This is a genomic window from Azospirillum oryzae (assembly GCF_008364795.1).
Classification (GTDB): domain Bacteria; phylum Pseudomonadota; class Alphaproteobacteria; order Azospirillales; family Azospirillaceae; genus Azospirillum; species Azospirillum oryzae.
Genome location: NZ_VTTM01000009.1, coordinates 56,931 through 114,601 on the forward strand (window position 1 = coordinate 56,931; position 57,671 = coordinate 114,601).

Here is a 57,671-nt window from a genome sequence, read left to right on the forward strand (position 1 = left end):
CAGGTCGCCAAGCTGCACGGCGCCCGCTGCATCGTCGCCGACCTGGACGACAAGCGGCTGGAACGGGCGAAGGAGTTCGGCGCCGATGTCGTCCTCAACTCCGCGCGCGTGTCGGTGCCCGACGCGGTGCGCGACGAGAATGACGGGCTGGGTCCGACGGTGGTGATCGACGGCGCCGGCGTGCCGGCCCTGCTGGAGGAGGCCTGCCGCCTCGCCAGCCCCGCGGCGCGCATCGGTCTGCTGGGCTTCTCCCCCGGCCCCTGCAACATCAGCCAGCAGGAGATCGTGAAGAAGGAGCTGACCCTGGTCGGCTCCCGCCTGAACCGCCGCCTGCTGCCGCAGGTCATCGACTGGCTGGAGAGCGGCAAGCTGAATCCTGCGGCGATGATCACCCAGGTCTTCCCGATCGCCGATGCGGCGAGCGCCTTCGCCCTGATCGAAAACGACCCGTCCAGCACCATCAAGGTCCAGCTCGACTTCGAAGGCTGATTGCCGGCCGAACCGCAGCCACACGTCAAACAATGGCGGACCTGATCCGCCCATAACGGAGGGACACCAGGATGAACAGCAAGACCCCGATCTCGCGCCGCACGCTGGCCAAGACCATCGGCCTCGGCGCCGGCATCGCCGCCGGTGCGACCCTGCTGGGCGGCATCGCCGCGCCGGCCATCGTCCGCGCCCAGGCCAAGACGACGCTGAAGCTCGGCCACCTCGCCAACGAGGACAATGTCTGGCACAAGGCCTCGCTGATCTTCGCCGAGGAAGTCGCCAAGCGCACCAACGGCGCGGTCGAGGTCAAGGTGTTCCCCAACGAGCAGCTCGGCAAGGAAACCGACCTGATCAAGGGTATCCAGCTCGGCACCATCGACTTCACCATCACCGGTGAATCGCTGCAGAACTGGGCGCCGGCCGCGGCGTTGCTGGCGGTTCCCTACGCCATCCGCGACCTCGACCATCTCGACAAGGTCGTTAGCGGCGAGCCGGGCAAGAAGATCGCCGACGCCATCGAGCAGAAGACCCAGCTGGTCCCGCTGACCTACTTCGCCCGCGGCCCGCGCAACCTGACCAGCAAGCGCCCGATCAAGTCGCCGGACGAGCTGAACGGCCTGAAGATGCGCGTGCCGAACGTGCCGCTGTTCGTGTCCTTCTGGCAGGGGCTGGGCGCCAAGCCGACGCCGATGGCCTTCTCGGAGGTCTTCACCGGCCTGCAGAACGACACCATCGAGGCGCAGGAGAACCCGCTGGCCCTCATCAAGTCGGCGAGCTTCTACGAAGTCCAGAAATACGTGAACCTGACGGAGCACGTCATCAGCTGGATCTATCTGGTCGGCGGCTCGAAGAAGCTGAACAAGCTGCCGGCCGAACAGCGCGCCGCCATCATGGAAGCCGCCAAGGCCGCCCAGGCCGCCGAGCGCAAGCTGTTCATCGAGGACGAGACCAAGCTGGCGGCCGACCTGAAGGCCAAGGGCATGGAGTTCATCACCGTCGACAAGGCCGCCTTCGCCGAGAAGGGCCGCCCGACCGTCGTCGCGGCGCTGTCGCCGGAGATCAAGCCGATCTACGAGGAAATCCTCGCGGTGAAGTGAGCGGGAGATCCCCTCTCCCCCCGGGGAGAGGGGATACGGAGTTGTGTCCTCCTCCCCCAAACCGCAAGAGCCTGTCCGATGCGCAAAGCCTTTTCCGCCGCGGTGGCGGCTGTATCCGCTCTTTGCCGCTGGGGAACCCTGGCGGCCATCGGTGTCCTCATCGTCGTCGTGACAATCCAGGTGCTGGGCCGCGTCCCCGGTTTCCCCTCGCCGCCCTGGACGGAAGAGGTGGCCCGCTTCGCGCTGGTCCATCTCGTCGCCTTCTCCTGCGGGCTGGCGCTGCTGCGCGGCGAGCTGGTGAACGTCGACATGTTCATCCTGCTGCTGCCCAAGCCGCTGCAATGGGCGGTGGCGCGGACGGTCGATCTGGCGATCCTGGTCTTCGCCGTCGCCATCATCCCCGGCGCCTGGGACTATGTCGTCGGCAGCGTCGGCGAGCGGGCGCGCTCCATCAACGTTCCGATGATCTGGGTCTATGTGGTGACGCTGATCATCCCGGTCTCGCTCGCCTTCTTCTCGATCGCCCGGCTGGCCGGGCTAGGGCGCGATTCCGCGCCGCCCAGCCATGGGGAAACCGTCTGATGGTCACCGCACTGTTCGTCACCTTCGCCGTCCTGCTGATCCTGGGCGCGCCAGTGGGCATCGCGCTGGGCGGTGCGTCGGCGGTCTATCTGGTCGGCAGCGACATCGACCTCGCGGTGGTTCCGCAGTTCATGTATGCGGGCATGGACAGCTTCGTCCTGCTCTGCATTCCCGGCTTCGTGCTTGCCGGCAATCTGATGAACGGCGGCGGCATCACCGACCAGATCGTGCTGTTCAGCAACCGGCTGGTCGGCCATATCCGCGGCGGCCTCGGCCTTGCCAACGTGACGGGGTCGATGGTGTTCGCCGGCATCTCCGGCACCGCCGTGGCGGAAACCGCCTCCATCGGCGCGGTGATGATCCCGGCGATGCGCAAGTCGGGCTATGACGCGCCCTTCGCCGCCGCGGTGACCGCCGCCGCCTCCACCGTCGGCCCGATCATCCCGCCCAGCGTGCCGATGATCATCGTCGGCACCCTGACCGGCCTGTCGGTCGGCAAGATGTTCATGGCCGGCGCCGTCCCGGGCGTGCTGCTGGGCATCGGCATGATGTTGACGGTCTGGATCCTGGCGCGGGCGCGCAACTATCCGAAGGAACCCTGGCAGGGCTTCGGCGCACTGCTGCGCGCCAGCCGCGGCGCCTTCTGGGCGCTGCTGATGACGGCGATCATCCTGTTCGGCATCGTCGGCGGCTATTTCACCCCGACCGAGGCGTCGATCGTCGCGGCGCTCTATGCCTTCGTCATCGGGCTGTTCGTCTACAAGGGCTTCAAACTGCGCCAGCTGCCGGCGATCCTGCTGGAAAGCGCAATCGGAGCCGGCGGGCTGATCCTGCTGGTGGGCCTCGCCAACGTCTTCGGCTGGATCCTGACCAGCGAGCAGATCCCGCAGGCCATCGCCGCCTCGATGCTGGCGCTGACCACCAACAAGTACCTGATCATTCTGCTGATCAACATCCTGCTGCTGATCGTCGGCACCTTCATGGAGACGATCGCCGCGCTGATCATCCTGTTCCCGCCGCTGCTGGCAGTGGCGACCCAGGTCGGCATCGACCCGATCCATTTCGCCACCTTCGCCGTGCTGAACCTGATGATCGGCCTGACCACCCCGCCGGTCGGCGTCTGCCTGTTCGTCGCGGCCAACATCGCGAAGATCTCGCTGGGTGCGATCACCAAGGCGATCTGGCCGTTCCTGCTCTGCAACATCCTGATCCTGTTCCTGGTCTCCTACATCCCGGCCCTGTCGCTGTGGCTGCCGAGCCTGCTTTTCCGCTGATTTCCCAAATTCCAAAGCCCCTCTCTTTCCAAGGAGTTCGCAGCCATGGAACAATCCTGGCGCTGGTTCGGTCCCGAAGACGCGATCAAGCTGAACCACATCCGCCAAGCCGGCGCCACCGGCGTGGTCACCGCCCTGCACCACATCCCCTACGGCGTCGTCTGGTCGGTCGAGGAAATCCAGAAGCGCAAGGCGATGATCGAGTCCGACAAGGAACTCGGCCTCAGCTGGACCGTCACCGAAAGCCTGCCGGTGCACGAGGCGATCAAGATCGGCGAAGGCGACCTGACGGAGCTGTTCGACAACTACCGCCAGTCGATGCGCAACCTCGCCGCCTGCGGCGTGACCACCATCTGCTACAACTTCATGCCGGTGCTGGACTGGACGCGGACGGAGCTGGCGGCGGCGCTGCCGGGCGGTGGAACCTCGCTGCGCTTCAACGCCCATGAACATGCCGCCTTCGACGTCTACATGCTGGAGCGTCCGGGCGCCGAGGAGGACCATGCGCCGGAGGTTCTTGCCAAGGCCAAGGAGTGGTTCGACCGCTCGTCGGAAAGCGACCGGGCGAAGCTGCTGACCAACATCATGGCCGGCCTGCCGGGCGCCTATGACCGCTACGACATCCCCGGCCTGCGCAAGATGATCGCGCGCTTCAACGGCATGTCCGCCGACGGCCTGCGCGAGACGCTGGCCCGCTTCCTGCGCGAGGTGATCCCGACGGCGGAAGAGGTCGGCATCCGCATGGCGATCCACCCCGACGACCCGCCCCGCCCGCTGTTCGGCCTGCCCCGCGTCGTCAGCACCGAGGACGACCTCGCCCACCTGATCAACGCGGTGAAGTCGCCGAACAACGGCCTGACCTTCTGCACCGGGTCGCTGGGCGCGGGGCAGACCAACAACGTGCCGGCGATGGCCAAGCGCTTCGTCGAGGACATCCACTTCGTCCACCTGCGCAACGTCGCCAAGGAGCCGGACGGGTCCTTCGAGGAAGCTGACCATCTCGGCGGCGACGTCGACATGGTGTCGGTCGTCACCACCCTGCTGGAGGAACAGAAGCGCCGCCAGGACGCCGGCAACGACAACTGGCGCCTGCCCTTCCGCCCCGACCACGGGCACGAGTTGCTGGACGATGTGGGCAAGCCGACCCACCCCGGCTACCCGATGATCGGCCGCCTGCGCGGTCTGGCGGAAATCCGCGGCGTGATGACCGCCGTAGCCGCGGTGAAGCAGCTGCCGATGTGAGGCGGACGCGCCGGCCTCACCCGCCGGCGCGCATCCCCAGCCGGGCGAGTTTCTTGTAGAAGGCAGCGCGGGAGATGCCGAGCGCCCGTGCCGCCTCCGTCGCCCGGCCGCCGCTGGCCGCGAGCGCACGGCCGAGAAGCCCGCGCTCGAACTCGTCGAAAGCCTCATCATAGCCCGGCACGGGCTGCGGCGCTGCATGAACCAGCGCCTGGACCGGCGCCGGACGCGCCGCCTCTGCAGTTTGGACGTCTCCAAGATCCGGCAACGCCTCCGCAAGGTCGGCGGCGGTCAGGCGGCGGTTGTCGGTCAGCAGACAGGTTCGCTCCAGCACGTTGCGCAGTTCGCGCACATTGCCTGGCCAACGGTGACGGCCCAGCGCCTCGACCGCTTCCGGGGTCAGGCCGCGCAGGGGAAGGCCGCTGCGGGCGGCGATCTCCTGAAGAATGGACTCTGCGATGGCTTCCAGCCCGCCGCCCATCTCCGCCAGGGCCGGCAGGCGGATCGGCAGCACGTTCAGCCGGTAATAGAGGTCGGAGCGGAAGCGGCCGTCGCGGATCCGCCGTTCCAGATCGACGTTGGTCGCCGCGATCACCCGCACATCCACCTTCACCGGCCGGTCGGACCCCAGCGGCTCGATCTCCTGCTCCTGCAAGGCGCGCAGCAGCTTGGCCTGGAGCCCCAGCGGCATGTCGCCGATCTCGTCCAGGAACAGCGTGCCGCCGTCGGCGGTCTTGAAGCGCCCTTCCCGCCCGCGGCGGTCCAGCCCGGTGTAGGCGCCGGGCACCGCACCGAAGAACTCCGCCTCCAGCAGCGTTTCCGGGATCGCCGCGACATTGACGCCGACGAAGGACCGGCCGCTGCGCGCCGACAGGCCATGGATGGCCTGGGCGATCAATTCCTTGCCGGTACCGGTCTCTCCCAGCAGCAGGATCGGCGCATCGGTGCGGGCGGCGAGGCGGGCCTTGCGCTTGACCTCCAGGCAGACCGGGCTGTCGCCGACATAGCTTTGCAACGTGTAGCGCGGCTGCCGACCCTCGTCGAGCCGGCGCTTGGTCGCCGCCAGTTCCGCCTCCAGCCGCGACAGTTCGGCCAGCAAGGGCTTCAGCCGGTGCAGGCTGTCATAGAGAACGAAGCCGACGGCGCCGATCACCGTACCGGCATCGTCGGTCAGCGGAAATCGCGAGACCACCAGCCGTTGGGTTCCGAACAGCATCAGGTCGAGAAGGATGGGCTGGCCGGTCGCCAGGATCTGGCGCATCTGCGAATGGGGAATGATCTCCTCCACCTCGCGGCCGATGGCCTCGGCAGGGTCGGAGATGCCGAGCATCCGGGCGTATTTCTCGTTGATCCACACCACCCGGGCATGGCGGTCGACCGCCACCGTTCCTTCGGACTGGGTTTCCAGAGCCTCGAACAGCGAAGGGATCGCCCGGCTGCGCAGCAGCGCCGCGTCGCCCTGCCGCACTTCGGAGAACCGTTCCCGATCATTCACTCCCGCCGTCCCCGTTGCATGTCAGCGCAGACTTACCTTATCGGCCCCCACGTCCGAATCCGCAACCGGCTGGGGGTTGCCACTTCCGGCAAGGCCGCACTGAACCGATGGCAGGGGCGTCGCGACCATCCCACCGGCACCCTGTTCTGATCTGCACCGTTGCGTTTCCGCACGGTGACGACCTTTCGATCATCACACAGGATGGAGAACACATCATGGCGAACCAGAACGAAGGGCGCAGCGCAGGCGGCCAGCACTCCGGCGGCAACTTCAAGAACGATCCGGAGCGCGCAGCCGAAGCTGGCCACAAGGGCGGCCAGGCGTCGGGTGGCAACTTCAAGAACGATCCCGAACGTGCGTCCGAGGCCGGCAAGAAAGGTGGCGAGCACAGCCACGGTGGTGGCGGCAACAGCGGCGGCAACAAGGAATAGGGAGTGACCGGCTCCACGATCCGGTAACGCCCGGGCGAACCGCCCGGCTGGGGAAGCGCGCCGATTTCGGCGCGCTTTTCCTTTCCCGCGGAGAAGCTTGCGCAGCTTCGACGGAAAGGTTCATTCTCTGCACTTCCCGTGCGCCGCAACCGACGACCGCCGAAGCCCCGACCATGCACGCTCCGCGATGACCCTTCCGTCAGCCCTGCTTCTGGCCGCGGTCGTCGCCACCTTGTGGATCGCAGCGCGCAGCTGGACCTTGCCTGCATTTCCCGGCCGCACCGATTTCGTACTGATGCAGTTGTCGGCCGCCTGGTGGTCGACGGCCGTCGCCATCGAGAGCATCGTTCCGGATCCCGCCGACAAGCTGCTGTGGGCGGAAATGGCCTGGCTGGGCATTGTCTGCACACCAAGCCTATGGGCGTTCTTCCTGTGGTCCTACACGAGGGGCGAGCTGCCGGAGCGCTGGCGGCTGGCGCTGGTGACGATCGGATTGGCGACCTGGGCGGTGGCCCTGACCAACGACGCCCACCATCTGTTCTACACCGCCGTCCGGCCGGTCAATGCGGAGCCGGGCGCCGCCCTGGTCTACAGCCACGGCCTGCTGTTCTACGTCGTCACCATCTACATCTATGCCTTCATGGTGATGAGCATCGTCGTCACCGCCAGCGGCATCCACCGGGCAACTCCGGCTTACCGCACCCATTACCTGGGTTTCCTGGTGGTGATGGCCGTACCGTGGGCCGCCAATGCCGGGTATGTCTTCGGCAACCTGACCCTGTTCGACCTGGACCCCACCGCCTTCAGCTTCCTGATGATGGACGGGATCTTCTACTGGCTGATCACCCGGAGGCGCCTTTTCGACCTGTTGCCGGTGGCGCGCGATGCACTGCTGGACGCAGTGCCCGATCCGGTGCTGGTGCTGGACGGCGACGGCACCGTGGTGGAAGCCAATCCGGCAGCACAGGCGCTTGCCGGCGATCATGCCGCCATCGGGCGACGGCTTGCCGACCTGCCTGGGCTGTCGGCACTGTCCACCATGGTCGCCGCCAAGCCGGCAACTGTATCGGGACCGCTGACGCTGGACTGCGGCGGCTCTCCTCGCTGCTTCGAGGTGACCTGGGTGCCGCTGACGGCGGGCGGCGGCGGGCGCGAGGTCGGCTGCTTGCTGATGCTGCGCGACGTCACCCACCGCCACCGGGCCGAGATGCGACTGGAGGACACCGTGCGCCGCCTCGACCTCGCCCGGCTGGAGGCGGAAGAGCGGCTGGTGGCGGAACAGGAGGCGAAGCGGGCGCTGAACGGCTTCCTGTCGATGGCGGCGCATGAGTTCAAGACGCCGCTCGCCATCATCGACGGGGCGGCACAGCTTCTGCTGATGGATGCGGAGGTGAAGGCTCCCGGCATGCTGCCGCGGCTGGAGAAAATCCGCCGCGCCGTGCGCCGGCAGATCAACATTCTGGAAACCTGCCTTGCCGACGACCGGCTGAGCGATCCCGCCTTCGCGTTGCGCCGCGACCGGCTGGAGTTGCCGGTCCTGCTGCGCGCCGCCGCCTCGGCCCAGGGCGACGCCGCGCCCGGCCGGCGGATCGAGCTGGAGCTGGACGGCTGTCCGGCCCGGATGACCGGCGACGGCCCGATGCTGGAGCTTTGCGTCCACAACCTGTTGAACAACGCGCTGAAATATTCGCCTGCCGGCACGCCGGTCCGGCTGCACGCCTGGAGCGAACGAGGGCCGGACGGGCAATCGCATCTGGCGCAATCGCATCTGGCGTTGTCGGTGGCCGACCAGGGCATCGGCATTCCGGATAGCGAGCGGGAGCGGGTGTTCGACCGCTTCTTCCGCGCGTCCAACACCGGCACGGCAGCGGGCAGCGGCGTCGGGCTGAACATGGTCCGCCGCATCGCCGCCCTGCACGGCGGAACAGTGACAGTGGACAGCCGGCTGGGCGGGGGCAGCGTCTTCACCCTGCGGATCCCGCTGTGTGAAGAGGCGCCCTGCGAGGATCGGATGGCCGGCATGCCGGCGGATTAATCCGTCGGAGAGATCGTTTCTTGCATTGATTGACAGGTGAAGGGAATAATCCCGCTCCCTCCATCTGGACCCTGGCAATATGAGCGATCACGACCCCACCGTCGTCCGGCCGGTGCCGAAACCCCGCGTCCCTCTGGGCATCGAAGAGGTGCTGGTCGCCATCACCATGGGGGTGGTGGCGCTGATCACCTTCGCCAACGTCGTGGTGCGCTATCTGACCGACGTTTCCTTCGCCTTCACCGAGGAATATTCGATCGCGCTGATGGTGATCCTGACCTTCCTCGGCGCGTCGGCCGCGGTGGTGAAGGATCGGCATATCCGCATCACCTTCATCACCGACAAGCTGTCGCCCGGCAACCGCCGCCGGGCGGAGCAGTTCGCCATGGCCTGCGTCGCGCTGATGTACGGGCTGCTGGTGGTCTACGGCACCTGGACGACCTGGGACGACTACCGGTTCGAGGTGACCTCGCCGGCACTGGGGCTGCCGCAGTGGATCTACACGATCTGGCTGCCGGTGCTGTCGTTGGTGGTGCTGGCCCGCACCATCGGCCGCATGATCCGCATCCATCGCGGCACCGAACCGCTGGAAACCGGACACATCCCGGAGGGTGAGCCGTGATCACCACCCTTCTCTTCGGCTCCTTCCTGGTCATGATGCTGGCGGGCGTGCCGATCGCCGCCGCCCTGGGGCTGGCCGGCACCGCCGCAATCGCCTTCGCCCATCTGGGCGTCATCTCGGTCCCCACCAGCGTCTATACCGGCATCGCCAAATATCCGCTGCTGACCATCCCGATGTTCGTGCTGGCCGGCACCATCTTCGACCGGTCGGGCGTGGCGCAGAAGCTGGTGCGCTTCGCCACCGCCATCGTCGGCCAGGGCAAGGGCGCGCTGGCGATCATCGCGGTGGTGGTGGCGATGATGATGGGCGGTATTTCCGGATCCGGCCCGGCCATCGCCGCGGCGGTGTGCGGCGTGATGGCGCCGAGCATGATCCGCGCCGGCTATCCCCGCCCCTACATCGCCAGCGTCATCGCCGCGGCGGCGGCCACCGACATCCTGATCCCGCCGTCGGTCGCGCTGATCATCTACAGCGTGCTGGTGCCAGCCGCCCCGACCACCTCGATGTTCGCCGCCGGCATCATCCCCGGCACGCTGGCCGGCCTCGCCCTCATCGTCCCGGTCTTCTGGCTGGCGCGGAAACACAATCTTGGCGCCAAGCTGTCGCACGAGCCACGCCCGCCCTTCTGGCGCAGCCTGTGGGACGCATCGCTGGGCCTGTTCGCCAAGGTCATCATCCTGGGCGGCCTGCGGCTCGGCATCTTCACCCCGACCGAGGCGGCGGTGATCGCGGTGGCCTACGGCCTGCTGCTCGGCATGGTGGTCTACCGCACCATCCGCTTCCGCGACCTCTATTCCATGCTGGTGGAGGCGGCGGAGATCTCCGCCATCATCCTGACGGTGATCGCGCTGGCCAGCGTGTTCGGCTGGGCGCTGAGCACCCTGTCGGTGATCGACCCCATCGCCGACGCCATCATCCACTCGGGCCTTGGCGAATATGGCGTGATGGCGCTGCTGGTGGTGATGCTGACCATCATCGGCACCTTCCTGGACGGCATCTCGATCTTCATCATCCTGCTGCCGCTGCTGATCCCGATCGCCACCGCCTACAAGTGGGACCTGACCTGGTTCGGCGTCATCCTGACCCTGATGATCGCCGTCGGCCAGTTCACCCCGCCGATGGCGGTCAACCTGATGGTGGCCTGCCGCATGACCGGCTGTTCGATGGAAAGCACCCTGCGCTGGGTGATGTGGCCGCTGGTCACCATGCTGCTGGTGGTGGTCGCGGTAATCATCTGGCCGGATCTGGCGCTGTGGATGCCGCGGCAGATGGGGTTCTAGAGGAAGCGGGCGATGTCGCGGCTGGTCAGATGCAGGCTGGCCGCGGCGCCGTAGCCGCGCCCTGATATCTTGCCGGCCGCTGCCGCCTCGAACGCGCCACGGTGGGCGGCGGCGTAGGCGAGGCAGTCCTCCGGCGTCGGCTCCCGCCGGCCGAGCAGGGCGCGGAAGGCAAGGCGGTGGACGGCACACCAACCGCCATGGCCGGTCGGGCGGAAGACCAGCGCGTCGATCTCCGCCCGCCAGGACAGCCCCTCCGCGCTCATTCGCGCAGCCCCAGCCGCCGGGCGAGACGGAACAGGTTGCTGCGGTCCAGCCCGAGCGACCGTGCCGCCTGCGCCCAGTTTCCGTCGTGGCGGGCCAGATGCTCGAGGATCATCCGGCGTTCGAGGTCCTCCACCGCGTCGCGCAAAGGCAGTTCGGGCAGGTCCGGCGGTTCCGGCAGGCGGGGCCGCTGCACCGTTGTCGCTACCGCACTCCCCTCCCCCACCTCCAGCCCGAGATCCGCCGGTGTCAGGGTCAGCACGCCGCCGTCCGGCGGACGGGCGACGCGGGCGCGGATGGCGCCTCTGCCGATGGCGTGCTCCAACTCGCGTACGTTGCCGGGCCAGGGATAGGCCAGCATGCGCCGCTCCGCCGCCGCCGACAGGCGCAGGTTGCGCAGGCCGAGACGCGCCCGGTTGCGCTCCAGGAACAGGCCGGCCAGCCGCAGGATGTCGGTACCGCGGTCGCGCAGCGGCGGCACCCGCAGCGGATAGACGCTGAGCCGGTGATAGACGTCGGCGCGGAAGCGGCCCTCCCGCACCTCCGCGGCCAAGTCGCGGTTGGTGGCGGCGATCACCCGCACGTCGACGGTGATGTGTCGATCGGAGCCGACGCGCTGGATCTCGCCGTTCTGCAGCGCCCGCAGCATCTTGGCCTGCGCCGCCAGCGGCAGTTCGCCGACCTCGTCCAGGAACAGGGTGCCGCCGTCGGCCAGTTCGAACTTGCCGCGCCGGTCGGCGACCGCACCGGAGAAGGCACCCCGCACATGGCCGAACAGCTCGCTTTCCACCAGCGCGTCCGGCAGGGCGGCGCAGTTGACGTGGACCAGCGGCCCGGCGGCGCGGGGGGAACGGCTGTGCAGCCGGCGGGCCACAAGCTCCTTACCCACCCCGGTTTCGCCCAGCACCAGCACGACGAGGTCGCTGGCCGCCACGCTATCGACCTCCGCCAGCAGGGCCGCCATCGCCGGGCTGCTGCCGACGGGGGCGAAATCGAGCCCCTGCGGCGGATCGTCGAGGATTCGCAAGGCCGTTCCGCCATCCGCTGCCATGGCTGCGTCCTGTGCCGCCCGCCGCTCCACCGCTGTCGCGAGGTCGGCCGTCAGTTGCGCCCAGGCGGCAATCGCCCCGTCCCAGCCGTCGAAGCGCCCCTCGTTCAACGCGTCCAGCGTCAGCACGCCCCAGGGTCGCCCGTCGACGTTCAACGGCGCCCCGACGCAGTCATGTACGTGCAACCGCTGGCTAAGGTCGGGGATCAGCCCGTCATAGGGGTCGGGCAACTCGCAGCCGGCGGGGAAGCGCAGCGGCCCGCCATCGGCTTCGGCGATCGCCCGCAGGCGGGGATGCTCGCCCAGTTCGAAACGGCGGCCGAGCGTGTCCGGACTGAGCCCGCGCGTGGCGAGCGGAACCAGCAGCCCCTCCCCTGATCGGCCGTCGTGGCGCAGCAGCGCACAGGCATCGCAGGGCAGATGGCGGGACATCAGGTCGAGCAGCAGGGGCCACAGCCGTGCTGGATCGTCCAACGCCAGCAGCAGCGCCCCGACTTGCTCTAGGGGAAGAGATGTTGTCGAATTGACAGCGTCGTTGTCCATTCGACATCATAGCGTGCGCGGTCGCTTTGACAACGCACCTTCTGTGCGGTGCGGAATCCCGGGCTGCGTCGCTTTGGCACAGGGTTTGCCATTCCATTGCGACATCGTGACGCGCAAAAGGATTGCCCTCTTCATGCTGACGCCTGCCCAGATCGCCGTCATCAAGGCCACTGCCCCCGTCGTCGCCGCCAACGCCAACAAGATCACCGGCACCTTCTATCCGCTGATGTTCGAGCGCTACCCCGAGGTGCGCGCCGTCTTCAACCAGAGCCACCAGCGCAGCAGCGCCCAGCCGGAAGCATTGGCCAACGCCATCATCGCCTACGCCTCCAACATCGACCGGCTGGAGGTTCTCGGCCCGGCGGTGGAAGCCATCGTGCAGAAGCATGTTTCGCTCAACATCACCCCCGACCAGTACAAGATCGTTGGCACCTGCCTGATGGAGGCCATCGGCAAGGTGCTGGGCGACGCGGTGACGGCCGAAGTCGCCGACGCCTGGGGCGCGGCCTACTGGCAGCTGGCCGACCTGCTGATCGCGGCCGAGGAAACGGAATATGCCCGCAAGGCGGCGCTGACCGGCGGCTGGCGCGGCGCCCGGCGCTTCCGGATCGTCGAGAAGACGCCGGAAAGCGCCGTCATCACCTCGTTCCGGCTGGCTCCGGTCGATGGCGGTCGGGTGATGGACTTCCATCCCGGCCAGTATCTCGGCCTGCGCCTGACCGTCGACGGCGATACCGTCCACCGCAACTACAGCCTGTCGGCCTCGCCGAACGGCCGCGACTACCGCATCTCGGTGAAGCGCGAGCCGCAGGGTTTGGTGTCCGGCTTCCTGCATGACCGCGTGCAGGTCGGTGACGAGATCGACGTCTATCCGCCGGCCGGCGAGTTCGTGCTGCGCGAGGGCGCCGGCCCGCTGCTGCTGATCACCGGCGGCGTCGGCCAGACCCCCGCCCTGCCGCTGGCCGAACAGGCGCTGGCGGCCGGCCGCAAGGTCATCTACGTGCATGCCGCGCTCAACGGCTCGGTCCACGCCTTCCGGCAGCAGATCGACGAACTGGGCGCCATGCATGAAGCGCTGAAGCCGGTCTATTGCTATGCGGAGCCGCAGCCGGGCGACAAGCCGCACATGGTCGGCCTGCTCGACCAGGAGCGTCTGGCCAGCCTGCTGCCGAAGGAGCCGGGCGTGGCCGCCTATGTCGTCGGCCCGAAGCCCTTCATGGCCGCGGTGGTCAAGGCGTTGACCGCGCTTGGTCTGCCGGAGTCGTCGATCGTCCACGAGTTCTTCGGTCCGCGGGAAGCGCTCGCCTGACGCGGCACCGGAACAAAATAGCCTCCGACTGCAGGAGCCGGCCTTTCCCAAGGCCGGCCTTTTTTTTGGCCGATGTCCGCCCGCTCATTGCCAGTGCGTCCGATGGTTGCGAGTAAATCTGTTATATCACCTAAATCAGATGTGATTTGCCGCGACATAGGCCACCATTCCGACTTGCGTCCGACAGAGTGTGCTCCTTTTCGGTGAAATCTTCGTGTGGCACGGCTTGCCGTCCATTGCGATGCGGCATGATCCCCAACGAAATGCGGAAGAATCGTGGATTCTCCTTATTTCTTTCTTAGCGATTTTAGCGCTTTCCTAGTCACGGAACGGTCAAATTATTTGCAATTGTTCCTTTCCCGTGACATCGCCGCCGGCAGTCGCTGGATGGGGACGGAGGAAACGGTGATGCGGCGAGAGCCGGAACGGCCGGCCGCAGTGACGTGTGGAGCGCTGGTGCCCGAGAGCACCAAGGGGGGAGGACGGTATGTCGAACGATAGCCGGAGCATGATGCTTCAGGGCACGCCCGCGAAAGGCGGCGCGTGGTATTCCGGGCTGCGCGCCAAGCTGATGATCGCGATCGGCGTGGTGCTGTCCGGCACGCTGGTCGCCGCCGCCGTGGCGCTGATCGGCTATGCGAACGTGCGCACCACCATCGACGCCATCGTCGGCGAAGCGGTGCCGGCGATGACCGAGGGCATGGCGGTGGCGCAGCAGGCCGAACGGCTGGTGGCGCTGGCCCCGGCCCTGACCTCCGCCGCCGACGCCTCCGCGCGGGAAGCGGTTTCCGCCCGCATTGCCGCGGCGAAGGAGGAATTCAACGCCCGGCTGTCCCGTCTGCGCGCCACCGGCTCCGCCGGCGACCAACTCGCCGCCATCGAAGAGGCGTCGCAGGGGCTGCTCAACAACCTCGTGCAGCTCGACCAGGCGGCGGCCGAACGGGTGGCGCTCGCCGCCGAACGCACGGCGATGCTGCCGAAGGTGTTGGCGGCCGAGGCGGAAATCCAGAAATTCGCCGCCCCCTGGACCTCCGTCCTGAACAATGACGAGGAGCAGGCCCGCTCGACCCTGGCGGAGCCGGATACCGATGCTGCCGCGATGCGCGAAGCGGCGGCCACCCTGTCCAAGATCACGACCCAGAAAAAGCCGTTGATGGCCGTCACGACGGAGGCGGCCAACATCCGCAACATGCTGATGGAAGCTGCGACGACCGACGACGACCAGCGGCTGGCGATCATCGAGACGCGGGTCGGCGTGTCGCTAGCCGGCCTGTCCAACGGTGCCCAGGGGCTGCCGGAGCGGCTGGCCGCCGTCGCCTCGAAGCAGGCGGACCTGCTGAACGGCTATTCGATCGGCGAGAACTCGCTGGTCACCATCAGGCAGAAGGAACTGGCGATCCAGGGCTATTTCATCCAGCTGCTGGAGAGCAACCACGCCCTGACCACCACCCTGTCCAAGGGGATCGCCACCCTGGTCGATGGTCAGAAACACAGCATCGCCGAGGCCAGCGGCGCCACGACCCGCATGCTGGACAACAGCCGGCTGATGCAGATCGCCGTCGCCGTCGCCAGCATCCTGGTGTCGATCCTGGTCGTCTGGCTCTACATCGGCCGCATCGTCATCCGCCGGATGATGGACCTGAAGACCGGCATGGGCCGGATCGCAGCCGGCGACCTGGACGCCGAGATCAAGCTGAGCGGCCATGACGAGATCGCGGAGATGGGGGCGGCGCTGCTCGTCTTCCGCGACACCGCGCGCGAGGTGGAGACCACCCGCGCCGCCGCCGAGGCCGAACGCCAGCGAGCCGCCGGTGAACGCCGCCAGACCATGCTGTCGCTTGCCGACCAGTTCGAGAACGGCGTGAAGACGGTGGTGGAAACCGTATCCGCCGCCGCGACCCAGATGCACCAGACCGCCGCCGGCATGGTGGCGACCGCCGACGATACCTCCCGTCAAGCCGGCAGCGCCGCCGAAGCGGCGGAGACCGCATCGGTCAATGTCGACGGCGCCGCGTCGGCCGCGCATGAGCTGTCGCAGTCGATCAGCGAGATCGCCCGGCAGGTGACCGAATCGGCGACCATCGCCGCCAAGGCGGCAAACGAGGCCGACCGCACCGACAGCACCATGCGCGAACTGAACGAGGCGGCCAGCCGCATCGGCGCGGTGCTCGACCTGATCTCCGACATCGCCGGCCAGACCAATCTGCTGGCGCTGAACGCGACCATCGAAGCGGCGCGGGCGGGAGAGGCCGGCAAGGGCTTCGCGGTCGTCGCGCAGGAGGTCAAGCAGTTGGCCAGCCAGACCGCGAAGGCCACCGACCAGATCGCCGGCCAGATCGGCGCCATGCAGCAGGCGACCGGCGAGGCGGTGAACGCCATCCGCAGCATCGGCCTGACCATCGGCCGCCTGAACGACATCGCCGCCAGCATCGCCGCGGCGGTGGAGGAGCAGGGCGCCGCCACGTCGGAGATCGCCCGCAACGTCCAGCAGGCGGCGGGCGGCACCGCCCAGGCCTCCCAGAACATCGGTCAGGTCCGCACCGCCGCCGGCCAGACCGGCCAGTCGGCGCAGGAGGTCCTGTCGGTCGCCCAGGAGGTCTCGACCCAGACCGGCCGTCTCCAGCAGCAGATCGACCGCTTCCTCAGTCAGGTGCGGTCGGCGTAAGGCGGATCGAAAATCCGCAGAGAGCCCCGGGAGAGGACGCTTCGCGCCCATCCTCCCGGGACATCTTCCGGCGCTGGGTGCGCGGACGAAATGTAGCGTTGCTTCACAGATGGGTCGACAAAGCCGCGCTTCTGTAGTAAAACTACATTCGTTTCTCGGCAGCCACGCTGGCCCTCCCATGCTGGACACCATTGCCTCGTCCCTCGACAGCCTGCGCCGCGCGGAAGCCGCGGTGGCCCGCACCGTTCTGGCCGATCCGGAGGCCGCGGTCCGCGACAGTCTGGCACAGCTGGCCGGGAAGGCGGGGGTCAGCGAACCGTCGGTCCTGCGCTTCTGCCGCTCCGCCGGCTTCGGCGGCTTTCAGGAATTCAAGATCTCGCTGGCCCAGCATCTGGCGGCATCCGCCGTGCGGGAAGAGGTCGGCGACCGACCGACCCCGCTGGTGCGCGACCTCACCCCCGGAGACAGCGTCGCCAGTGCGGCGGAAAAGGTGTTGAACCGCTCCATCGACGCGCTGGTCCGCCTGCGCGGACGGCTCGACAGCATCGCGCTGGAAAAGGCGGCCGGGGTGCTGGCGCGGGCGCGGCGGGTGCAGATCGTCGGCGTCGGCGCGTCGGGCGCGGTGGCGCTGGACGCCCATCACAAGCTGTTCCGCCTGCTGCCGCAGGTCACCGCCAGCACCGATGCCCATCTTCAGGCGATGGCGGCGGCGACTCTCGGCCCCGGCGACGCCCTGCTGGCGATTTCAAAGACCGGCACCAGCGACGAGATCTTCGACGTCGCCGCCATCGCCCGCGACGGCGGCGCCACGGTGATCGCCATCACCGCGTCCGCGACTCCGCTGGCCGAACGCGCGGACATCCGCCTGACCGTCGACGTCGACGAGGACACCGCCGTCCACACCCCGATGGCCTCGCGGCTGGCGCAACTGGCGCTGATCGACGTGCTGACCGTCGCGGTCGGCTTGCAGGCCCCGCCGGGTCTCGACCGCCGTCTGGCCCGCATAAAGGCGGTCCTGGCCGGGCACCACCGCGTGCCGGAGCGGCCGGCTTCCCCGTCAAACCCCGCATCCCCAATCATCCAGAAGAAATCCGAGGAATCCTGATGTCCACCACCCAGAGCCCTGTCGAAATCCTGGACCAGCTCGTCGCCTATGGTGTCGTCCCGGTCATCCGCAACAGCTCCGCCGATCTGGCGCGCACCGCAGTGACCTGGCTGCGCGAGGCCGGTTACGGCACCTTCGAGATCACCATGACCACCCCCGGCGCCGTCGGCCTGATCGAGGAGCTGTCGGCCGAGGGTGGCGCCCTGATCGGCGCCGGCACCGTCCTGACCCCCGCCGCCGTCGCCGACGTGGTGAAGGCCGGCGCCAAGTACGTGGTCTCGCCCTGCGTCGTGCCGAAGGTGGCCGCCGCCTGCCGCGACCATGGCGTGGCCTGCCTGATGGGCGCCCTGACCCCGACCGAGGTGCATGCCGCGATTTCCGCCGGTGCCGATGCCATCAAGATCTTCCCGGCCTCCACTGTCGGCCCGGCGCACATCAAGGCACTCAAGTCGGTCTTCCCCGGCGTCCGCTTCGTCCCCACCGGCGGCATCGACGCCACCACCGTGGCGTCCTATGTCGCGGCCGGCGTGGCCTGCGTCGGCGCCGGCGGCAAGCTGGTCGATGAAACGCTGGTCAAGAACGGCGACCGCGAAGGCATCCTCGCCGCCGGACGCCAGCTGATGGAAGCCTATCGCGCCGCCAAGGGCGCGTGAGCAAGTCGGCACGAGGCGGGACGCCAAACTCCCGCCTCAAACCCCCTCCAGCACACCCCGCACCGCGTCCATCGCCGCAAGGCCGCGGCTGAAGGCCGACTCCGCGGTGGCGGCCAACTCCTGCGCCTCGACCCGGCGGCCTTCGCGCATGCCGTCCTCCACCGCGCGCATCAGGCCGACGAAGGCGGTCAGGCCGAAATGGCTGGCGGCACCGGCAAGCCGGTGGGCGATGTCCTCGATCTCGTCGTCGGAGCTGTCGGCGGCGGTCAGGCGCGGCAGCCCGTCCTGCGCAGATTCCAGCAGCAGGCCGCGGATGGTGGCGAAGCGAGCGGGACCGAGGGAGCGGATGTAGCGCCCCAGAATCTCCTCGTTCACGTCGTCCTCCACCACCGGCGGACGGGCGGGCGGGTCGACCGGCAGCGTCCCGACAGCCGTCTCCTCGTCATCGTCGGACCGCGCGGCGACGGCGTTGGACAGCAAATGCATCAGCCGTTCCGGGAAGATCGGCTTCTCGATCACCGCATCGATGCCGGCGGCGATGTAGCGGGCGCGGTCGGCGGCAAAGACGTTGGCAGTCACCGCCACGATCGGCACCGCCGCGCGGTCGGCGTCCTCCAGGGCGCGGATGCGGCGCGCCACCTCCGGCCCGTCGATGTCGGGCAGGCGGATATCCAGCAGGATGGCATCGAAACGCCGCCGGGTCGCCAGCTCCAGCGCCTTTTCGCCGGTTTCCGCAACGGTGATGCGGTGGCCGGCGTCGGACAGCAGGCCCAGCGCCACCTCGCGGTTGATCGCGTCGTCCTCCACCAGCAGCAGGGCCAGCGAGCGCACCCGGCTGATCGGCAGAAGCCGGCCGGGCCGGGCGGGAGGCGCCGGCTCGATCACCCGGTGCAATGGAATCGTGACGGTGAAGACGCTGCCCAGCCCCTCCGCGCTGTCGACGCGGATTCTGCCCTGCATGGCGTCCAGCAGATGGCGGACGATGGCCAGTCCCAGCCCGCTGCCGCCGAAACGCCGGGCGATGGTGGGATCGGCCTGCTCCAGCTTTTCGAAGATGGCGGCGCGGCGATCGGCCGGCACGCCGATGCCGGTGTCGCGCACGGCCAGACGCAGCATCTCTTCGGACCCGGAACGTTCCGGAGCCGGTTCGATATCGACGCGCAGGTCCACCCCGCCGCGTTCGGTGAACTTCACCGCATTGCCGACGAGGTTCACCAGGATCTGGCGCAGCCGCTGGCGATCGACCACCACCAGCTCCGGCACCTCCGGCGCAATGTCGAGGTCGAGGTCGATCCCCTTCTCGTTGGCCAGTCCTTCCACCGTTGCAACGACCTCCTCCAGCACCGGCAGCAGGGCGCAGGGAGCCGGGTCGAGGTCCAGCTTGCCGTCCTCGATCTTGCGCAGATCCAGGATGTCGTTGACCTGATCGAGCAACCCGTGGCCGCAGCGCATGATCGACATGGCATAGCGCCGCTCCCCGGCGTGCAGTTGCCCGGTCAGCAGAAGCCGGCACAGGCCGAGGATGCCGTTCAGCGGCGTACGCATCTCGTGGCTGACGGTGGCGAGGAATTCGGTCTTGGCGGCGTCGGCCCGCTCCGCCCGTTCCTTGGCCTGCCGCAGCTCCTCGCGCGCCCGGCGCGAGGCGGTGATGTCGTTGGCGACGCAGATGATGCGGCAGCGTCCGTCGCCCGACCATTCGAAGGGATGGCGCTGCAGGGCGAAGACGGCGTTCTCGCCGTTGCGGGGAAGCACCAGCTCCTCCACCCCCAGCGAGCGCATCGAACCGGGATCGCCGCCGGCAAGCGCCCGGCCGGTCTCCGGCCCCAGAACCTCGGCGAGAGTACGGTTCTCGATGTCGGCGCGGCGGGTGCCGAAACAATCCTCCGCCGCCCGGTTCCACAGCAAGACACGACCGCTGTCGCCGTCCAGCACGTAGAGGACGCTCGGCACATTGTCGATCACCGCATCCAGGAAGGCCTGGGTCCGCCGCAACAGCTCCTCCGCCTCGCGGCGGCGGGTGATGTCGACGACCGAACTGAGCAGCACCTCCTCGCCCTGGAATTCGAAGGCGATGCCGGACAGCAGCCCCCACAGCCGGCGACCGGACTGGGTCACCAGTTCCGTTTCCACATCGAGCGCGAGGCCGCTGGAAAAGACGTCGCGGACGAACTCGTCGCGCACCTGCGGGACGTACCAGACGCTGGCGGCCGGACGGCCCAGCAGGTCGCCGGCCTCGTCCACTTCGAACAGGTCGGCGGCGCGGCGGTTGACGAAGCGGATCTGGCCGTCGGCGCGGCCGGAGATCACCAGCGGGACGGGTGCCGCCTCCAGCACCGTGCGCAGCCACTGCTCGTTGCGACGGAGCGCCGCGCTCTTGTCCTCCGTCTCCTGGATGTAGAAGCGCAAGGCGCGGGCAAGCTGGCCGATCTCGTCGGCACCGGTCACCGGCACTTCGGCCCGGCCGCCGCCGGTGCGGTCGCGGATCGCCTCGCTGACCGCCCACAGCCGGGCCAGCACCTTGCGCCGCACATACAGCACCGACAGCACCATCCCCAACACGACCACACCGACCGAGGCGAAGAACAGGCGGGTGTAGGTGGTCGACACCTCGATGATCTGCTGGCGGCTTTCCTCCGCCGCCTTGGTCTGTTCCACGAAGATGCCGGTGTTCAGCCCGGTGTTGACCAGCGACACCTGATTGGCCCGGTCGACCAGACCGTTCAGCATCTCCGACGCCTGCAATTCCGCCTGCCGCTGGCGGAAGACGGAGCGGTCGCCTTCCACCACCGACCGCATGCCTTCGGCCAGCCGGGCAAGCCGTTCCGACACGCCCCCCGCCGGAACCGAGCCGTCCAGCGCCGCCAATTGCGCCGCCGCGCTGTCGGCCAGCCGGGCAAGCGCGAAGCTGTTCTCCGCCTGATGGACCGAGGCGATCAGGAACAGCAGCCGCTCCGCCATCGCCAGCCAGCGCTGCACGCCGGCATCCTCCACCTCGCGCAGAGCCGGTTCGGCCAGGGCGTCGGCCATCCGCCGCACGTCGCGGGTGCGGTCGGCCAGGGCGCGGCGGGCGGTGATGCGGGCGGCGACGCCGCGGTCGATGGCGTCGCGCAGCCGCAGGATCTCGTCGCGCTGAAGCTTCAGCCCGGCGATCCGCTGGGCCTGCCGGCCGTCGGCCGAATCCAACTCCGCCAACAGCCGGTCATAGCCGTCCAACTGGTCGGCCAGCCCCTGCTTGATCGTTTCGCGTCCGAAATTCTCTTCCGAGAGAGCCAATTGTTCCAGGGTCCGCATGATCCGCTGGTGCTGGCGCTCCAGCTTGGCGGAGGCGACGACGGCCGGGAACTGCTCCGACGTGACCTTGGTGATGCCGGCATGCAGCCCGTCGAAGGCGATGTAGGCGCCCAGCCCGATCAGGAAAGCGACCAGCCCGTTGAAGGCGAGCGCGCCGAACAGCCGCGCCCCGACGCCGATCCTGACCATCCCGGCCGTGCCCGGTTCAGAACCGCCAGACCCCGACCCGCTGCCGTCAGCCATTCCTGTCCCTGCTTCCCTGGCCCCGCATCGTTTGCGCGAGAACGATCGCAGCGTATCATAGCCAATCCGTCGGATAAGGGGAGAAGGATGGGGTTGAAGCCTGTTGCCGTCGCGTTCGGCCTGCTGCTGGCGCTTCAGCTCTTCGCCGGTGCCGCCGCGGCGCAGCCGGACGCTTCCGCCGCACGCAACGGCGACCGGCCGGTACTGGCGGAGATCGAGCGGCGCGGGGTCGTGCGCTGCGGGGTGTCCTTCAATCCCGGATTCGCCGCCAACGACGACGGCGGCCGTCCGGTCGGCTTCATGGTCGATCTGTGCCGGGCGCTGGCCGCCGCGGTGCTGGGCAAGGCCGACGCCATCGAGATCCGCCGGCTGTCGAAGCTGCAGGAGTTCGACGCCGTCGCCGCCGGCGAGGTCGACGTCTCCTTCGCCCAGACCTCCTGGACGCTGACGCGCGATGCGACCTATGCCGTCGATTTCGGGCCGCCGATCTTCTACGACGTGCAGGGGATCGCCGCGTGGCGGCTGCCCGACGGCCGGTCGGCGCTGGACGGCGAGCTGACCATCTGCGTCCCGGCCGGCACCACCACCCAGGCCGAGCTGGAGTCGCTGATCGTCGGCGGCAAGCGGCCCTGGAAGCTGCGCAGTTTCCCCGGCTGGCCCGACACGCTGGAGGCCTTTCTCAGCCGTGACTGCGCGGCGGTCAGCGCCGACCGGGCATTGCTGACCACGGCGCTGCATATGCTGGACGCGCCGCAGGATGCGCTGGAAATCGCCGACACCCCCGTGGCCTCTCCCGTTGCCTCCCGCGAGCCGCTGGCCCCGCTGACTCCCAACAGCGACCGCATGTGGATGGCGGCGGTGCGCTGGGTCATGTTCGCGCTGTTCCTGACCGACGATGCCGGCGTTACCGGCGCCAACGCCAATTTCCAGCGCATCACCGGCAGCAGCGAGATGCGGCGCCTGCTGTCCGGCATGCCGGAGGTGGCGGCGAAGGCAGGCCTGCGCCCGGACTGGGCCTATCAGGCGGTGGTGCAAGTCGGGAATTACGGCGAGATCTTCGACCGCAATCTCGGCAGCCGCTCCCCCTTCAAGCTGGACCGCGGCGTGAACCGGCCCTGGACGCAGGGCGGGCTGCTCTACGCCCCGGTTTTTCAGTAAGGGGCGTTCCGGCAAGCGGCTGAATTCGCACAATAGGATAGTGTAACCCAATACCGCGTTCCGTTGCCCCCCGACCATGGTCGGGGGTGACGCCGATAGTTCGTGTACGCAACTATCGGTCAAACAACCAAGAGGCAGGCTCGGTCATTCAACGGCATGACCGCAATGCGCCGCTCGCCAAAAACCAACCAGAGTTCTGGATTATTCACTTGGGAGGGTGAAGACCATGGCCTATGCGGCTTCGACGGCTGATGCCGTCCGACCGATGACGGGCGAGGAGAAGAAGGTCATCTTCGCGTCCTCGCTCGGGACCGTTTTCGAGTGGTACGACTTCTATCTTTACGGATCGCTCAGCGCGGTCATCGCCGCACAGTTCTTTTCGGGCGTGAACCCGACCGCGGCCTTCATCTTCGCCCTGATGGCGTTCGCCGCGGGCTTCGCGGTCCGGCCCTTCGGTGCCCTGGTCTTCGGCCGTCTCGGCGACATGATCGGCCGCAAATACACGTTCCTGGTCACCATCCTCATCATGGGCCTGTCGACCTTCATCGTCGGCATCCTGCCCAACTATGCGTCCATCGGCATCGCCGCTCCGATCATCCTGATCGGGCTGCGTCTGCTGCAGGGTCTGGCTCTGGGCGGCGAATATGGCGGTGCGGCCACCTATGTCGCCGAACATGCGCCGCATGGCCGCCGCGGCAACTACACATCCTGGATCCAGACCACCGCGACGCTCGGCCTGTTCCTGTCGCTGCTGATCATCCTGGGCTGCCGCGTGTCGATGTCGCCGGAGGACTTCAACGCCTGGGGCTGGCGCATCCCGTTCCTGATTTCCATCGTGCTGCTCGGCATCTCGGTGTGGATCCGGCTGATGCTGAACGAATCGCCCGCCTTCAAGAAGATGAAGGAGGAGGGCAAGCATTCGACGGCGCCGCTGACCGAATCCTTCGGCCAGTGGAAGAACCTGAAGATCGTGCTGCTCGCCCTGTTCGGCCTCGTCGCCGGTCAGGCGGTGGTCTGGTACACCGGCCAGTTCTATGCGCTGTTCTTCCTGACCCAGACACTTAAGGTCGATGCCCAGGCGGCCAACCTTATGATCGCGGCGGCCCTGCTGATCGGCACGCCCTTCTTCGTGATCTTCGGCTCGCTGGCCGACAGGATCGGCCGCAAGCCGATCATCATGGCCGGGCTGCTGCTGGCTTGCCTGACCTATTTCCCGTTGTTCAAGGGCATCACCCACTACGCCAACCCGGCGCTGGAGGAAGCCATCGCGACCGCGCCGGTGGTCGTCGTCGCCGATCCGAACGAATGCTCGTTCCAGTTCAACCCGGTCGGCACCAGCCAGTTCACCAGTTCCTGCGACATCGCCAAGGGCGCGCTGGTCAAGCGCGGCATCCCCTACACCAACGAAGCGGCGCCGGCCGGGACCGTCGCTTCGATCAAGGTCGGCAGCACGGTCATCTCCGGCTATTCAGCCCTGCCGCAGGCCAACACCACCGTGTCGCTGAGCCACGGTCCGGCCACCGCCGCCACCCCGGCCGACGCCAAGGCCGCGGGCGCCGCTTTCGACAAGGGTCTGGGCGACGCGCTGAAGGCCGCCAACTACCCGCCGAAGGCCGACCCCGCCCGCATCGACACGGTAATGGTCGTCGCCCTGCTGACGGTGCTGGTCCTCTATGTGACCATGGTCTACGGCCCGATCGCCGCCATGCTGGTGGAGATGTTCCCGACCCGCATCCGCTACACCTCGATGTCGCTGCCCTACCACATCGGCAACGGCTGGTTCGGCGGCTTCCTGCCGACCACCTCCTTCGCCATCGTGGCGGCCACCGGCGACATCTATTCCGGCCTGTGGTACCCGATCGTCATTGCCGCCGCGACCCTGGTGATCGGCCTGCTGTTCGTCCGCGAGACCAAGGACGTGGACATCTACCAGCACGACTGACGCCGCCGGCCTTCGCCTGAACCGGCGATGGTCCAGAAAAGAAAATGGGCGGAGGGGACATCCCTCCGCCCATTTTCCGTCCTGGTTCCGTCCTGGTTCCGTCCGGTTCCCGTCAGGCGAACGACGGCGCCGCGTGCTGCTGCATGGTGTCGGCCGCGGCAAAGGCGGTACCGGTGACGAGCGGCGAGGCGTCGCGGCCTTCCTGGTAGCCGAACTGGACGTAATGGTTGGTCGCAGCCTGCAGATCGGTGCCGAAGGCGGCCTGCAGATCCGGATAGCGCGCCAGATAGGACGAGGCGTCGAACTCCAGGTTCCGGCCCTCGTTGCGGCCGAACTGGGCATAATGGAGCGCCGCTGCGGTCGTGTCCGTGCCGAAGGTGGCGATCAGGTCCGGGTTGGCGGCGAGATAGCTCATGGAATCGAAATCGGTCTGGCGGCCTTCCATCCGGCCCATTTCGATATAGTGACGGGTCGCCGCGCTGGTGTCGGTGCCGAAGGCGGCAAAGAGGTCCGGATTGTCGGCGAGATAACCCGCGGCGTTGAAGGTCAGGGTGCGCCCCTCGCTCCAGCCGAAGGACCGGTAATGGTCGAAGGCGGCATCGGAGTCCGTGCCGTAGGCCGCGGCAAGGTCGGTGTTGGCGGCGAGATAGGACAGGCCGTCGAACACCGGGGCGGTGGCGCCGGCCACCGTCTGGTCGGTGTACTGGATGAACTCGACATTGGTCAGCCGGTCATAGCCGTTGGCGTCGATCACATAGATCTCGCCATCATGCTTGACGGCGCCGCTGTCGGCCCGCGAGGAGTGGCGGACCACCGTGTCGATGCCGTCGCCGCCGTCGATGATATTCACGCCGCTGCCGCCATCCAGCAGGTCGTCGCCCCGGCCGCCGTTGATGGTGTCGTCGCCGGCATAGCCGCGCATCGTGTCGTTGAAGTCCGACCCGGTCAGGCTGTCGTTGCCGCTCAGCAGGGCATCGCGGATCGCTTCCGCATCGGTGCCGGCCGCCGCCCAGTTCAGTGCGGTCGCAACCGGCAGGTTCAACTGCGACACCGACAGGTCGGGAACGCCGTTCGTGGCGTTGGTGACGCTGGCGATGGTGCCGCCGGTCAGGGTCTGGCTGGCCACGTCATAGGTGAAGTTGCCGCGGAAGTCGGTGGAACGGCCGTCGCCATAGCTGATGACGAGCTGGTTGGGCGTGGCCACGGTAACCGTACCGCCCTGAATGCCGGTCACCCCGAGTTCGTCGGTGTTGATGCTGGTCTGGGAACCGGCGCTGACCGCTACCATTCGCATTCTCCTTAACCTTGCGTTTTCGACCAAAGGCCTTGCAGCCCAGCAGGAAGAACAACGACGGGTCGGAAGAGTGCCGCGTTCGCCGAAGGTGCGGGCGGGCGGCCACCTTTGCCCCCGTCCAAGGCCGGCATCCGCCTTATGCGTGTGGCCGAAGGTGGGTGGCGAATGCGGGCGCGGCGCACCTGCGCGCCTTGTGATAGGCTGTCGCCCGCAGGGAGTGAAAATCAAGAACGGGATGCGCAAAGCCCCATGGAAAGCTGGTTCATCCTGGCCGCGTCGCTGGCCTACCTGTTGTCGCTGTTCGCCATCGCGTGGTACGGCGACCGCACCGGCAACCATGGCAGCGACCGGCGCACGCCTTGGCTCTATGCGCTGAGCTTCGGCGTCTATTGCACCTCCTGGACCTTCTACGGCGCGGTCGGGCGGGCGGCGACCGGCGGCTTCTATTTCCTGCCGATCTATATCGGGCCGATCCTGATGATCGGGCTGGGCTGGCCGATTCTGGCCCGCATCGTCCGGGTGGCGAAGTCGGAGAACGTCGTCTCCATCTCCGACTTCCTGTCGGCCCGCTACGGCAAGAGCCGCAGCCTGGCGGCGCTGGTCACCATCGCCGCTGTCATCGGGCTTCTGCCCTACATCGCGCTGCAGCTGAAGGCGATCAGCGTCAGCTTCGAAATCCTGGCCGGAGCGTCGCTGGGGACCGACCTCAGCCAGATGCCGGGCGGAACGGCGCTGATGGCGGCGCTGCTGATGGCGGCCTTCGCCATCCTGTTCGGCGTGCGCAGCGTGTCGGCCAACGAACATCACCGCGGGCTGATGATGGCCATTGCCGCCGAATCGGTGGTGAAGCTGGCGGCGGCGCTGGGCGTGGGCGGAGCCATCGCCTTTTCCGTCTTCGGCGACCCGGCGACCTTCGTCGACGCCGCGGTGCGCCATCCGGGCTTTCTGGAACTGATCCGGCTGGAAAACATCGGCACAGACTGGTGGGTGGCCTGCCTGTTGTCGGGACTGGCGATCCTCTGCCTGCCGCGCCAGTTCCACGTCGCGGTGGTGGAGAACACCCATGGCGGCGACGTGCGGTCGTCGGCGAAGCTGTTCCCGGCCTATCTGGTCGCCATCAACCTGTTCGTCCTGCCGGTGGCGCTGGCCGGGCTGATGCTGTTCCCCGACGGCACCACCAACGCCGACACCTTCATGGTGTCCATCCCCTTGAGCCAGGGCTGGCCGTGGCTTGCGCTCGCCGCCTTCATCGGCGGGCTCTCGGCCGCCACCAGCATGATCCTGGTGGAGATGGTGGCGCTCAGCACCATGATCTGCAACGACATCGCCGTTCCGCTGCTGATGGCGCTGCGCCCCGACGACCGGCGGCTGCGCGACGATCCGGCGGGGATCCTGCTGCTGGTGCGCCGGTCGGCGGTGATCGTGCTGGTGCTGTTGTCCTATGGCTGCTACCGGCTGATCGGCCCGGCCTTCCCGCTGGCGACCATCGGCATGATGAGCTTCACCGCGGTGGCGCAGTTCGCCCCCGCCCTGCTGGGCGGACTGGTGTGGAGCCGGGCCAGCCGCAGCGGCGCCTTCGCCGGCATCTGCGCGGGCTTCCTGGGCTGGGCCTACACCATGCTGCTGCCGTCCTTCGCCGATGCCGGATGGCTGGCCTCCAGCGCACTGCGCGAGGGGCCGTTCGGCCTGACCGGTCTCAGCCCGGTGGCGCTGGCCGGCATCACCGGCATCGACCCGCTGACCAACGCCGCCCTGTGGAGCCTGGGCCCGAATCTGCTGCTGTTCGTCGTGGTATCGCTGCTGACCCGCCCGTCGACCTTGGAGCGCCAGCAGGCCGCCCGCTTCATGAGCCTGCGCCGCGCCTCCGACGGCGAGCCGCACGGGCCGCGCGGCGCCACGCTGGCCGACCTGCACGACCTCGCCATGCGCTATGTCGGGCAGCCGCGCGCCGATGCCGCCTTCCGCCGTTTCACCGGGGTGGCGGACGGTGATCTGCGCACCGCCTTGCTGACCCGCACCGACGGGGAGGCGATCCAGCTGACCGAGCGGTTGCTGGCCGGCGCCGTAGGTTCGGCGTCGGCCCGCGTGGTGGTGGCCGGGTTGCTGTCGGACCGCCGGCTGTCGCGCACCGACGCACGGTCGATCATCGACGAGGCGTCGCGCGCCATTCTGAAGCAGCACGAGCTTCTGCGCGCCACCGTGGAGAATGTCCCCCAGGGTATCGCGGTGTTCGACGAGGATTGGCGCGTCGCCACCTGGAACAACCAGTTCCTGGTCCTGCTGGACCTGCCGGACGGCTTCGTCCAGGTCGGCACCTCGCTGCAGGACATCGTCGGGCTGATCGCGCGGCGCGGCGAATACGGCCGCAACGGCGAGATCGAGACCCTTCTGGAGCGCCGTTCCGACCCGCGCCGCCGCAACAAGCCCGACGTCTATGAGCGCGTGCGGCCCGACGGCACGGTGCTGGAGATCGCCACCAACCCGATGCCCAGTTCAAAGCCAGGGGGCGGCGGCTTCGTCGCCGTCTACACCGACGTCACCGAACGCCACCGCGCCGCCGCCGCCCTGCGCGAAGCCAACGAATCGCTGGAACGCCGCATCGAGGAGCGCACACACGCCCTGTCGGAAGCCAAGGCGGAGGCCGAGCGCGCCAACCGAGGCAAGACCCGCTTCCTGGCCGCCGCCAGCCACGACCTGCTGCAACCGCTGCACGCCGCCCGGCTGTTCCTGTCGGCCTTGTCGGAACGCAACGGCGACAGCGCCATCCGCCAGATCGACGCCTCGCTGCGGTCGGTGGAGCAGATCCTGGGCGACCTGCTGGACGTTTCCAAGATCGACAGCGGCGTGGTGAAGCCGAACCCGGTTCCGATGCGCATCGAAGAGCTGCTGAAGCCGCTGGGCGAGGAATTCACGGTGCTGGCCAGCCGCCACGGACTGGGGCTGCGGGTGGTCGACTGTTCGGCCACGGTGCGCAGCGACCCGACGCTTCTGCGGCGCATCCTGCAAAACTATCTGGCGAACGCGGTGCGCTACACCCGCACCGGCCGCATCCTGCTGGGCTGCCGCCGGCGTGGGAATTTCCTGTCGATCGAGGTGTGGGACACCGGGCCGGGCATCCCCGAACACAAGGTGCCGGAAATCTTCATGGAGTTCCGGCAGCTCGACAATGACAGCGACGACCGCGGCAAGGGGCTGGGCCTCGGCCTCGCCATCGTCGAGCGTCTGGCCGGCATCCTCGGCCATACCGTGCAGGTGCGCTCCAAGGTCGGGCGGGGCAGCGCCTTCTCCGTTCTGGTGCCGCTGACCGACGAGCCGGTCGCCGCCCGCGCCGTGGTAGTCCGCCCGCGCGGCCGCGACCTGCGCGGCGTCCTGGTGCTGTGCCTGGAGAACGAGCCGGCCATCGCCCGCGCCACCGAGGATCTGCTGTCAAGCTGGTCCTGCCGCGTCGTCACCGCGGTCGCCCCCGAGCTTGCCCTGGAGAAGCTGGAGGGGCGGACTCCCGACGTGATTTTGACCGACTACCACCTCGACCGCAGCCTGACCGGCGTGGAGGCCTTGCGGACGTTGCGCGCCCGGCTGGGCAGCGACATCCCCGCGGCGGTCGTCACCGCCGACCGCGACGCCGCCGTGCGAGAGGACATCGAGGCGGCGGGCTGCCGGCTGCTCTACAAGCCGGTGCGTCCGGGTGCGCTGCGGGCGCTGTTGGGGCAGTTGCTGGCGGAAGGGCAGCGGATGGCAGGGTGAAGGGCTGAGTTCGCCTCACTCCACCGGCGGCGGCGGTGCCGAGGACAGTGCAAGCTGGCTCGCCAGCACCGCGGCCTGGGTGCGGGTCAGCACGCCCAGTTTGCGCAGGATCGTGGTGACGTGCGCCTTCACCGTCGTCTCGGCGACATTCATCTCGTAGGCGATCTGCTTGTTCAGCTTGCCTTCGGCGATGCCGGCGAGGACGCGGAGCTGCTGCGGGGTCAGGGTGGCGGCGCGCTGGGCGGGGTCGGGGGCGTCGGTCTCGGGGCCGCCATTGATCTCCGGCAGCCAAAGCTCGCCGTCCAGCACCGCGTGGATCGCCTCGACGATCTGGGTGTTGGGGGCGGATTTCGGAACGAAGCCGGAGGCGCCATAGTCGATGGAGCGCTGGATCGTCACCGGATCCTCCGATGCGGACACCACGATCACCGGGATCGCCGGATGTTCGGAGCGCAGCATCATCAGGCCGATCAGGCCGCTCATGCCGGGCATGTGCAGGTCCAGCAGGATGATGTCCGGCGGTTCCCCGGTGTCGAGCAGCGGCTTGATGTGGTCGAACCGCGACGCTTCCAGGATCACGGCGCCGGGGATCGCCTGACCGATGGTCTGGGTCAAGGCGGTGCGCATCAGCGGGTGGTCGTCGGCGATCAGGATGCGGTGCGACATCGGCCTTCTTGAGACTTTCCGGCTATGGACATTCCGGGTTTAAAACCGTTCCACCAGTATCGGCTTGCAGCCGCCCGTTGACAACTGCGCCCAATGCCGCGCGTCGAAGTTTCCGATGGATTTTACCCTTACCCGTCCGCGGATGGGATGGCACCGGCGCTGGTGCGTTCGTGGATGGCCTGGCGGCGGAAGCGGTACAACTCGGCGGGCCGGCCACCCGTCTGGCTTTCAAACTGGCCGGTGGGCTCGACAAAGCCGCCGGAGATCATCAGACGGCGGAAATTCTGCTTGTGCACCCGCTCGCCGGACAGCGCCTCGACCACCAGTTGCAGTTGATGCAGGGTGAAGGTGGGCGGCAGCAATTCGAAGACGATGGGACGGTAGCGCAGCTTGCCGCGCAGCCGCTCCAGCGCGGTCGCCAGAATGCGCCGACCGTCGCGCGCCATCGGCCGGCCGAGCGCACGCGGCATCGGTCCGCCGGCCCGCACCGACGGGTCGACCCGCGCGGCGAGGTCGCGGTCGCGGAAGGCCTCCACCACCAGCCCGGCCTCGTAGAGCAGTTCGAACCGCTCCAGCACGCGCTCCATGTCCCAGTCGGCGCCGTCCAGACCGAAGGCCATCTGGGCACGCTCAGCCCGGCGCAGGCGGGTGCCCTCGTCGGGCGCCGAGGCGATCCAGCCGCCGAGCGCCGGAGCGATCACGGCATCCAGCAGCGGCGGGCGCTGGTCGCGCCAGTCCTCCCAAGGGAAATGGTCGTAGAGGCCGCGCCATTCGGCCGAGGCGTCGCCGCTCAACGGGCCGTCGCGGACCAGCGCCAGATAGCCGACAATGACGGACCGCGGGCCGCCGAACAGCTCGTGCGGATCGCGATAGCGGTCGCCGAAGGTATAGAGTTGCTCGACATAGCGCAGCGCCAGTCCCGAAAGCCCCTCCGCCACCGCGCGGACGCCATCCTGCAGGGTGCGGAAACGATCGGGTTCGAAGGGGGCGCCGGGCAGCGCGTCGCGATGCGGCAGCGGCTCGTCGCCGCGCCGGTGGTCTTCCGGCACGGAAAAGCCGCTGCGCACCGTCACGACGCGCGGCGTCCCGCCGGTCACCGCGACGATGGCGACCGACAGGCCAAGTTGGAGAGGCTGGCTCACGGTGCGCCCCTCTCCTTTTGGAGAGGGGACGCCGTAATTCGACCGATCAACGCTTGTCCAGCGGGACGAAGGGACGGGCGGCGTAGCCGGTGAAGAGCTGACGCGGGCGGCCGATCTTCTGGGCCGGGTCTTCGATCATCTCCTTCCACTGGCTGATCCAGCCGACGGTGCGGGCCACGGCGAACAGCACGGTGAACATGCTGGTCGGGAAGCCCATCGCCTTCAGGATGATGCCGGAATAGAAGTCGACGTTCGGATAGAGCTTCTTCTCGACGAAATACTCGTCCGACAGGGCGATCTTCTCAAGCTCCATCGCGATGGCCAGATGCGGCTCGTCCTGGATGCCAAGGCGGTCGAGAACCTGATAGCAGGTCTCGCGCATGATCTTGGCGCGCGGGTCGTAGTTCTTGTAGACCCGGTGGCCGAAGCCCATCAGGCGGAAGCTGTCGTTCTTGTCCTTGGCGCGGCGGACGAACTCGGGGATGCGATCAACCGAGCCGATCTCCTCCAGCATCTTCAACACGGCTTCGTTGGCGCCGCCATGGGCCGGACCCCACAGAGCAGCGATGCCCGAGGCGATGCAGGCGAACGGGTTGGCGTGGGACGAGCCGGCGAGGCGGACGGTGGAGGTCGAGGCGTTCTGCTCGTGATCGGCATGCAGGATGAAGATCTTCTCCATCGCCTCGGACAGGACCGGATCGACCTTCCATTCCTCGCACGGCGTGCCGAAGGTCATGTAGAGGAAGTTTTCCGCGAAGGACAGGTCGTTGCGCGGATACATGAAGGGTTCGCCGACCGTGTACTTGTAGGCCATGGCGGCCATGGTCGGCATCTTGGCGATCAGCCGGTGCGCGGCGATCTTGCGCTGCACCGGATCGAAGATGTCGGTGGAGTCGTGATAGAAGGCCGACAGCGCGCCGACGACGCCGCACATGATCGCCATCGGGTGGGCGTCACGGCGGAAGCCGCTGTAGAACTTGGCCAGCTGTTCGTGCACCATCGTGTGATAGGTGATGGTGCGCTCGAAATCGGCCTTCTGCTGCGGGTCGGGCAGTTCGCCGTTCAGCAGCAGGTGGCAGACCTCCAGGAAATCGCAATTCTCGGCCAGATCGGCGATGGCATAGCCGCGGTGCAGCAGGACGCCCTCGTCACCGTCGATGTAGGTGATGGCCGAATCGCAGGCGGCGGTGGAGGTGAAGCCCGGATCGTAGGTGAAATAGCCGGTCTCGGCGTAGAGCTTGCGGATGTCGATCACGTTGGGACCGGTCGACCCGCTGAGCACCGGCAGCTTCAAGGTCTTGCCGGTGGCGTCATCTGTCAGCGTGACGGTGCCGACCTGGTTCACATCGCCGTGCGGCGTGTGCTTGCTCGATTCCATGACCTTCTCACACTCCTTGCTGGCCGGCCGGGCGGCGGCTCGCGGCCTCCGCTGCCGGACCTTGGTGGTTGGCCCGTCTTCGGCGCGCATGGGCGGCGCGCTTGTTATCGCGCGCGCGTTCGCCCCTTGCGGCGCCGCGCCGTCTTCTCCCGGTCTGACGCAAGGATGGGCCGGGAGCGGAACCCCCACCCTTCCTGGTCGTTGACTCCTCCAGAAGATAGCAGAGGACATCATGACCGACACGCCTCAAACACGCACCCCCTCCGAAGGAATGGCCCAGCCGCGGAAATCAGGCGCTGACACCCACGACCAGACCCCGGCCGGGGAACGTTCCCCGCGGGAGGACATGACCAAGACGCCGGGCGACGGCACGTTGCAGGACGCCACGCCGGCCGGTCTGTCGTCCAAAGAACTGCGGGAACGGGCGGAGGACGCCGACGGCTCGACCCAGCCGGGCACCGGCTGACATCGGTCCGAAGGAGGATCAGGCCGCCGGCCGCTGCACCCCGGTGCGCTCGCGCAAGGAACGCTCCAGCCGGGCGGACTCGTGCAGCAGCACCGGCAGGAGTCGGCTCGCCTGATCCCTGTCGCCGTTGCGGCAGAGGACTTCCATGCGCCAGGCATGGTGCATGACCGTCATCCCGCCGAAACTGCCGGCGAGGCTGGACAGGTCGTGCGCCTCCCCCGCCAGTGACCGCAAGTCGGCGGTGCCGGCCAGGACGGACTCCGCCATCGCCGACAGCCGTTCCAGCCGGCGCGACACGTCGTCGAGGAAGCTGTCGACGATCAGCGCCAGATTGTCGGCGCCCACCGTCTCCACCAGATCGGCCAGCACCGCCTCGTCCAACGCCTCGCCGCCCTCGTCGCCGCCACTCCCGTCACCCGGATCCGCCGGGACGCCGGCGGATCCGGCCCGGGCTTCCGACGCTCCGATCCAGCAATCCAGCGCAGCCAGCAGGCCGGCGCGGCTGATCGGCTTGGTCAGATAATCGCTCATGCCCGCGCGCAGGCAAAGTTCGCGCGTGCCCGGCATGGCATCTGCGGTCAGGGCGATGATCGGCAGGCTGGCCAGGGCGCCGCCGCGCGCCCGGATCGCCTGCGCCGCTTCCAGCCCGTCCATCCCCGGCATCTGAACGTCCATCAGCACCAGATCGAGGCCGCCGCGGCAGGCCGCCGCGACCGCCTGTTCCCCATCCTCCGCGACCTCGACCGTATAGCCCAGCTTGCGCAGCAGGGTGGTGGCGAACAGCTGGTTGGTGCGGTTGTCCTCCGCCAGCAGGATGCGACCGCGGCGCGGCGCCTCCTCCGCCCCGGCATCCGTGACCGGAGCGGCGGGAACGGATGCCGGGGCCGCCGCCGCCAACAGTCCGGTCAGGCAGCCGGCCAGCGAACTCTGGCGCAGCGGCCGGTTCAGCGTGGCGTGGGCCAGCCCCTGGGGCACGCCGTCGGTGCGCGCGGCCGGCGACAGCGTGACGATCAGAACGCGCCGCGTCGCCGCCAGCGCCGGGTCGCCGGCGACCGCCGCCAGCAACGCGTCACCGCCCATGCCGGGCATCGTCTGATCGGCGAGCACCACGTCGAAGGGCCGGCCGCCGGCCGCCGCGCGCCGCAAAGCCTCCAGCGCGTCCGATCCGTTTTCCACCGTGGCCGGCATGGCGCCCAAGCTGTCGAGCATCGAAGCCAGCACCCGGCGGTTCACCGCGAGATCGTCCACCACCAGCGCGCGACGCCCGGCCAGCGGCCGTTCGGCCGGTGGCAGCGCCTCGTCCGACAGGGCCAGCGGAAGATCGACCAGGAAGCGGCTGCCCGTGCCCAGGCTGCTCTCCACCGCGATGCTGCCGCCCATCAGTTCCGACAGCTGGCGGCAGATCGCCAGCCCCAGGCCGGTACCGCCGAACTTGCGGGTGATCGACCCGTCGACCTGCTGAAACTTGTTGAACAGGGTTGGCAGCGCTTCGGCCGGGATGCCGATGCCGGTGTCGGTCACGGTGATGCGCAGCACCAAATGGGACTCGGTGGCGTCCAGCGCCTCCATCTCCACCGCGACAGACCCCTCGTCGGTGAATTTGACCGCGTTGCCAACCAGATTGACCAGAATCTGCCGGATGCGCGTCGGATCGCCCAGCAGCGTGCGGCGCAGCAACGGATCGATGTAGAAGCCGATCTCGATCCCCTTCTCGTGCGCGCGCGGGGTCAGCAGCTCCACCACCCCTTCCACCAGATCGGCGGCGTCGAAGGGCAGCGTCTCGATGGTGACGCGGCCGGCCTCCAGCTTGGAAATGTCGAGGATGTCGTTGATGATGGTCAGCAGCGCGTTGGACGAGCTGCGGATGGCCTGGGCGAACTGGTGCTGCTCGGGGGTCAGGGCGGTGTCGAACAGCAGCTCCGTCATGCCCATGATGCCGTTCATCGGCGTGCGGATCTCGTGGCTCATCGCCGCCAGGAATTCCGACTTCGCCTGCGTCGCCGCCTCGGCGCGGGCGCGGAGCGCATCGGCCTCCTCGCGGGCGGCGTCGAGCCCTTCGGCCAGCGCGCACATGTCGGCGGCCTGACGCTGCAATTCCGCCTCGAAGCGCTTGCGTTCGGTGATGTCGGTGCGGGTGCAGACCAGCGAGCCGTTGCTGGTCCGGTTCTCCGCCACCACGATCCAGCGGCCGTCGGGCAACTCCCGCTCGAACGGCGCGCCGGGGTTGCGGTGCTGGGCCAGCTCGGCCCGGATCCAGGCTTCGTCGCTCGGGCCGTCCGGGTTGCCCGCGAACTCGCCATTGGCGATGGCGGCGCGCAGGATGTCCTCGAACGGACGGCCGGCGGTCAGCAGCGGCGCCGTCAGCGGATGGGCTTCGCGGTAGCGCTCGTTGCACAGGATCAGCCGGTCGTCGGCGTCGAAATAGGCCAGCCCCTCCGGCACCGCCTCGATCGCGTCGTCCAGCGTCTGCTTGGCGAGCCGCAGTTCCTCTTCCGTCAGCTTGTCGCGCGTGATGTCGGTATGGGCGCCGACCATGCGCACGACCCGGCCGTCGGCATCGCGGATGTGGATGGCGCGGCTGAGGATATAGACGGTGTGGCCCTGCTTGTGGCGGAAGCGCTGCACCGCCTCGAATTTCGGGATCAGCCCGGCATTGTAGGCGCGGACCATCTCCAGCGCCGCGATCCGGTCCTCCTCGAAGATCAGGCCGGCCCACATGTCCAGGCTGTTCTCCAGCTCGCCGTCGCCATAGCCGAGCTGTTCCTTCCAGGTTGGGGAGAACCAGATCCCGCCGCTTTCCAGGTTCCAGTCCCAGATGCCGTCCCGCGTCGCCTGGACGGTCAGGTCCAGAAGCTCGCGGTTCGAGCGCAGTTCCGCCTCTTCCCGCTTGGCATCGGTGATGTCCTGGACGACGCCAAGCAGGCCGACCGGCCGGCCGTCGGCCCCGCATTCGGCCATGCCGCGTATGAAGACATGGCGCAGCGCACCGTCCGGCCGGATGACCCGCGCCTCGACCGAGAAGCCCTCGCCGGTCGTCCGCGCCCGCTCGACCAGACCGGCAAGGTACGGCCGGTCGTCGGGGTGGTAGCAGGAGCGCGACAGCTCGACAGTCGGCGTTTGACCCTGCGGTGGCAGCCCCAGGATGCGGTAGACCTCGTCCGACCAGCGGCGGGCATCGGTGACGAAATCGATGTACCAATGGCCGAACTGGCCGATCTCCTCGGCAAGATTCAACAGGCGCGAGCGGTCACGCAACTCCGCTTCCGCCCGCTCGCGCCGGGCCACCTCGCGGTGCAGCGTCATCTCGTCCACCACCAGCCGGGCGAGTTGGGCCAGCGTCTCCGCCTCCCGCTCGTCGAAATCGGCACGGGGCACGTCGTCGATGACGCAGAGCGTTCCCAGCTTCTGCCCATCCGCCACCAGCGGCGCGCCGGCATAGAAGCGGATGTTCGGCGCGCCGGTGACCAGCGGATTGCCGGCGAAGCGCGGGTCCTTGGTCGCGTCCTGCACGACCAGCACGCCATCGTCCAGGATGGCGTGGGCGCAGAAGGCCAGATCGCGGTGGGTTTCCGTCGCCTCCAGCCCGACCCGGCTCTTGAACCACTGGCGCTCGCGGTCGATCAGCGAGACCAGCGCGATGCGCGTGCCGAAGAAATGCCGGGCCAGCCGGGTGATGTTGTCGAAGCCCGGTTCCGGTGCGGTGTCGAGGATGCAGTAGGAGTCCAGAACGGCCCGCCGCCGGCTCTCGTCAGGCGGCAGAGCGGCCGGCACCGCCCCCGCGCTCAAGCGGCACCCTCCCCGGCGCCGCGGGCCTCGGCGACGCGCCATTGCTGAAGTTTGCGGTAGATGGTGGACGGGCTGATCTCCAGCATCAGGGCGGCGCGCGGCACATCGTCGCCGGTCAGCCGCAGCGCCTTCTGGATCATGTCCTTCTCGACCCGCCACAGCGGCTGCACGGCGGCATCCTCCTCCGCCGCATCGGCGGCCGGCGAACCGCAGGCGGCGCACGGGAAGGCGCCGGCGTCAGGATTGCCGATCGCCGGACCGCCCATCGGCGGCAGCATGCCCACGGTGACCTGCGGCCCGTCGTTCAGCACCACGACGTTGCGGACGACATTCTGCAATTGCCGCACGTTGCCGGGCCAGTCATGGGCGCGCAGCCGCGCTTCCACCTCCGGGGCGAAGGCCGACAGCGCCTTGCCCTCCTCCCGCGCATAATCGATCAGGAAGGAGCGCGCGATCTCGATCACGTCGTCGCCGCGGTCGCGCAGCGGCGGCAAGGCCAGCGGGATGACATGCAGGCGGTAATAGAGGTCCTCCCGGAAACGGCCGGCCTGAACCTCGGCCAGCGGATCACGGTTGGTGGCGGCGACGAAGCGCACGTCCACCCGCTCCTCCCGTCCGCTGCCGACCGGGCTGACCGTGCCGGTCTGGACGAAACGCAGGAGCTTGCTCTGCAGGTCGAACGGCATCTCGCAGATTTCGTCCAGGAACAGCGTGCCGCCGTCGGCCAGCAGCGCCGCCCCCGGCCGGTCGCCCGCCGCCCCGGTGAAGGCGCCCTTCACATGGCCGAAGATCTCCGATTCGAGCAAATCCTTCGGGATGGCCGCGCAGTTCAGCGCCACGAAGGCGCCGTCGCGCCGCGGGCTGGCGCGGTGGATGGCCTGGGCCGCGACCTCCTTGCCGGTCCCGCTCTCTCCGGTGATGAAGACGTTGGCGCGGCTGGCGGCCACGCTTTCGATGGTGCGGTAGACCGCCTGCATTTCCGGCGAGCTGCCGATGAAGCCATGGAAGCGCCCGCGGTCCAGGTCCTTGCGGTATCCCTCCACCATGCGCGCCAGCGTCCGCCGTTCCAGCGCGTTGCGCAGGGTCAGGTTCAACCGGTCGGCGTTGAAGGGCTTCACGATGAAGTCGAAGGCACCGAGCTTCATCGCCTCCACCGCCAGATCGATGGAGCCATGGGCGGTGATGATGACCACCGAAACGCTCGCGTCGCGGGCCTGGAGCGCCTGGAGCACCTCCAGCCCGTCCATGTCCGGCAGCTTCAGGTCCAGGATGACCGCATCGGGCGGCGATGCCGCCGCGGCGTCCAGCGCCTCCCTCCCGCGGGTGCAATGCACGACCTCATGGGCGTCCGCGCGCAGGAACTCGATATAGAGCTTGGCGAGCGGGACCGTATCCTCGATCAGCAGGATGCGGCGCTTCTTGGGAGAGGACACGGGGCGGCACTCTGATGGTCGGTGAAGGGGTGTCGATCGGGCAAGACTGCCCGCGCAGTGAAACTCGGCCCCCAGTGTAACCCGACCAAATTCCCGCCGCCAGTCGGGCTGCGCCTACCTGCATATGACTTTTGACGCAGAGCGTCGGCAGGAGGGCGCCGCTCCTTTCATACCCCGCTATCGATCAGGTCGGTCCGCCCGATCCGCCGCAACGAAACTTGGACGCGGGCATTGTGGTCGCGGATTTCGCGCAGGGTCTGCAACGTGAATTCGACATGGCCATCGGCCGCAGCACTCGCAGCATCCGCGTCGCCGGCCAGAACCGCGTCGGCGATGGCGAGATGCTGTTGCAGCAGCAGGTCGCGCACCCCCGGCCGGGAATAGAGGTCGGCGCGGTTGTAGAACACGTCGTTGCGCAGCAGGTCGGACAGCGTCCGCATGATGTGCAGCATGACGACGTTGTGCGCCGCCTCGTAGATCGCCAGATGCAGGTCGGCGTCCGAGTCCGCCTCCTCAGAGCTGTCGTCCTTGCCATGGGCGGCCTGCATCCGGGCGACGATGGCGCGGATGCCGTCGCGGTCGAGGTCGGTCGCCCGCTGGGCGGCCAAGCCCGCCGCCGCCGCCTCGATGGAGCGGCGGAACTCCAGATAGTCGAAGGACGCATCCGGCTTGTTGCGCATCAGCGTCATCAACGGATCGGCGATCTGCGACAGAAAACTGGCGACATGGGTGCCGCTGCGCCCGGTGACCAGCAGGCCGCGCTCCTCCAGCTTGGCGATGGCGTCGCGCAGCGACGGGCGCGACACGTCCAGCTTCACCGCCAGTTCCCGTTCGGCCAGCAGCTTTTCCCCCGGACGCAGAGCGCCCTCCAGGATCAGCCGTTCCAGATGCTCGGCAATGGCGTCGGCCAGCTTGGCCGGTTTGATCGTCCCCTGCATTGGGTGGGCGGCCTCTCCCTGCACGTCTTGATCCTCTTCAATACCGATGGATCGAACAGGCGTCCAGAGCAGTGGCTGACTGCCAACGTCGCACCCCCCTACCAAAGTGGGCCGCTTGGCAAACGATTCAGCCATTGCACAGTATGGTAAAATATTTTATCCAAGTCTCACCGTATGGATAAGAGATGTCCACCGCCTCCCGAATGGCAAGGGGTCTTCCCCAAGCCTAACCGGAGCGGAAGGTGCATCCACAAGGTACCGGGACAGGACGGACCAGGCCCCAAAAGGGCGCATCCGCACCGCGAGCATCGGGGCCGCAAGACCCCGGCGGCGGTGAACACCTCCGCTTTGCCGAACATCCGGCCTTCCACCCGCGTCTCCCTTCGGGATGCGGGCGGGCCGGGTGCTGCCAAATGCGGCCAGCCTTCTCCCGGGACACCGTTCGGACCGACATCACTCCCCGAGAAGGAGACCCCCGAGGATGAGCTGGTCGCAAGTCTACGACCCTATGAACAATATCTGGCTGTCGACGCTGTTCGCGTCGCTGCCGGTCCTGGTGATGCTGGGCGGTCTCGGCATCTTCCACATGAAGGCGCACCGCGCGGCCTTGGCAGGCTTGGCGGCCGCGCTGGCGGTGGCCGTCGCCGTGTTCGGCATGCCGGTGGCGATGGCGGGAAAGACCGCGCTGCTGGGTGCGGCTTACGGCCTGCTGCCGATCGGCTGGATCGTCGTCAACATCATCTTCCTCTATCACCTGACCGAGCAGCGCGGACAGTTCAAGATCCTGCAGGAAAGCATCACCGGCATCACCAACGACCGCCGGCTCCAGCTTCTGCTGATCGCCTTCTGCTTCGGCGCCTTCTTCGAAGGAGCGGCCGGCTTCGGCACGCCAGTCGCCGTGACCGGCGCCATGCTGATCGGCCTGGGCTTCACCCCGCTGGCAGCGTCCGGCCTGTCGCTGATCGCCAACACCGCCCCGGTCGCCTATGGCGCGCTCGGCACGCCGGTGCTGGCGCTGGCGGCGGTCACCGGCCTGCCGCTGCTGGATCTGTCGGCGATGATCGGCCGGCAATTGCCCTTCTTCTCGGTGCTGGTGCCTTTCTGGCTGATCGTCGCCTTCGCCGGCTGGCGCGGCATGATCCAGATCTGGCCGGCCATCCTGGTCGCCGGCGTGTCCTTCGCCGTCCCGCAGTATCTGGTGTCGAACTATCACGGCCCCTGGCTGGTGGACGTCGCTGCCGCCATCGTCTCGCTGGTCTCGGTCACCCTGTTCCTGAAGGTCTGGCATCCCAAGGCGATCTGGCACACCGCCGGCGGGGCGTCCGCCCTGACCCAGGGTGTCGGCGCCGCGGTGGTCGAGGGCGAGGCGCGCCGGAGCCACGGCTACAGCGCCGCCGAGGTCCGCCGTGCCTGGACGCCCTGGGCGATCCTCAGCATCCTGGTCTTCCTGTGGGGCATTCCGGAGGTCAAGACCTTCCTCGACGGCGTGTCGATCTTCAAATTCCCGATCGACGGCCTGCACAACATGGTGATGCGCGTTCCCCCGGTGGTGGCGAAGGCCCATCCGGAGGCGGCCGTCTTCACCCTGAACTGGCTGTCGGCCACCGGCACCGGCATCTTCATCGCCGCCGTCCTCTCCGGCCTGCTGATGGGCTATTCGCCGGTCGAGATGGTGAAGACCTATGGCCGCACCCTCTACGCCATCCGCAACTCGCTGCTGACCATCTCGGCGATGCTGGCGCTGGGCTACACCACCCGTTATTCGGGCCTGGACACCACGCTGGGCCTCGCCTTCGCCAACTCCGGCTTCCTCTATCCCTTCTTCGGCACCTTCCTGGGCTGGCTGGGCGTGGCGTTGACCGGGTCGGACACGGCGTCCAACGTGCTGTTCGGCAGCCTGCAGAAGGTGTCGTCGGAGCAGCTCGGCCTGCCGCCGACGCTGATGGCCGCCGCCAACAGCTCGGGCGGCGTGATGGGCAAGATGATCGACGCCCAGAGCATCGTCGTCGCCGCCGTCGCCACCAAGTGGCATGGGCATGAGGGCAAGATCCTGCGCTTCGTCATCTGGCACTCGCTGGCGCTGACGGCGCTGGTCGGCCTGCTGATCATGGCCCAGGCCTATCTGTGGCCCTTTACCCTGATGGTGATCGGCCGCTAAGGCCGGCTCCTCCCGCCACCTCCTCCACCACCAGCAGGAACCGCTGCCGATGCCGTCCCTCCCCCTGGCCGCCCCCTACGACCGCGTGCTGGCCGAGCTTCAGGCCGTCATTCCCGACGCCCGGCTGGTGACCGACCCGCTGCGCACGTTGGCCTATGGCACCGACGCCAGCTTCTACCGGCTGATCCCGAAGATCGTCGCGCTGGTGGAGACGGAGGAGGAGGTGGTGCGGTTGCTGCGCATCACCCGTGGCCACAAGGTGCCGGTGACCTTCCGCGCTGCCGGCACCAGCCTGTCGGGGCAGGCGGTCAGCGACAGCGTGCTGGTGGTGCTGGGGGACGGCTGGCGCGGCTGCAGCATCGGTCCGGGGGCGGCCACCGTCACGCTGCAGCCCGGCGTGATCGGGGCGGAGGCGAACCGGCGATTGGCCCCGCTGGGGCGCAAGATCGGCCCCGACCCGGCCTCCATCGCCACCGCCAAGATCGGCGGCATCGCCGCCAACAATGCCAGCGGCATGTGCTGCGGCACCGCGCAGAACAGCTACCGCACGCTGGAGTCGATGCGGCTGGTTCTGGCCGACGGGACGGTGCTGGACACCGCCGATCCGGCCAGCCGCAGCCGTTTCCGCGACAGCCACGGCGCGCTGCTCGGCCGGTTGGCCGATCTCGGCGCCCGCACCCGGGCGGACGAGGCGCTGGCCGGCCGCATCCGCGACAAATTCCGCATCAAGAACACCACCGGCTACAGCCTGAACGCGCTGGTGGACTATGAGGACCCGGTCGACATCCTCCAGCACCTGATGATCGGGTCGGAGGGGACGCTGGGCTTCATCTCCGCCATCACGCTGCGCACCGTGCCGGAGCATCCGCACAAAGCCAGCGCCCTGCTGTTCTTCCCCGACATCGGCGAGGCCTGCCACGCGGTGTCCTTGCTGAAGGCCGCCCCGGTCGATGCGGCGGAGCTGATGGACCGCGCCTCCCTCCGCTCGATCCAGGACAAGCCGGGCATGCCGCCGCAGATCCGCGGCTTCGGCCCCGAGGTGGCGGCGGTGCTGGTGGAGACCCGTGCCGAAAGTGCGGCGGCGCTGGAGGCCAACGTGGCTGAGATCGCCGCGGTGCTGGCCGACTGCGTCACCATCGGCGACACCCGCTTCACCACCGACGCCAAGGCCTGCGAGGGCTTCTGGAAGATCCGCAAGGGCCTGTTCCCGGCGGTCGGCGCCATCCGCCAGACCGGCACCACCGTCATCATCGAGGACGTGGCCTTCCCCCTGCCCCGGCTGGCCGAGGCGACGCGCGAGCTGCAGGCGCTGTTCCTCCGCCACGGCTATCACGAGGCGATCATCTTCGGCCACGCGCTGGAAGGAAACCTGCACTTCGTCTTCACCCAGGCCTTCGACACCCAGGAGGAGATCGACCGCTACCGCCGCTTCATGGACGATGTCGCAGTGTTGGTGGTCACCCGCTATGACGGCTCGCTGAAGGCGGAGCACGGAACCGGCCGCAACATGGCCCCCTTCGTCGAGATGGAATGGGGGCCGCAGGCCTATGGCCTGATGAAGGAGATCAAGCAGCTGTTCGACCCCGACGGCCTCTTGAACCCCGGCGTCATCCTGAACGGCGACCCGCAGGCCCATCTGAAGAACCTGAAGCCGCTGCCGCCGGCCGACCCGCTAGTCGACACCTGCATCGAGTGCGGATTCTGCGAGCCGACCTGCCCGTCCCACCGCTTCACCCTGTCGCCGCGCCAGCGCATCGTCGGCCGGCGCGAGATGGCGCGGCTGGTCGCCGCCGGCGACGATGCCGGGCGTCTGGCGGAAATCAGCGCCGCCTACGACTACCAGGGCATCGACACCTGCGCGGCCTGCGGCCTGTGCGCCACCGCCTGTCCGGTGGGAATCGAAACCGGGCTTCTGATCAAGTCCATGCGCGGCGAGCGGCGCGGCGCCATGGCCCGCAAGGCGGGGGCGCTGGTCGCCGACCATATGGAAGGCACGCTGGGTCTCGCACGCACCGGCCTGCGTCTGGCCGACCTCGCCCGCCGCACCGTCGGGCACGGCGTCACCCAGGCGGCGGCCCGCGTGCTGACCGGCGGCAGCCTGCCGGGTCTGCCCCGCAACATGCCAACCGCGGCGACCTTCTCGCCGAAGGCGGACATTCTCACCAGCGAAGACCTGCCGACCGTGGTCTATGCCCCCAGCTGCGTCAGCCGGACCATGGGGCCCGCGGCGACCGATCCGCAGCAGCGCCCGCTTCCACAGGTGGTGGAGTCGGTGATGCGCAAGGCCGGCTTCCGCATCCTCTATCCGGAGGCGGCGGACAGCCAATGCTGCGGCATGCCGCTGGAGAGCAAGGGGCTGATCGAAGCCGCCGACGCCAAGGCCGCCGCCATGCTGGCCGCGCTGTCGAAGGCGAGCCGAGGCGGCCGTTATCCCGTGGTGATGGACACCAGCCCCTGCGCCCTGCGCCTGAAGAAGCGGCTGACCGACGCGGGCCTGCACATCCTCGATGTGGCGGAATTCCTGAACGAGTTCGCCTTGCCCCGCCTCGATATCGCCAGGAGGGCGGAGCCGGTGATGCTGCACCTGACCTGCTCGACCCGCCGGATGGGGCTGGACGGTGCCCTGACCGCGGTGGCGAAAGCCTGCGCCGAGACGGTGGTGGTCCCACCCGACGTCGGCTGCTGCGGCTTCGCCGGCGACAAGGGCTTCACCACGCCGGAACTGAACGCCCACGCGCTGCGCCACCTGCCGGCGTCGGTGCCGGAGGGTTGCGCGTCGGGCTATTCCACCAACCGCACCTGCGAGATCGGGCTGTCCGACAAGGCGGGCGTGCCCTACCGGTCGATCGTCTATCTGGTCGACGCCTGCGCCACCGCGAAGGTGGAGGAATCGGCGCGGGTGCTGGAGACGGCCTTTTGAGCGATGATCTGTAAAAGCTCCGAAGCCCAGCCATAAGAAGACGCTCAGCGAGGAAACCCCCAATGCCCTCCACTCCCAAACCCACCCGCGTCTATTACTTCGGCACGTGCCTCGTCGACCTGTTCTTCCCCGACGCCGGGATGGCGGGGATCGAGCTGTTGCAATCGCAGGGCCTGACCGTCGTCTTCCCGCAGGGCCAAAGTTGCTGCGGCCAGCCCGCCTACAATTCCGGCTATCGTGCCGAGGCGCTGAAGGTCGCCCTCGCCCAGCTGGACCTGTTCCCCGGCGACGATCCCATCGTCGTGCCGTCGGGCTCCTGCGCCGGCATGATGAAGAAGCATTGGCCGGACCTGTTCCGCGGCGAACCGGACGAGGCCAAGGCGGTGCAGGTGGCGTCCCGCGTCTGGGAGCTGACGCAGTTCCTGGTCCATGTGCTGGACGTTCAACTCACCGATAATGGGGAACCGGTGCGCATCACCTGGCACGCCTCCTGCCATGCCCAGCGCGAGATGGGCGTGGTGGAGGAGCCGAAAGCGCTTCTGCGCCAGCTTGCCAATGTCGAGCTGGTGGAGCTGAAGCGGGAGAAGGAATGCTGCGGCTTCGGCGGCACCTTTGCCGTGCGCCATCCGGAGATTTCCGCCGCAATGGTCGGCGACAAGGTGGCGGACATCGAGGGCACCGGCGCCGCCCGCGTGGTGTCGGGCGACTGCGGCTGCCTGCTGAACATCGGCGGCGCGCTGGAGGCCGGAGCCAAAGCCGCGCGCGGCCAGCACATCGCCCAGTTCCTGAAGGAGCGCATCCATGGACGGTAACGCACCGGATTTCGCCGCCGCCTCCCGCGCGGCGCTGGCCGACCCGCAGCTGCGCGGCAATTTCCGCCGCGCCATGGATGGGCTGATGACCAAGCGCGCCGCCCAGTTCGCCGAGCCGGCGGAATGGCATGGCGTGCGGGCGCTCGCCGCCTCGGTCCGGCTGCGCGCCCTGTCGAAGCTGCCGGAACTGCTGGAGAAGCTGGAGGAGAACTGCACCCGCAACGGCATCACCGTCCATTGGGCCGCCACCACGGAGGAAGCCAACTCCATCGCGCTCGACATCCTGCACAAGGCCAACGCCAAGCTGGTGGTCAAGGGCAAGTCGATGGTGACGGAGGAGATGCACCTGAACGCCGTTCTGGAAAAGGACGGCATCGAGGTGCTGGAAAGCGACCTCGGCGAATACATCGTGCAGTTGGACGGCACCATGCCGTCGCACATCATCATGCCGGCGATCCACCTGAACACGAAGCAGATCGCCCATCTGTTCAAGCGCAAGATCAAGGATGCCGAAAGCCGGGAGGACGCGGCCTATCTGACCGACCTCGCCCGCCGGGTGCTGCGCGCAAAGTTCCAGGCCGCCGACGTCGGCATGTCCGGCGTCAACGCGGCGGTGGCGGAGACCGGTACCCTCTGCCTGATCGAGAACGAGGGTAACGGCCGCATGTGCACCACGGTGCCGCCGGTCCACATCGCCTTCATGGGTCTGGAGAAGGTGGTCGAAAAGCTGGAGGACGTGCCGCCGGTCATCAGCCTGCTGCCGCGCTCCGCCACCGGCCAGCCGATCACCACCTACGTCAACATGATCTCCGGTCCCCGCAAGTCGGGTGAAAAGGATGGCCCGCGCGAGGTGCATCTGGTCATCCTCGACAATGGCCGATCCAGCATCTACGCCGACCCGGAACTGCGCGACACCCTGCGCTGCATCCGCTGCGGCGCCTGCATGAACCATTGCCCGGTCTACACCAAGGTCGGCGGCCATGCCTATGAGGCGCCCTATCCCGGCCCGATCGGCAAGATCCTGGTGCCGCAGATCGAGGGGTTGGCCAAGCGCGGCGCCATGCCCCACGCCTGCACCATGTGCAACGCCTGCGTCGAGATCTGCCCGGTGAAGATCCCCATCGTCGAGATCATGGGGCGTCTTCGGGTCGAGGCGGTGAAGCCCGGCGGTGCGGTGAAGGACGGCGGCGCCAAGGCCAGCCGAGCGGAAGCCATGGTGTGGAGCGGATGGGCGGCGATGAACGCCTCCCCAACCGCCTACCGCATCGCGACCGTGGCGATGAGCAGGCTCGGCAACGCGGCGCCCTCGTCTCTGCCCATGCTGAAGGAATGGACGAACGTCCGCACAAAGCCGCGCTTTGCCGGCCGCACCTTGCACGACCTGGCCCGCGCCAAGGGGATTCCCGATGTCTGACGCCCGCAACTCGATCCTGACGAAGCTGCGCAAGACGCGCGACGCCCACCCGCTGACTCCGCCGGCCTCGGATTTCGCGCCGATCGAGGCGAAGCAGTGGGCAGACGAGGAGCGCCTACCCCGCATCCGCCGCCTGATGGAGGCCGTGCATACGGAGTTCATCGACGCGACCGAGGCCGATTGGCCGGCGATGCTGCGCGAATTCCTGTCGCGGGAGGGGGTGGGCTCGCTGCTGTATGCGCCGGCAACGGATGCGGGGAAGCGGCTGGTCGAGGGGTGGGACGCCGCCTCCACCACCCTCATCCCCTACGACCGTCCGCTCGAAGACCTCAAGCCCCAGCTGTTCGAGTCCATCGAGGCCGGCCTCACCACCACCCGCGGCGCCATCGCCGAGACCGGCAGCCTGATCCTGTGGCCGACCGCCGACGAGCCGCGCACCCTGTCGCTGGTACCCCACATCCACGTCGCATTGCTGCGCGCCGACGCGCTCTTCGACACGTTCCTGCAGGCCATGCGCGAGCAGGGGTGGGCGGATGCCATGCCGACCAACGTGCTGCTGGTGTCAGGTCCCAGCAAGACCGCCGACATCGAGCAGACGCTGGCCTACGGCGTCCACGGCCCGAAACGGCTGGTCGTCCTGGTGGTCCATCCATGACGGCCCGCCAGCCTGCCGTCCGACCCGCGAACGAGCCGGCGCCCCGGCTCTACGAGGCGATCCTGCATCTCAGGCGCCTCGGCCACCGGGTGGAGAAATGCGAAGGGCGGCGCGGGCGACATCGGCTGGATGGAGCCGAGATCACCGACGCCGCCCTTCTCGAGCTGGCGATGACCCGCGTCCGCCGGGCGGCGCGGGTGCCGTATTCAGGTCAGGCAGGACGGACGGCGGCCGGGCGCGACACCGCCACCGTCGGCTTGCGGCCGTAGCGCTCGACGCTCAGCCCGTCCATGTCGATCTCGGTCCGGCGGCCGCTGACCACGTCGGCCAGCACGCGGGCGGAGCCGGCGGACATCGTCCAGCCCAGCGTGCCGTGGCCGGTGTTGAGATACAGGTTGCGGATGTGGGTCGGCCCCAGGATCGGCGTGCCGTCCGGCGTGTTCGGGCGCAGGCCGGTCCAGAACTCCGCCTTCGACAGGTCGCCGCCCTTGGGGAACAGGTCGCTGACCACATGGTCCAGCGGCCCGCGGCGGCTTTCGCGCAAGGTCAGGTCGAAGCCGGACAGCTCCGCCGTGCCGCCGACGCGGATGCGGTCGCCCAGGCGGGTGACGGCGATCTTGTGCGTCTCGTCCATCACCGTCGATTCCGGCGCGTGGGCGGCGTCGGTGATCGGCAGGGTCAGCGAATAGCCCTTCACCGGATAGACCGGCAGGTCGATGCCCAGCGGCTTCACCAGCTTGGGCGAATAGCTGCCCATGGCGACGATGTAGCTGTCGGCGGTCAGCGTGCCCTGGTCGGTCAGCACGCCGGTGATCTTGCGCCCGTCGCTTTCCAGCCCGCGGATGGAGACGCCATAGCGGAACTCCACCCCGCGCTTGGCGGCAAAGGCGGCCAGCTTGTTGGTGAACTGGAAGCAGTCGCCCGTCTCGTCGCCTGGCAGGTGCAGCGCGCCGACCAGCTTGTCCTTCACATGGGCCAAAGCCGGCTCGACCGAGGTCAGGCCATCGCGGTCGAACAGGCTGTAGGGAACGCCGTAGCGCTCCAGCACCGCCATGTCATAGCCGGCGGCGTCCATCTGCTTCTGGGTGCGGAAGACCTGCAGCGTGCCCTGGGTGCGCTCGTCATAGGTGATGCCGGTTTCGGCGCGGAGCGCCTTCAGGCAGTCGCGGCTGTATTCGGCGACGCGGACCATGCGGCTCTTGTTCAGCTGATAGCTCGCCTCATTGGCGTTGGCCAGCAGCTTCAGGCACCAGGACCACATCGCCGGATCCAGCTTCGGCCGGATCACCAGCGGCGAATGCTTCATCATCATCCACTTGGCGGCCTTCAGCATCAGCCCCGGCGCCGCCCAGGGAGCGGAATAGCCCGGCGACACCTCGCCCGCGTTGGCATAGCTGGTCTCCAGCGCCGGGCCGGCCTGACGGTCGATGACGGTCACCTCATGCCCCGCACGCGCCAGATAATAGGCGGTGGTGACACCGATGACGCCGCTGCCCAGAACGATCACGCGCATGAGACTGGCTCCCAAGGGGATGGATGACTTCGCTTGGGGGACAGATCGCAAAGGGCGTGCCAGAGGCGGAAATGGCGGATTTGCTGTGGTGCGGGGGGAGTGGCGGGGAGTGGGGTGTATGCGGATGTTTACGGGGGGAGGGGAATAGGGGTGTAGAGTGTTGGGGATCAAGGGGTTGGGAAGGTGTAAAGATTTTGATACGGTGTAATGGATTGTGTACAGTGATTGCCGGATGCTCCCTCCCCCAACACCCCGTCCCCCATGCGCATCGAAGTCACCTTCACCGACCGCGTCGGCATCGCCCATGAGATCCTCGCCGTGCTGGCGCTGCGCCGGCTCAACGTCGTCGGCGTCGAAGTCGACCCGCCGCTGATCCACATCGACGCGCCCGGCCTGGACCCGGCGGCGCTGCCCGCCCTGTCCGATGCACTGCGCACCATCACCGGGGTACAGTCGGTGGCCGCCATCGACATGTTGCCGGGCACGCGACGGCGGCTGCATCTCGATGCGCTGCTCGCCGCCCTGCCCGACCCGGTGCTGGCGGTTGACCGTACCGGGCGCGTGGTGGTGGCGAGCACCGCCGCCGCCCAAATCGCCGGCTTGCCGGAGTCCCGCCTCGCCGGGCTGGATATTGGCGAGCTGTTCGGCGAGCCGGCGTTGACGCGCGAAATGACCGCCGGCGGCTTCCGCATGTCGGGACGCGAGGTGACGCTGAACGGTCAGCCCTTCCTGCTGGAGGTGATGCCCATCGTCGATGTGGAAGCCGCGGGCGCCGTCATCACCCTGTTCACCCCGTCGCGCCTGGGCGAGCGGCTCGACGCCATCCAGAATTTCGATGAGGGCGGCTTCGACCGCATCCTCGGCGAATCGCCGCCGGTCAGGGCGTTGAAGGCGCGCGCCGCGCGGGTCGCCGCGATGGAGGCGCCGCTGTTGATCCTGGGAGAGACCGGCACCGGCAAGGAGCTGATCGCCCATGCCTGCCACCGCGCCAGCCCGCGCCGCGACAAGCCGTTCCTGGCGCTGAACTGCGCCGCGGTGCCGGAGAATCTGGCGGAGAGCGAGCTGTTCGGCTATGCCCCCGGCTCCTTCACCGGGGCCCAGCGCGGCGGCAAGCCCGGCCTGCTGGAACTGGCCCATGGCGGCACCGTCTTCCTGGACGAGATCGGCGAGATGTCGGCCTATCTCCAGGCCAAGTTGCTGCGCTTCCTCAACGACGGCAGCTTCCGCCGGGTGGGCGGCGAGCGCGAGCAGAAGGTGGATGTCCGCGTCATCAGCGCCACCCACCGCTCGCTGGAGGCGATGGTCGCCGACCACAGCTTCCGCGAGGATCTGTTCTACCGCTTGAACGTGCTGTCGCTGAGCGTCCCGCCCCTGCGCGAGCGCGGCCACGACATCCTGCTGCTGGCCCGCCATTTCATCGCCCGTGCCGCGGCGCAGGCCCGCCGGCCACCCGGCCGTCTGACCCCGGCGGCGGCGGCGGCGCTGCTCGCCAACCGCTGGCCCGGCAATGTGCGTCAGTTGGAGAACGTCATCTTCCGCGCGATGACCATGAGCGACGGCGGCGCGCTGGACGCCGCCGACCTGGAGTTGGCCGGTGCCGGCATGCAGTCGGCCGGGGTGCCGGCGGAAGAGGCGGACAGCTGGGAGGACGCGGTGGAGGGGTTCGAGCGGACGCTGCTGCGCCGACTCTATCCGCGCTTCCCGTCCAGCCGCAAGCTGGCCGCAAGGCTGAACACCTCGCACACGATGATCGCCAACAAGCTGCGGAAATACGGCATTCCGGAGCGGTGATGCCGCCGGATTCGGGACGGGTCAGTGGCCGCTGGAATGTCCGGATGCCTTGGCCGGAGCGGCATGACCATCCGCCGCCGGCTTGGCGTGGCCGGCCGCCTTCTCCGGGGCCTTCTCGGCCGGCTTTGCGGCCGCAGGGGGCTCCAGTCCGGGGGGCGGGCCGCCGAAGGTGATGGTCACCTCGGTCACCGGGCCGGGATCGGGCTGGCTGTGGTGGAAATTCGCCGATGCGCCGGGGCCCAGGGTCTCGGCCGACGGCTCGATGGTCCAGCTCTGCAGCAGCTTGTGCTCGGGACCGAAGGTGATGACGCGCAGCGGCGGCAGGGTGCGCTCGATCTCGGTGCCGTTGGCGACCTCGCCATCGAGCAGCAGGACAGTCATACCGTTTTCGATCTTCTGTTCGGAACGGATGTTGCGCAGTTCCAGTCCGAAGCCCGGCGGTTCGGCCGGCATGCCGAGGGTGTCATAGAGCAATGCCGCGGGCGGCCAGCTGCGAACAATGGCGTCGCGGCCGAAATAGGCGCCGGCAGCGGCCCCGGCGACCAGCAGTCCCAGCACGGAAAAGCCGATCACCGTGCTGCGCGCCGGCTTGGCGCGCGGCGCCTTGGGCGGCTTGACCTTGGTCTTCGCGGCAGTCTTAGCGGCAGCCTTGGTGGAAGTGGCCGGCCGGATTTCCGTCAGCGCGTCGGGAACCACCTCATCGGGTTCCGACCGGTCGGGCATCTGCCACCAGGTGTGGCCGCAGCGGGCGCAGCGTACCTTCCGGCCGTCCTGGCCGAGCGACTCGTCGGACAGGGTGTAGCGCGTCGAGCAGGTCGGACAGGAAACGATCATCGCGCCGTCGCAGAAAGGTTACCCCCTGCCTTATAGATAGGAGTGGCCCCCGGCGCAACCGACACCGGCGGCGCGGCAGCGGACATCTTTCAACAGGCGCCTGCCCCCCTCCCTCCCGCTCCGCTGAGCGGAAGGGAGGGGGCAAAAGCCCCTTACATCCCGCCCGGATAGTTCGGCCCCCCGCCGCCTTCCGGCACGACCCAGTTGATGTTCTGGGTGGGGTCCTTGATGTCGCAGGTCTTGCAGTGGACGCAGTTCTGCGCGTTGATCTGCAGGCGCGGGTCGCTGCCGTCGTCGTTGCGGACGATCTCGTACACGCCGGCCGGGCAGTAGCGCTGTTCCGGCGCGTCGTAGAGCGCCAGATTGACGCTGATCGGGACCGATTTGTCCTTCAGCGTCAGGTGCGGCGGCTGGTCTTCCTCATGGTTGGTGTTGGAGAGGTAGACCGAGGACAGGCGGTCGAAGCTGACCTTGCCGTCCGGCTTGGGGTAGGCGATCTTCGGCGCCTCGCTGGCCTTCACCAGGGTGGTGTGGTCGGCGTGGTGCTTCAGCGTCCAGGGCGACTTGCCCTTCAATGCCGTCTCGTAGGCCGCATTGGCCAGACCGGCCCACAAGCCCTTCTGGAAGCCCGGACGGATGTTGCGCACGGCGTGCAGTTCCGGCCAGACCCAGGACTGCTTCAGCCGCTCCGGATAGGCGATCACCTCGGGACCGTTGTCGGCGCCGCCGGTCAGATGGTCGAACACCGCCTCGGCCGCGACCATGCCCGACTTCATGGCGGTATGGTTGCCCTTGATCTTCGGCACGTTCAGGAAACCGGCGCCGTCGCCGATGAGCAGGCCGCCCGGGAAGGTCAGCTTCGGGATCGACTGGAAGCCGCCCTCCGACAGGGCACGGGCGCCATAGGCCAGACGCCGGCCGCCTTCGAAGGTCGGACGGATCGCCGGATGCGTCTTGTAGCGCTGGAACTCCTCGAACGGGCTCATGTGCGGGTTCCAGTAGTCGAGGCCGACGACGAAGCCGACCGACACCAGATTCCCTTCCATGTGATACAGCCACGACCCGCCATAGGTCTTGGGGTCCATCGGCCAGCCGATGGTATGGACGATCAGGCCCGGCTTCGACTGCGACGGATCGACCTCCCACAGTTCCTTGATGCCGATGCCGTAGGTCTGCGGCTGGCAGTCGCGGCGCAGGTCGAACTTCTCGAACAGGGTCTTGGTCAGCGAGCCGCGGCAGCCCTCGGCGAAGATGGTCTGCTTGGCGTGCAGTTCCATGCCCGGGGTGTAGTTGCCGGTCTTCTCGCCGTCCTTGCCGATGCCCATGTCGCCGGTGGCGACGCCCTTCACCGCGCCGTTGTCGTCATACAGCACCTCGGCGGCAGCGAAGCCGGGGTAGATCTCCACCCCCAGCTCCTCGGCCTGGGTCGCCATCCAGCGGGCCAGATTGCCCAGGCTGATGATGTAGTTGCCGTGGTTGTTCATCTGCGGCGGGGCGAAGGGCGACTTGTAGGCCTTCGTTTCCGTCAGGAAGAGAAAGTGGTCCTCGCGCGCCTTGGTGGTGAGGGGAGCGCCCTTTTCCTTCCAGTCCGGAATCAACTCGTCCAGCGCATGCGGCTCGAAGACGGCGCCGGACAGCAGGTGGGCCCCCACCTCCGATCCCTTCTCGATCACGCAGACGCTAAGCTCCTGGCCGCTTTCGACCGCGCGCTGCCGCAGGCGGATCGCCGCACTCAGACCCGAAGGGCCGGCGCCGACGATCAGAACATCGTATTCCATGACCTCGCGCGGTTCGCGTTCCATCACCACACTCCCCCACCGTCTTGTTTTGGTACTGTTTCCCTCGGGACGCCCTATGGTGTTTTGCGGGCGCGTGCTTGTAGCACGGTTTGCGCCGCACCCAAATTGGGTATCTGGACATGTAAGACCACACGATCTGTGGTAAGGTCAAACGATGATTGACGTATGCGACATCCTCGACGCGCTGCGCTGGCATGCCGACGTCGGTTGTGACGAGGCCATCGGCGACGAGCCGACCGACTGGGCCGCCCTCACCGCCCGGCCGGTTGGGCGGGCGCCGTCTTCGGGCGCGCCCGCGGCGGGTGCGGCCCCCGGCACCGGTATGGCGCGCGGCCCGTCACCGACTCGGGCGCCCGCCCCGGCGGCCCCCGCCTCCGCACGTCCGGCCGCCCTCTTCGCCTCCCCCGACCAGCCGCTGGGCGCCAGCGAGGCCGGCATCCAGGCCCGTGCCAGGGCCGGAGAGGCGCAGACGCTGGAGGCGCTGGAAGCGGCCCTGCGCAGCTTCGACGGCTGCCCGCTGAAGGCCACGGCGATGAACACGGTCTTCGCCGACGGCAACCCGCAGGCGCCGGTCATGCTGATCGGCGAGGCGCCGGGCGAGGACGAGGACCGGCAGGGTAAGCCCTTCGTCGGGGTCAGCGGCAAGCTGCTGGACCGCATGCTGGCCCAGATCGGGCTGGACCGCGGCAAGGTCTACATCTCCAACATCCTGCCCTGGCGCCCGCCCGGCAACCGCAGCCCGACCCAGGCGGAAGTCGCCGCCTGCCTGCCCTTCCTGGAACGGCATGTCGAACTGGTGCGGCCGAAGCTGCTGGTGGCGCTGGGCGGAGTGTCGGCCAAGACCCTGCTGAACCGGGCGGAGGGGATCACACGCCTGCGCGGGCAATGGAAGACGTATGAAGTCGCGGGAACGGCGATCCCGCTGATGCCGATGCTCCATCCGGCGTACCTCCTGCGCAACCCTATCGCAAAGCGGGAAGCGTGGCGGGACATGCTTGCGTTGCAGCAAAGGATCGGCGAAGAAGGCATCAAGTATTCCCAAGACTAAAATCGATGTCACAGCGCCGCCTAAATCGTTCGTATGACTGCGGTCGCCGCGCAGCACAAATGCCATCGCCCCATGCCGAAAGGCACCTTCCCAATGGGCTAGAGCCTTTTTTCCAGGCTTGTTAAGCCGTTGTAACATTTGCCGAATACCAGCCATGACACATTCCGTGCGAATCCGTTGCTTGCGGTTCGCGCGGTCGTGGGGTATCCCGGAGCCATGCTCCGGATATTTTGCAGTGCAGCATACCGGGTCGCGAGCGCGGCCCCGCTGCGGCGGAACCTTCTGGGGGTGCTGGGTCTCACGGTGGCTTTCACCATGGGATCCGACGGCGCGGTCGGGTTCCGGCCCGCTTGCGCCGCCCTCATCATCCACGCGCCGGACGGTCACGCCGTCGTCCCGCCCGGCGGGGATTCCGTGCCTGACCCCGACAGCCCCGTTTTCGGCGAATCGCTTGGCGATCCGGCCGCGGGGCTCCCCGAAATCGCAGCCCCCTCGTCCGCCGACGGCAGCCCGCTGGCCGCCCCCACCGCGAATGAGGCGCCCGACCCGGCCGGCGTGCCGCTTCTGCTCGCGACCGACGACGATGCCCGCGCCGTCCAGCTGGACGAGGAGGATGCCGCCCGCTACCGCCGCATCTTCGCGGCGCAGGATCGGGCGGACTGGGATGCCGCCGATGCCGAGATGGCGAAGCTGAAAGACCGCCGTCTGGTCGGTTACGTCCTGCGCCAGCGCTATCTCCACCCCGACCGCAAGGCCAGCTACGAGGAACTCGCCCGCTGGATGCAGGATTACGGCGACCTCGCCGGGGCGGAGCGGGTCCACAGCCTGGCCCAGAAGCGCCAGCCCGCCGGCCAGCGTGCGCCCAAGCCGCCGCGGGGCGAGGAGCGCGTGCGCCTCGTCGGATCGCTGGAACGGCTGGGCGGCCTGCGCACCGTCGCCAGCAACGAGGACGACGAGGACGACAGCGTCACCGTCGCGCCGCGCAGCCGCACCGTGTCGCGCGCCCACAGCGACCGCGCGGCGGTGGCCCGGGTGGAGGAACTGCTGCGATCCGGCCGCACCGCCGCCGCCCTGAGCCTGCTGGGCCAGGACGAGTTCGGCGGCAAGCTCGACACCGTGCAGTATGACGCCGCCCGCGCCCGCATCGCCGCATCCCTCTTCTATTCCGGCGAGACGGCGCAGGCGCTGACTCTCGCCTCGGCCAGCGCCGCGCGGTCGGGCGACATGCTGCCGGAAGCGCACTGGATCGCCGGGCTCGCCGCCTGGCGGCTGAAGCAGACCGACCGGGCCGCACGCCATTTCGAAGGCATGGCCGCCGCCGGCCCGCGCTCCCCCTGGAAGGCCGCGGCTGCCGATTACTGGGCCGCCCGGGCTCTGGCCCGCAAGCCCGGCAAGGAGAAGGAGGCGGCCGAGCATCTGGCCGCAGCCGCCCGCTATCCGCACACCTTCTATGGCCTGATCGCGCTGCGCACCCTGGACGGGCTGGGAAAGGTGCACTGGCAGGCGCCGGAACTGACCGGACGCCAGTTGGCGGCGGTGGCGGCCAAGCCGGCAGGTTCCCGCGCCATCGCCCTGCTCCAGGCCGGTCAGCGCGAGCTGGCGGGAATGGAGCTGCAACGCATCGATCCGCAGGGCGACCAGCTGGTCGAACAGGCGATGGTGGCGCTGACCGACCGCGCCGGCGTCGCCTCGCTGTCCCTGCGGCTGGGCAATGCGGTAGCCGGGCCGGACGGCGCGCCCTATGCCGCCGCGCTCTACCCGCTACCGCACTGGAAACCGCGCGACGGCTTCGCGCTGGACCGTGCGCTGGTCTTCGCGGTGATGCGCCAGGAATCGCGCTTCGATCCGCGTCTGGTCAGCTCCGCCGGGGCGACCGGGCTGATGCAGATCCTGCCCAGCACCGCGCAGCATGTGCGCGAACGCAACGCCGACATCGGCAGCGACGACGCCAGCCGCGACGCGCTGTTCGACCCGTCCCGCAACATGGAGCTGGGCCAGCGCTATCTGTCGGAACTGCTGGGCATGCCGGAAATCGACGGCAACCTGTTCCTGGCTGCTGCCGCCTACAATGCCGGGCCGGGCAATCTGGCGCGCTGGCGGCGCGACCTGAGCGACATCACCGATCCGCTGCTGTTCATCGAAAGCCTTTCCTTCGGCGAGACACGCGACTATGTGGAGAAGGTGATGGCGAACTTCTGGATCTACCGGCTGCGGCTGGGCCAGGAGACCGCGTCGCTCACCGCCGTCGCCGATGGAAAGTGGCCGACCTACACCGCGGTGGAGGCCCGCCCGACCGAAGTCGCTACCCGCCCGGATTCGCTGTCCGCCGTCAAGCCGGCGACCCCCGTCGCGGTGGAAACGGTGGCGGAGCGGGGAGAGGCCAGCCCGATACCCTGACCGCCGGCGCCCCCTTGTCGGGCTCCGGCCCGACATGAGGACACGTCTGCCGCCATGCCGAAGATCGACGAGAGCCGCCCCTTCCTTCCCGTGAACATCGCCGTGGTAACGGTGTCCGACACCCGCGTCGCCGCCGACGACCGCTCAGGCGACGCGCTGGCGGAGCGAATCGCCGGGGCCGGCCACAAGGTCGCCGCCCGCACCATCGTCAAGGACGACATCGCGGCGATCCGCGCCCAGGTCCAGGCCTATATCGCCGATCCGCAGATCGATGTGGTGCTAACCACCGGCGGCACCGGCGTCACCGGCCGCGACGTGACGCCGGAGGCGGTCGAGGCACTCTATGAGAAGGCGATCCCCGGCTTCGGCGAGCTGTTCCGCTATCTCAGCTATGCCAAGGTCGGTACCTCCACCATCCAGAGCCGGGCAACCGGCGGCGTCGCCAACGGCACCTACATCTTCGCCCTGCCCGGCTCGCCCAGCGCCTGCCGCGATGCCTGGGACGACATCCTGGTCTGGCAGCTCGACAACCGCCACCGCCCCTGCAACCTGGTGGAGCTGATGCCCCGCCTGCGCGAGCATATGGCGTGAGCGGACCGGCTGGCTTCTCTATTGCGGCCCTGCAGGCCGCGCTGACCCGGCTCCCGCGCCTTGCCGACCTGTCCGCCGACGCACTGGAGCCGATGCCGCTGAAGGGCGTCGCCCACGACCATGTGCGGCTGCG

General features: G+C 68.4%; 41 protein-coding genes (2 of these 41 cut by a window edge). 27 read left to right on the forward strand and 14 right to left on the reverse strand.

The features are described 5' to 3' along the window. The 5 genes from FZ938_RS21690 to uxuA form a co-directional block, all read left to right on the forward strand. Nucleotides 1-489 carry the 3' portion of a Zn-dependent oxidoreductase gene (locus tag FZ938_RS21690; protein WP_149200524.1) on the forward strand. 540 nt of this gene lie to the left of the window's left edge, so the window shows 489 of its 1,029 coding nt (coding positions 541-1,029); its start codon lies off the left edge, out of view; it ends in the stop codon at nucleotides 487-489. Between the two features lie 71 nt (nucleotides 490-560). Further along, the gene (locus FZ938_RS21695) at nucleotides 561-1,586 is read left to right on the forward strand and encodes a TRAP transporter substrate-binding protein (protein WP_149200525.1); all 1,026 of its coding nucleotides are present in this window, start codon (nucleotides 561-563) and stop codon (nucleotides 1,584-1,586) included. Nucleotides 1,587-1,664: 78 nt separating this feature from the next. Next, nucleotides 1,665-2,168, forward strand: a complete 504-nt coding sequence (locus FZ938_RS21700; RefSeq protein ID WP_149200526.1) for a TRAP transporter small permease — start codon at nucleotides 1,665-1,667, stop codon at nucleotides 2,166-2,168. Continuing rightward, a complete protein-coding gene (locus FZ938_RS21705) occupies nucleotides 2,168-3,442 on the forward strand; it encodes a TRAP transporter large permease (RefSeq protein ID WP_149200527.1) in 1,275 nt (424 codons plus the stop codon). The genes FZ938_RS21700 and FZ938_RS21705 overlap by 1 nt, the downstream gene beginning before the upstream one ends. A gap of 45 nt (nucleotides 3,443-3,487) precedes the next feature. Further along, a complete protein-coding gene (uxuA, locus tag FZ938_RS21710) occupies nucleotides 3,488-4,684 on the forward strand; it encodes a mannonate dehydratase (RefSeq protein ID WP_149200528.1) in 1,197 nt (398 codons plus the stop codon). 16 nt (nucleotides 4,685-4,700) lie between these two features. Here uxuA and FZ938_RS21715 read toward each other — a convergent pair whose 3' ends face one another. Continuing rightward, on the reverse strand, nucleotides 4,701-6,176 hold the full coding sequence (locus FZ938_RS21715; RefSeq protein WP_149200529.1) for a sigma-54 interaction domain-containing protein: 1,476 nt from the start codon (nucleotides 6,174-6,176) through the stop codon (nucleotides 4,701-4,703). Nucleotides 6,177-6,391: 215 nt separating this feature from the next. On the opposite strand from FZ938_RS21715, the gene FZ938_RS21720 reads away from it, so the two are divergent. From FZ938_RS21720 to FZ938_RS21735, 4 genes are all read left to right on the forward strand, one after another. After that, nucleotides 6,392-6,607, forward strand: coding sequence for a con-10 family general stress protein (locus FZ938_RS21720; protein ID WP_149200530.1), 216 nt, complete (start codon nucleotides 6,392-6,394; stop codon nucleotides 6,605-6,607). A 187-nt stretch (nucleotides 6,608-6,794) separates the two neighbouring features. Next, nucleotides 6,795-8,642: a sensor histidine kinase gene (locus FZ938_RS21725; RefSeq protein WP_149200531.1), complete on the forward strand. Its 1,848-nt coding sequence runs from the start codon at nucleotides 6,795-6,797 to the stop codon at nucleotides 8,640-8,642. 79 nt (nucleotides 8,643-8,721) lie between these two features. Then, nucleotides 8,722-9,261: a TRAP transporter small permease gene (locus tag FZ938_RS21730; protein ID WP_149200532.1), complete on the forward strand. Its 540-nt coding sequence runs from the start codon at nucleotides 8,722-8,724 to the stop codon at nucleotides 9,259-9,261. Beyond that, complete coding sequence (locus tag FZ938_RS21735; RefSeq protein ID WP_149200533.1) at nucleotides 9,258-10,541, forward strand: TRAP transporter large permease; 1,284 nt, start codon at nucleotides 9,258-9,260, stop codon at nucleotides 10,539-10,541. The genes FZ938_RS21730 and FZ938_RS21735 overlap by 4 nt, the downstream gene beginning before the upstream one ends. Here the strand turns inward: FZ938_RS21735 and FZ938_RS21740 are convergent. Further along, on the reverse strand, nucleotides 10,538-10,804 hold the full coding sequence (locus tag FZ938_RS21740; RefSeq protein ID WP_149200534.1) for a DUF1488 family protein: 267 nt from the start codon (nucleotides 10,802-10,804) through the stop codon (nucleotides 10,538-10,540). The genes FZ938_RS21735 and FZ938_RS21740 overlap by 4 nt on opposite strands. Further along, the gene (gene norR, locus FZ938_RS21745) at nucleotides 10,801-12,393 is read right to left on the reverse strand and encodes a nitric oxide reductase transcriptional regulator NorR (protein WP_149200535.1); all 1,593 of its coding nucleotides are present in this window, start codon (nucleotides 12,391-12,393) and stop codon (nucleotides 10,801-10,803) included. The genes FZ938_RS21740 and norR overlap by 4 nt, the downstream gene beginning before the upstream one ends. A 133-nt stretch (nucleotides 12,394-12,526) precedes the next feature. Here norR and hmpA point away from each other — a divergent pair, with 133 nt between their 5' ends. The 4 genes from hmpA to FZ938_RS21765 all read left to right on the forward strand — a co-directional run bounded on the left by hmpA (nucleotide 12,527) and on the right by FZ938_RS21765 (nucleotide 18,125). Further along, nucleotides 12,527-13,702, forward strand: a complete 1,176-nt coding sequence (gene hmpA, locus FZ938_RS21750) for an NO-inducible flavohemoprotein (RefSeq protein ID WP_149200536.1) — start codon at nucleotides 12,527-12,529, stop codon at nucleotides 13,700-13,702. 487 nt (nucleotides 13,703-14,189) lie between these two features. After that, nucleotides 14,190-16,367: a methyl-accepting chemotaxis protein gene (locus tag FZ938_RS21755; protein ID WP_246457975.1), complete on the forward strand. Its 2,178-nt coding sequence runs from the start codon at nucleotides 14,190-14,192 to the stop codon at nucleotides 16,365-16,367. Between the two features lie 178 nt (nucleotides 16,368-16,545). Further along, nucleotides 16,546-17,472 (forward strand): MurR/RpiR family transcriptional regulator, encoded by a 927-nt coding sequence (locus FZ938_RS21760; RefSeq protein ID WP_149200537.1) that lies wholly within the window; start codon nucleotides 16,546-16,548, stop codon nucleotides 17,470-17,472. Continuing rightward, nucleotides 17,472-18,125: a bifunctional 4-hydroxy-2-oxoglutarate aldolase/2-dehydro-3-deoxy-phosphogluconate aldolase gene (locus FZ938_RS21765; RefSeq protein ID WP_149200538.1), complete on the forward strand. Its 654-nt coding sequence runs from the start codon at nucleotides 17,472-17,474 to the stop codon at nucleotides 18,123-18,125. Before FZ938_RS21760 ends, FZ938_RS21765 begins: the two co-directional genes overlap by 1 nt. Before the next feature lie 36 nt (nucleotides 18,126-18,161). Here the strand turns inward: FZ938_RS21765 and FZ938_RS21770 are convergent, their stop codons facing one another. Continuing rightward, a complete protein-coding gene (locus tag FZ938_RS21770) occupies nucleotides 18,162-21,659 on the reverse strand; it encodes an ATP-binding protein (RefSeq protein ID WP_149200539.1) in 3,498 nt (1,165 codons plus the stop codon). Nucleotides 21,660-21,746: 87 nt separating this feature from the next. Here FZ938_RS21770 and FZ938_RS21775 point away from each other — a divergent pair, with 87 nt between their 5' ends. Next, nucleotides 21,747-22,817, forward strand: coding sequence for a transporter substrate-binding domain-containing protein (locus FZ938_RS21775; RefSeq protein WP_149200540.1), 1,071 nt, complete (start codon nucleotides 21,747-21,749; stop codon nucleotides 22,815-22,817). Nucleotides 22,818-23,043: 226 nt separating this feature from the next. Beyond that, entirely contained in the window at nucleotides 23,044-24,759 is a 1,716-nt protein-coding gene (locus FZ938_RS21780; RefSeq protein WP_149200541.1) for an MFS transporter, read from the forward strand. A gap of 112 nt (nucleotides 24,760-24,871) precedes the next feature. Here FZ938_RS21780 and FZ938_RS21785 read toward each other — a convergent pair whose 3' ends face one another. After that, nucleotides 24,872-26,047, reverse strand: coding sequence for a calcium-binding protein (locus FZ938_RS21785; RefSeq protein ID WP_149200542.1), 1,176 nt, complete (start codon nucleotides 26,045-26,047; stop codon nucleotides 24,872-24,874). 255 nt (nucleotides 26,048-26,302) lie between these two features. On the opposite strand from FZ938_RS21785, the gene FZ938_RS21790 reads away from it, so the two are divergent. Next, complete coding sequence (locus tag FZ938_RS21790) at nucleotides 26,303-29,797, forward strand: hybrid sensor histidine kinase/response regulator (RefSeq protein WP_149200543.1); 3,495 nt, start codon at nucleotides 26,303-26,305, stop codon at nucleotides 29,795-29,797. 15 nt (nucleotides 29,798-29,812) lie between these two features. On the opposite strand, the gene FZ938_RS21795 is transcribed toward FZ938_RS21790, so the two are convergent. The 6 genes from FZ938_RS21795 to FZ938_RS21825 all read right to left on the reverse strand — a co-directional run bounded on the left by FZ938_RS21795 (nucleotide 29,813) and on the right by FZ938_RS21825 (nucleotide 39,606). Continuing rightward, nucleotides 29,813-30,463 carry a response regulator gene (locus tag FZ938_RS21795; RefSeq protein ID WP_149200544.1) on the reverse strand — a complete coding sequence of 217 codons (651 nt, stop codon included), beginning with the start codon at nucleotides 30,461-30,463 and terminating at the stop codon, nucleotides 29,813-29,815. Between the two features lie 128 nt (nucleotides 30,464-30,591). Further along, nucleotides 30,592-31,605, reverse strand: a complete 1,014-nt coding sequence (locus tag FZ938_RS21800) for an NUDIX hydrolase (RefSeq protein WP_149200545.1) — start codon at nucleotides 31,603-31,605, stop codon at nucleotides 30,592-30,594. Nucleotides 31,606-31,651: 46 nt separating this feature from the next. Continuing rightward, a complete protein-coding gene (gene gltA / locus FZ938_RS21805; RefSeq protein ID WP_149200546.1) occupies nucleotides 31,652-32,983 on the reverse strand; it encodes a citrate synthase in 1,332 nt (443 codons plus the stop codon). A 484-nt stretch (nucleotides 32,984-33,467) separates the two neighbouring features. Beyond that, nucleotides 33,468-37,235: a response regulator gene (locus FZ938_RS21815; protein WP_246457973.1), complete on the reverse strand. Its 3,768-nt coding sequence runs from the start codon at nucleotides 37,233-37,235 to the stop codon at nucleotides 33,468-33,470. After that, nucleotides 37,232-38,668, reverse strand: a complete 1,437-nt coding sequence (locus FZ938_RS21820; protein WP_149200549.1) for a sigma-54-dependent transcriptional regulator — start codon at nucleotides 38,666-38,668, stop codon at nucleotides 37,232-37,234. Before FZ938_RS21820 ends, FZ938_RS21815 begins: the two co-directional genes overlap by 4 nt. Nucleotides 38,669-38,835: 167 nt before the next feature. Beyond that, nucleotides 38,836-39,606, reverse strand: coding sequence for an FCD domain-containing protein (locus FZ938_RS21825; protein WP_149200550.1), 771 nt, complete (start codon nucleotides 39,604-39,606; stop codon nucleotides 38,836-38,838). Nucleotides 39,607-40,087: 481 nt separating this feature from the next. Between FZ938_RS21825 and FZ938_RS21830 the strand changes: the two genes are divergently transcribed. From FZ938_RS21830 to FZ938_RS21855, 6 genes are all read left to right on the forward strand, one after another. Beyond that, nucleotides 40,088-41,764: an L-lactate permease gene (locus tag FZ938_RS21830; RefSeq protein WP_149200551.1), complete on the forward strand. Its 1,677-nt coding sequence runs from the start codon at nucleotides 40,088-40,090 to the stop codon at nucleotides 41,762-41,764. A 49-nt stretch (nucleotides 41,765-41,813) separates the two neighbouring features. Continuing rightward, the gene (locus tag FZ938_RS21835; RefSeq protein ID WP_149200552.1) at nucleotides 41,814-44,684 is read left to right on the forward strand and encodes an FAD-binding and (Fe-S)-binding domain-containing protein; all 2,871 of its coding nucleotides are present in this window, start codon (nucleotides 41,814-41,816) and stop codon (nucleotides 44,682-44,684) included. 62 nt (nucleotides 44,685-44,746) lie between these two features. Continuing rightward, on the forward strand, nucleotides 44,747-45,496 hold the full coding sequence (locus FZ938_RS21840) for a (Fe-S)-binding protein (protein WP_149200553.1): 750 nt from the start codon (nucleotides 44,747-44,749) through the stop codon (nucleotides 45,494-45,496). Next, the gene (locus tag FZ938_RS21845; RefSeq protein ID WP_149200554.1) at nucleotides 45,486-46,910 is read left to right on the forward strand and encodes a LutB/LldF family L-lactate oxidation iron-sulfur protein; all 1,425 of its coding nucleotides are present in this window, start codon (nucleotides 45,486-45,488) and stop codon (nucleotides 46,908-46,910) included. The genes FZ938_RS21840 and FZ938_RS21845 overlap by 11 nt, the downstream gene beginning before the upstream one ends. Continuing rightward, nucleotides 46,903-47,565 (forward strand): LutC/YkgG family protein, encoded by a 663-nt coding sequence (locus FZ938_RS21850; protein WP_149200555.1) that lies wholly within the window; start codon nucleotides 46,903-46,905, stop codon nucleotides 47,563-47,565. Before FZ938_RS21845 ends, FZ938_RS21850 begins: the two co-directional genes overlap by 8 nt. Beyond that, nucleotides 47,562-47,834 (forward strand): hypothetical protein, encoded by a 273-nt coding sequence (locus tag FZ938_RS21855; RefSeq protein ID WP_149200556.1) that lies wholly within the window; start codon nucleotides 47,562-47,564, stop codon nucleotides 47,832-47,834. Before FZ938_RS21850 ends, FZ938_RS21855 begins: the two co-directional genes overlap by 4 nt. On the opposite strand, the gene FZ938_RS21860 is transcribed toward FZ938_RS21855, so the two are convergent. Beyond that, nucleotides 47,777-49,078: a D-amino acid dehydrogenase gene (locus FZ938_RS21860; RefSeq protein WP_149200557.1), complete on the reverse strand. Its 1,302-nt coding sequence runs from the start codon at nucleotides 49,076-49,078 to the stop codon at nucleotides 47,777-47,779. The two genes, FZ938_RS21855 and FZ938_RS21860, sit on opposite strands and share 58 nt — an antisense overlap. A 261-nt stretch (nucleotides 49,079-49,339) precedes the next feature. Here FZ938_RS21860 and FZ938_RS21865 point away from each other — a divergent pair, with 261 nt between their 5' ends. Further along, nucleotides 49,340-50,869: a sigma-54-dependent transcriptional regulator gene (locus tag FZ938_RS21865; RefSeq protein ID WP_149200558.1), complete on the forward strand. Its 1,530-nt coding sequence runs from the start codon at nucleotides 49,340-49,342 to the stop codon at nucleotides 50,867-50,869. Nucleotides 50,870-50,890: 21 nt separating this feature from the next. On the opposite strand, the gene FZ938_RS21870 is transcribed toward FZ938_RS21865, so the two are convergent. Together FZ938_RS21870 and FZ938_RS21875 are read right to left on the reverse strand one after the other, a co-directional pair. After that, nucleotides 50,891-51,703: a zinc-ribbon domain-containing protein gene (locus FZ938_RS21870; RefSeq protein WP_149200559.1), complete on the reverse strand. Its 813-nt coding sequence runs from the start codon at nucleotides 51,701-51,703 to the stop codon at nucleotides 50,891-50,893. A 152-nt stretch (nucleotides 51,704-51,855) separates the two neighbouring features. Beyond that, nucleotides 51,856-53,505 (reverse strand): electron transfer flavoprotein-ubiquinone oxidoreductase, encoded by a 1,650-nt coding sequence (locus FZ938_RS21875; protein ID WP_149200560.1) that lies wholly within the window; start codon nucleotides 53,503-53,505, stop codon nucleotides 51,856-51,858. Nucleotides 53,506-53,656: 151 nt separating this feature from the next. Here FZ938_RS21875 and FZ938_RS21880 point away from each other — a divergent pair, with 151 nt between their 5' ends. The 4 genes from FZ938_RS21880 to FZ938_RS21895 form a co-directional block, all read left to right on the forward strand. Further along, nucleotides 53,657-54,550, forward strand: a complete 894-nt coding sequence (locus FZ938_RS21880) for a uracil-DNA glycosylase (RefSeq protein ID WP_149200561.1) — start codon at nucleotides 53,657-53,659, stop codon at nucleotides 54,548-54,550. A 315-nt stretch (nucleotides 54,551-54,865) separates the two neighbouring features. Then, nucleotides 54,866-56,947: a lytic transglycosylase domain-containing protein gene (locus FZ938_RS21885; protein WP_246457971.1), complete on the forward strand. Its 2,082-nt coding sequence runs from the start codon at nucleotides 54,866-54,868 to the stop codon at nucleotides 56,945-56,947. A 54-nt stretch (nucleotides 56,948-57,001) separates the two neighbouring features. Beyond that, nucleotides 57,002-57,538, forward strand: coding sequence for a molybdenum cofactor biosynthesis protein B (moaB, locus tag FZ938_RS21890; protein ID WP_149200563.1), 537 nt, complete (start codon nucleotides 57,002-57,004; stop codon nucleotides 57,536-57,538). Then, a protein-coding gene (locus FZ938_RS21895; RefSeq protein WP_246457969.1) for an aminoglycoside phosphotransferase family protein crosses the window boundary here: on the forward strand, nucleotides 57,535-57,671 show its 5' portion. 889 nt of this gene lie beyond the right edge of the window; only the first 137 of its 1,026 coding nucleotides appear in the window; it begins with the start codon at nucleotides 57,535-57,537; its stop codon lies off the right edge, out of view. Before moaB ends, FZ938_RS21895 begins: the two co-directional genes overlap by 4 nt.

What these genes read in the sequence shown, in the direction of transcription:
- hmpA (WP_149200536.1), top strand. Translation starts at nt 12,527, where the DNA reads ATGCTGACGCCTGCCCAGATCGCCGTCATCAAGGCCACTGCCCCCGTC.
- FZ938_RS21850 (WP_149200555.1), top strand. Translation starts at nt 46,903, where the DNA reads ATGTCTGACGCCCGCAACTCGATCCTGACGAAGCTGCGCAAGACGCGC.
- FZ938_RS21870 (WP_149200559.1), bottom strand. Translation starts at nt 51,703, where the DNA reads ATGATCGTTTCCTGTCCGACCTGCTCGACGCGCTACACCCTGTCCGAC.
- FZ938_RS21780 (WP_149200541.1), top strand. Translation starts at nt 23,044, where the DNA reads ATGGCCTATGCGGCTTCGACGGCTGATGCCGTCCGACCGATGACGGGC.
- FZ938_RS21725 (WP_149200531.1), top strand. Translation starts at nt 6,795, where the DNA reads ATGACCCTTCCGTCAGCCCTGCTTCTGGCCGCGGTCGTCGCCACCTTG.
- uxuA (WP_149200528.1), top strand. Translation starts at nt 3,488, where the DNA reads ATGGAACAATCCTGGCGCTGGTTCGGTCCCGAAGACGCGATCAAGCTG.
- FZ938_RS21785 (WP_149200542.1), bottom strand. Translation starts at nt 26,047, where the DNA reads ATGGTAGCGGTCAGCGCCGGTTCCCAGACCAGCATCAACACCGACGAA.
- FZ938_RS21765 (WP_149200538.1), top strand. Translation starts at nt 17,472, where the DNA reads ATGTCCACCACCCAGAGCCCTGTCGAAATCCTGGACCAGCTCGTCGCC.
- FZ938_RS21885 (WP_246457971.1), top strand. Translation starts at nt 54,866, where the DNA reads ATGGGATCCGACGGCGCGGTCGGGTTCCGGCCCGCTTGCGCCGCCCTC.
- gltA (WP_149200546.1), bottom strand. Translation starts at nt 32,983, where the DNA reads ATGGAATCGAGCAAGCACACGCCGCACGGCGATGTGAACCAGGTCGGC.
- FZ938_RS21755 (WP_246457975.1), top strand. Translation starts at nt 14,190, where the DNA reads ATGTCGAACGATAGCCGGAGCATGATGCTTCAGGGCACGCCCGCGAAA.
- FZ938_RS21770 (WP_149200539.1), bottom strand. Translation starts at nt 21,659, where the DNA reads ATGGCTGACGGCAGCGGGTCGGGGTCTGGCGGTTCTGAACCGGGCACG.
- FZ938_RS21845 (WP_149200554.1), top strand. Translation starts at nt 45,486, where the DNA reads ATGGACGGTAACGCACCGGATTTCGCCGCCGCCTCCCGCGCGGCGCTG.
- FZ938_RS21695 (WP_149200525.1), top strand. Translation starts at nt 561, where the DNA reads ATGAACAGCAAGACCCCGATCTCGCGCCGCACGCTGGCCAAGACCATC.
- FZ938_RS21835 (WP_149200552.1), top strand. Translation starts at nt 41,814, where the DNA reads ATGCCGTCCCTCCCCCTGGCCGCCCCCTACGACCGCGTGCTGGCCGAG.
- FZ938_RS21825 (WP_149200550.1), bottom strand. Translation starts at nt 39,606, where the DNA reads ATGCAGGGGACGATCAAACCGGCCAAGCTGGCCGACGCCATTGCCGAG.
- FZ938_RS21740 (WP_149200534.1), bottom strand. Translation starts at nt 10,804, where the DNA reads ATGAGCGCGGAGGGGCTGTCCTGGCGGGCGGAGATCGACGCGCTGGTC.
- FZ938_RS21795 (WP_149200544.1), bottom strand. Translation starts at nt 30,463, where the DNA reads ATGTCGCACCGCATCCTGATCGCCGACGACCACCCGCTGATGCGCACC.
- norR (WP_149200535.1), bottom strand. Translation starts at nt 12,393, where the DNA reads ATGGACAACGACGCTGTCAATTCGACAACATCTCTTCCCCTAGAGCAA.
- FZ938_RS21700 (WP_149200526.1), top strand. Translation starts at nt 1,665, where the DNA reads ATGCGCAAAGCCTTTTCCGCCGCGGTGGCGGCTGTATCCGCTCTTTGC.
- FZ938_RS21730 (WP_149200532.1), top strand. Translation starts at nt 8,722, where the DNA reads ATGAGCGATCACGACCCCACCGTCGTCCGGCCGGTGCCGAAACCCCGC.
- FZ938_RS21875 (WP_149200560.1), bottom strand. Translation starts at nt 53,505, where the DNA reads ATGGAACGCGAACCGCGCGAGGTCATGGAATACGATGTTCTGATCGTC.
- FZ938_RS21760 (WP_149200537.1), top strand. Translation starts at nt 16,546, where the DNA reads ATGCTGGACACCATTGCCTCGTCCCTCGACAGCCTGCGCCGCGCGGAA.
- FZ938_RS21855 (WP_149200556.1), top strand. Translation starts at nt 47,562, where the DNA reads ATGACGGCCCGCCAGCCTGCCGTCCGACCCGCGAACGAGCCGGCGCCC.
- FZ938_RS21865 (WP_149200558.1), top strand. Translation starts at nt 49,340, where the DNA reads ATGCGCATCGAAGTCACCTTCACCGACCGCGTCGGCATCGCCCATGAG.
- FZ938_RS21790 (WP_149200543.1), top strand. Translation starts at nt 26,303, where the DNA reads ATGGAAAGCTGGTTCATCCTGGCCGCGTCGCTGGCCTACCTGTTGTCG.
- FZ938_RS21705 (WP_149200527.1), top strand. Translation starts at nt 2,168, where the DNA reads ATGGTCACCGCACTGTTCGTCACCTTCGCCGTCCTGCTGATCCTGGGC.
- FZ938_RS21880 (WP_149200561.1), top strand. Translation starts at nt 53,657, where the DNA reads ATGATTGACGTATGCGACATCCTCGACGCGCTGCGCTGGCATGCCGAC.
- FZ938_RS21840 (WP_149200553.1), top strand. Translation starts at nt 44,747, where the DNA reads ATGCCCTCCACTCCCAAACCCACCCGCGTCTATTACTTCGGCACGTGC.
- FZ938_RS21775 (WP_149200540.1), top strand. Translation starts at nt 21,747, where the DNA reads ATGGGGTTGAAGCCTGTTGCCGTCGCGTTCGGCCTGCTGCTGGCGCTT.
- FZ938_RS21860 (WP_149200557.1), bottom strand. Translation starts at nt 49,078, where the DNA reads ATGCGCGTGATCGTTCTGGGCAGCGGCGTCATCGGTGTCACCACCGCC.
- moaB (WP_149200563.1), top strand. Translation starts at nt 57,002, where the DNA reads ATGCCGAAGATCGACGAGAGCCGCCCCTTCCTTCCCGTGAACATCGCC.
- FZ938_RS21830 (WP_149200551.1), top strand. Translation starts at nt 40,088, where the DNA reads ATGAGCTGGTCGCAAGTCTACGACCCTATGAACAATATCTGGCTGTCG.
- FZ938_RS21720 (WP_149200530.1), top strand. Translation starts at nt 6,392, where the DNA reads ATGGCGAACCAGAACGAAGGGCGCAGCGCAGGCGGCCAGCACTCCGGC.